The 57,671-nt window shown below is 51.0% G+C and carries 53 protein-coding genes, 1 tRNA gene and 2 pseudogenes (2 of these 56 cut by a window edge); 32 read left to right on the top strand and 24 right to left on the bottom strand.

Annotated elements, in window-relative coordinates:
• The 3 genes in view from HZU75_RS14320 to HZU75_RS14310 are tightly spaced (at most 4 nt apart) and all read left to right on the top strand, a layout consistent with a single transcriptional unit that may run on beyond the window.
• Positions 1-586 carry the 3' portion of a glycosyl transferase family protein gene (locus tag HZU75_RS14320; protein ID WP_180306683.1) on the top strand. It extends 863 nt beyond the left edge of the window, so only the last 586 of its 1,449 coding nucleotides appear in the window; its start codon lies off the left edge, out of view; the stop codon is at positions 584-586.
• Between the two features lie 4 nt (positions 587-590).
• Positions 591-3,104 carry an NfrA family protein gene (locus HZU75_RS14315; RefSeq protein WP_180306682.1) on the top strand — a complete coding sequence of 838 codons (2,514 nt, stop codon included), beginning with the start codon at positions 591-593 and terminating at the stop codon, positions 3,102-3,104.
• Positions 3,104-4,051 carry a DUF4434 domain-containing protein gene (locus tag HZU75_RS14310; protein WP_180306681.1) on the top strand — a complete coding sequence of 316 codons (948 nt, stop codon included), beginning with the start codon at positions 3,104-3,106 and terminating at the stop codon, positions 4,049-4,051. Before HZU75_RS14315 ends, HZU75_RS14310 begins: the two co-directional genes overlap by 1 nt.
• Positions 4,052-4,128: 77 nt before the next feature.
• Here HZU75_RS14310 and guaA read toward each other — a convergent pair whose 3' ends face one another.
• From guaA to HZU75_RS14295, 3 genes are all read right to left on the bottom strand, one after another.
• A complete protein-coding gene (gene guaA / locus HZU75_RS14305; RefSeq protein ID WP_180306680.1) occupies positions 4,129-5,703 on the bottom strand; it encodes a glutamine-hydrolyzing GMP synthase in 1,575 nt (524 codons plus the stop codon).
• Between the two features lie 165 nt (positions 5,704-5,868).
• Positions 5,869-7,290, bottom strand: a complete 1,422-nt coding sequence (dacB, locus tag HZU75_RS14300) for a D-alanyl-D-alanine carboxypeptidase/D-alanyl-D-alanine endopeptidase (RefSeq protein WP_180306679.1) — start codon at positions 7,288-7,290, stop codon at positions 5,869-5,871.
• Between the two features lie 10 nt (positions 7,291-7,300).
• Positions 7,301-7,540 carry an oxidoreductase-like domain-containing protein gene (locus HZU75_RS14295; protein WP_180306678.1) on the bottom strand — a complete coding sequence of 80 codons (240 nt, stop codon included), beginning with the start codon at positions 7,538-7,540 and terminating at the stop codon, positions 7,301-7,303.
• A gap of 62 nt (positions 7,541-7,602) precedes the next feature.
• Between HZU75_RS14295 and dnaX the strand changes: the two genes are divergently transcribed.
• The 4 genes from dnaX to HZU75_RS14275 all read left to right on the top strand — a co-directional run bounded on the left by dnaX (position 7,603) and on the right by HZU75_RS14275 (position 11,086).
• Positions 7,603-9,489: a DNA polymerase III subunit gamma/tau gene (gene dnaX, locus HZU75_RS14290; protein ID WP_180306677.1), complete on the top strand. Its 1,887-nt coding sequence runs from the start codon at positions 7,603-7,605 to the stop codon at positions 9,487-9,489.
• A 33-nt stretch (positions 9,490-9,522) separates the two neighbouring features.
• A complete protein-coding gene (locus HZU75_RS14285; protein ID WP_180306676.1) occupies positions 9,523-9,852 on the top strand; it encodes a YbaB/EbfC family nucleoid-associated protein in 330 nt (109 codons plus the stop codon).
• 192 nt (positions 9,853-10,044) lie between these two features.
• A complete protein-coding gene (recR, locus tag HZU75_RS14280; protein ID WP_180306675.1) occupies positions 10,045-10,641 on the top strand; it encodes a recombination mediator RecR in 597 nt (198 codons plus the stop codon).
• A 109-nt stretch (positions 10,642-10,750) separates the two neighbouring features.
• Positions 10,751-11,086: a hypothetical protein gene (locus HZU75_RS14275; protein ID WP_180306674.1), complete on the top strand. Its 336-nt coding sequence runs from the start codon at positions 10,751-10,753 to the stop codon at positions 11,084-11,086.
• A 131-nt stretch (positions 11,087-11,217) separates the two neighbouring features.
• Here HZU75_RS14275 and HZU75_RS14270 read toward each other — a convergent pair whose 3' ends face one another.
• Positions 11,218-12,150: an IS5 family transposase gene (locus tag HZU75_RS14270; RefSeq protein WP_180306673.1), complete on the bottom strand. Its 933-nt coding sequence runs from the start codon at positions 12,148-12,150 to the stop codon at positions 11,218-11,220.
• A 20-nt stretch (positions 12,151-12,170) separates the two neighbouring features.
• On the opposite strand from HZU75_RS14270, the gene HZU75_RS14265 reads away from it, so the two are divergent.
• A complete protein-coding gene (locus tag HZU75_RS14265; protein WP_180306672.1) occupies positions 12,171-12,731 on the top strand; it encodes an SIR2 family NAD-dependent protein deacylase in 561 nt (186 codons plus the stop codon).
• A gap of 59 nt (positions 12,732-12,790) precedes the next feature.
• Here the strand turns inward: HZU75_RS14265 and HZU75_RS14260 are convergent, their stop codons facing one another.
• The 8 genes from HZU75_RS14260 to HZU75_RS14225 all read right to left on the bottom strand — a co-directional run bounded on the left by HZU75_RS14260 (position 12,791) and on the right by HZU75_RS14225 (position 21,672).
• Complete coding sequence (locus tag HZU75_RS14260) at positions 12,791-13,558, bottom strand: ChaN family lipoprotein (RefSeq protein WP_180306671.1); 768 nt, start codon at positions 13,556-13,558, stop codon at positions 12,791-12,793.
• 24 nt (positions 13,559-13,582) lie between these two features.
• Complete coding sequence (locus tag HZU75_RS14255) at positions 13,583-14,386, bottom strand: heme ABC transporter ATP-binding protein (protein WP_228028083.1); 804 nt, start codon at positions 14,384-14,386, stop codon at positions 13,583-13,585.
• Positions 14,383-15,420, bottom strand: a complete 1,038-nt coding sequence (locus tag HZU75_RS14250) for a FecCD family ABC transporter permease (protein ID WP_180306670.1) — start codon at positions 15,418-15,420, stop codon at positions 14,383-14,385. The genes HZU75_RS14255 and HZU75_RS14250 overlap by 4 nt, the downstream gene beginning before the upstream one ends.
• Complete coding sequence (locus HZU75_RS14245) at positions 15,417-16,280, bottom strand: heme/hemin ABC transporter substrate-binding protein (protein ID WP_228028082.1); 864 nt, start codon at positions 16,278-16,280, stop codon at positions 15,417-15,419. The genes HZU75_RS14250 and HZU75_RS14245 overlap by 4 nt, the downstream gene beginning before the upstream one ends.
• A gap of 69 nt (positions 16,281-16,349) precedes the next feature.
• Positions 16,350-17,396 (bottom strand): hemin-degrading factor, encoded by a 1,047-nt coding sequence (locus HZU75_RS14240; RefSeq protein WP_180306669.1) that lies wholly within the window; start codon positions 17,394-17,396, stop codon positions 16,350-16,352.
• 55 nt (positions 17,397-17,451) lie between these two features.
• Complete coding sequence (locus HZU75_RS14235) at positions 17,452-19,620, bottom strand: TonB-dependent hemoglobin/transferrin/lactoferrin family receptor (protein ID WP_180306668.1); 2,169 nt, start codon at positions 19,618-19,620, stop codon at positions 17,452-17,454.
• A gap of 109 nt (positions 19,621-19,729) precedes the next feature.
• On the bottom strand, positions 19,730-19,900 hold the full coding sequence (gene hemP / locus HZU75_RS14230) for a hemin uptake protein HemP (RefSeq protein WP_180306667.1): 171 nt from the start codon (positions 19,898-19,900) through the stop codon (positions 19,730-19,732).
• A 155-nt stretch (positions 19,901-20,055) separates the two neighbouring features.
• A complete protein-coding gene (locus HZU75_RS14225) occupies positions 20,056-21,672 on the bottom strand; it encodes a methyl-accepting chemotaxis protein (protein ID WP_180306666.1) in 1,617 nt (538 codons plus the stop codon).
• 217 nt (positions 21,673-21,889) lie between these two features.
• Here HZU75_RS14225 and HZU75_RS14220 point away from each other — a divergent pair, with 217 nt between their 5' ends.
• The 7 genes from HZU75_RS14220 to HZU75_RS14190 all read left to right on the top strand — a co-directional run bounded on the left by HZU75_RS14220 (position 21,890) and on the right by HZU75_RS14190 (position 29,804).
• Entirely contained in the window at positions 21,890-22,909 is a 1,020-nt protein-coding gene (locus HZU75_RS14220) for a putative 2-aminoethylphosphonate ABC transporter substrate-binding protein (RefSeq protein WP_180306665.1), read from the top strand.
• A 60-nt stretch (positions 22,910-22,969) separates the two neighbouring features.
• On the top strand, positions 22,970-23,530 hold the full coding sequence (locus HZU75_RS14215) for an HD domain-containing protein (RefSeq protein WP_180306664.1): 561 nt from the start codon (positions 22,970-22,972) through the stop codon (positions 23,528-23,530).
• A complete protein-coding gene (locus HZU75_RS14210; RefSeq protein ID WP_180306663.1) occupies positions 23,527-24,621 on the top strand; it encodes a putative 2-aminoethylphosphonate ABC transporter ATP-binding protein in 1,095 nt (364 codons plus the stop codon). Before HZU75_RS14215 ends, HZU75_RS14210 begins: the two co-directional genes overlap by 4 nt.
• Positions 24,618-26,303 (top strand): putative 2-aminoethylphosphonate ABC transporter permease subunit, encoded by a 1,686-nt coding sequence (locus HZU75_RS14205; RefSeq protein ID WP_180306662.1) that lies wholly within the window; start codon positions 24,618-24,620, stop codon positions 26,301-26,303. Before HZU75_RS14210 ends, HZU75_RS14205 begins: the two co-directional genes overlap by 4 nt.
• 122 nt (positions 26,304-26,425) lie before the next feature.
• Positions 26,426-27,526, top strand: coding sequence for a 2-aminoethylphosphonate--pyruvate transaminase (locus HZU75_RS14200; RefSeq protein ID WP_180306661.1), 1,101 nt, complete (start codon positions 26,426-26,428; stop codon positions 27,524-27,526).
• Positions 27,527-27,552: 26 nt separating this feature from the next.
• Positions 27,553-28,389, top strand: coding sequence for a phosphonoacetaldehyde hydrolase (gene phnX / locus HZU75_RS14195; RefSeq protein WP_180306660.1), 837 nt, complete (start codon positions 27,553-27,555; stop codon positions 28,387-28,389).
• Positions 28,386-29,804, top strand: coding sequence for an FAD-dependent oxidoreductase (locus tag HZU75_RS14190; protein WP_228028081.1), 1,419 nt, complete (start codon positions 28,386-28,388; stop codon positions 29,802-29,804). The genes phnX and HZU75_RS14190 overlap by 4 nt, the downstream gene beginning before the upstream one ends.
• 58 nt (positions 29,805-29,862) lie before the next feature.
• On the opposite strand, the gene phnF is transcribed toward HZU75_RS14190, so the two are convergent.
• From phnF to rpsU, 8 genes and pseudogenes are all read right to left on the bottom strand, one after another.
• Positions 29,863-30,573 carry a phosphonate metabolism transcriptional regulator PhnF gene (gene phnF, locus HZU75_RS14185; protein WP_180306659.1) on the bottom strand — a complete coding sequence of 237 codons (711 nt, stop codon included), beginning with the start codon at positions 30,571-30,573 and terminating at the stop codon, positions 29,863-29,865.
• A gap of 204 nt (positions 30,574-30,777) precedes the next feature.
• Positions 30,778-30,854: transfer RNA gene (locus tag HZU75_RS14180), tRNA-Ile, on the bottom strand.
• A 48-nt stretch (positions 30,855-30,902) separates the two neighbouring features.
• The gene (rpoD, locus tag HZU75_RS14175) at positions 30,903-32,837 is read right to left on the bottom strand and encodes an RNA polymerase sigma factor RpoD (RefSeq protein ID WP_157670871.1); all 1,935 of its coding nucleotides are present in this window, start codon (positions 32,835-32,837) and stop codon (positions 30,903-30,905) included.
• 114 nt (positions 32,838-32,951) lie between these two features.
• Positions 32,952-33,911, bottom strand: a complete 960-nt coding sequence (dnaG, locus tag HZU75_RS17485; protein WP_228028080.1) for a DNA primase — start codon at positions 33,909-33,911, stop codon at positions 32,952-32,954.
• Positions 33,912-34,057: 146 nt separating this feature from the next.
• Positions 34,058-34,876: pseudogene (gene dnaG, locus HZU75_RS14170) on the bottom strand (DNA primase); the annotation flags it as partial.
• A gap of 4 nt (positions 34,877-34,880) precedes the next feature.
• The gene (locus tag HZU75_RS14165; protein WP_180306658.1) at positions 34,881-35,315 is read right to left on the bottom strand and encodes a GNAT family N-acetyltransferase; all 435 of its coding nucleotides are present in this window, start codon (positions 35,313-35,315) and stop codon (positions 34,881-34,883) included.
• A 2-nt stretch (positions 35,316-35,317) separates the two neighbouring features.
• Positions 35,318-35,758, bottom strand: coding sequence for a GatB/YqeY domain-containing protein (locus HZU75_RS14160; protein WP_180306657.1), 441 nt, complete (start codon positions 35,756-35,758; stop codon positions 35,318-35,320).
• 124 nt (positions 35,759-35,882) lie between these two features.
• Positions 35,883-36,095: a 30S ribosomal protein S21 gene (gene rpsU / locus HZU75_RS14155; protein ID WP_157670867.1), complete on the bottom strand. Its 213-nt coding sequence runs from the start codon at positions 36,093-36,095 to the stop codon at positions 35,883-35,885.
• Positions 36,096-36,270: 175 nt separating this feature from the next.
• On the opposite strand from rpsU, the gene tsaD reads away from it, so the two are divergent.
• Positions 36,271-37,293: a tRNA (adenosine(37)-N6)-threonylcarbamoyltransferase complex transferase subunit TsaD gene (tsaD, locus tag HZU75_RS14150; RefSeq protein WP_180306656.1), complete on the top strand. Its 1,023-nt coding sequence runs from the start codon at positions 36,271-36,273 to the stop codon at positions 37,291-37,293.
• Positions 37,294-37,353: 60 nt separating this feature from the next.
• Here the strand turns inward: tsaD and HZU75_RS14145 are convergent, their stop codons facing one another.
• The 3 genes from HZU75_RS14145 to HZU75_RS14135 all read right to left on the bottom strand — a co-directional run bounded on the left by HZU75_RS14145 (position 37,354) and on the right by HZU75_RS14135 (position 39,862).
• Positions 37,354-38,118 (bottom strand): MgtC/SapB family protein, encoded by a 765-nt coding sequence (locus HZU75_RS14145; protein WP_180306655.1) that lies wholly within the window; start codon positions 38,116-38,118, stop codon positions 37,354-37,356.
• A 151-nt stretch (positions 38,119-38,269) separates the two neighbouring features.
• On the bottom strand, positions 38,270-38,926 hold the full coding sequence (locus HZU75_RS14140) for a fumarylacetoacetate hydrolase family protein (RefSeq protein ID WP_180306654.1): 657 nt from the start codon (positions 38,924-38,926) through the stop codon (positions 38,270-38,272).
• 15 nt (positions 38,927-38,941) lie between these two features.
• Positions 38,942-39,862 carry a CobD/CbiB family protein gene (locus HZU75_RS14135; RefSeq protein WP_180306653.1) on the bottom strand — a complete coding sequence of 307 codons (921 nt, stop codon included), beginning with the start codon at positions 39,860-39,862 and terminating at the stop codon, positions 38,942-38,944.
• A 197-nt stretch (positions 39,863-40,059) separates the two neighbouring features.
• Here HZU75_RS14135 and HZU75_RS14130 point away from each other — a divergent pair, with 197 nt between their 5' ends.
• From HZU75_RS14130 to HZU75_RS17815, 15 genes and pseudogenes are all read left to right on the top strand, one after another.
• Entirely contained in the window at positions 40,060-40,653 is a 594-nt protein-coding gene (locus HZU75_RS14130) for a superoxide dismutase (RefSeq protein WP_180306652.1), read from the top strand.
• Between the two features lie 581 nt (positions 40,654-41,234).
• On the top strand, positions 41,235-43,277 hold the full coding sequence (locus HZU75_RS14125) for a glycosyl hydrolase family 18 protein (RefSeq protein WP_180306651.1): 2,043 nt from the start codon (positions 41,235-41,237) through the stop codon (positions 43,275-43,277).
• 667 nt (positions 43,278-43,944) lie between these two features.
• Complete coding sequence (locus HZU75_RS14120; RefSeq protein WP_180306650.1) at positions 43,945-45,975, top strand: glycosyl hydrolase family 18 protein; 2,031 nt, start codon at positions 43,945-43,947, stop codon at positions 45,973-45,975.
• A gap of 276 nt (positions 45,976-46,251) precedes the next feature.
• The gene (gspG, locus tag HZU75_RS14115) at positions 46,252-46,686 is read left to right on the top strand and encodes a type II secretion system major pseudopilin GspG (RefSeq protein WP_180306649.1); all 435 of its coding nucleotides are present in this window, start codon (positions 46,252-46,254) and stop codon (positions 46,684-46,686) included.
• 9 nt (positions 46,687-46,695) lie between these two features.
• Positions 46,696-47,874, top strand: coding sequence for a type II secretion system F family protein (locus HZU75_RS14110; RefSeq protein ID WP_180306648.1), 1,179 nt, complete (start codon positions 46,696-46,698; stop codon positions 47,872-47,874).
• Positions 47,871-49,529, top strand: a complete 1,659-nt coding sequence (locus HZU75_RS14105; protein ID WP_180306647.1) for a GspE/PulE family protein — start codon at positions 47,871-47,873, stop codon at positions 49,527-49,529. Before HZU75_RS14110 ends, HZU75_RS14105 begins: the two co-directional genes overlap by 4 nt.
• Positions 49,510-50,301 carry a hypothetical protein gene (locus HZU75_RS14100; protein WP_180306646.1) on the top strand — a complete coding sequence of 264 codons (792 nt, stop codon included), beginning with the start codon at positions 49,510-49,512 and terminating at the stop codon, positions 50,299-50,301. The genes HZU75_RS14105 and HZU75_RS14100 overlap by 20 nt, the downstream gene beginning before the upstream one ends.
• Positions 50,298-50,876, top strand: a complete 579-nt coding sequence (locus HZU75_RS14095) for a hypothetical protein (protein WP_180306645.1) — start codon at positions 50,298-50,300, stop codon at positions 50,874-50,876. Before HZU75_RS14100 ends, HZU75_RS14095 begins: the two co-directional genes overlap by 4 nt.
• Positions 50,873-51,397, top strand: a complete 525-nt coding sequence (locus HZU75_RS14090) for a hypothetical protein (RefSeq protein WP_180306644.1) — start codon at positions 50,873-50,875, stop codon at positions 51,395-51,397. The genes HZU75_RS14095 and HZU75_RS14090 overlap by 4 nt, the downstream gene beginning before the upstream one ends.
• Positions 51,397-51,933 carry a hypothetical protein gene (locus tag HZU75_RS14085; protein WP_180306643.1) on the top strand — a complete coding sequence of 179 codons (537 nt, stop codon included), beginning with the start codon at positions 51,397-51,399 and terminating at the stop codon, positions 51,931-51,933. Before HZU75_RS14090 ends, HZU75_RS14085 begins: the two co-directional genes overlap by 1 nt.
• Complete coding sequence (locus HZU75_RS14080; protein ID WP_180306642.1) at positions 51,930-53,915, top strand: secretin GspD/PilQ domain-containing protein; 1,986 nt, start codon at positions 51,930-51,932, stop codon at positions 53,913-53,915. Before HZU75_RS14085 ends, HZU75_RS14080 begins: the two co-directional genes overlap by 4 nt.
• A 3-nt stretch (positions 53,916-53,918) precedes the next feature.
• Positions 53,919-54,389 carry a type II secretion system protein gene (locus HZU75_RS14075; protein WP_180306641.1) on the top strand — a complete coding sequence of 157 codons (471 nt, stop codon included), beginning with the start codon at positions 53,919-53,921 and terminating at the stop codon, positions 54,387-54,389.
• A complete protein-coding gene (locus tag HZU75_RS14070; RefSeq protein WP_228028078.1) occupies positions 54,379-54,756 on the top strand; it encodes a type II secretion system protein in 378 nt (125 codons plus the stop codon). Before HZU75_RS14075 ends, HZU75_RS14070 begins: the two co-directional genes overlap by 11 nt.
• An 82-nt stretch (positions 54,757-54,838) precedes the next feature.
• A complete protein-coding gene (locus HZU75_RS14065; RefSeq protein WP_228028077.1) occupies positions 54,839-55,261 on the top strand; it encodes a type II secretion system protein in 423 nt (140 codons plus the stop codon).
• Between the two features lie 559 nt (positions 55,262-55,820).
• Positions 55,821-55,919 (top strand): annotated as a pseudogene (locus tag HZU75_RS17815) (PEP-CTERM sorting domain-containing protein); the annotation flags it as partial.
• Positions 55,920-56,420: 501 nt separating this feature from the next.
• On the opposite strand, the gene HZU75_RS17665 reads toward HZU75_RS17815, so the two are convergent.
• Positions 56,421-56,684 (bottom strand): hypothetical protein, encoded by a 264-nt coding sequence (locus HZU75_RS17665; protein WP_308419421.1) that lies wholly within the window; start codon positions 56,682-56,684, stop codon positions 56,421-56,423.
• A 983-nt stretch (positions 56,685-57,667) separates the two neighbouring features.
• Here HZU75_RS17665 and HZU75_RS14050 point away from each other — a divergent pair.
• Positions 57,668-57,671: the 5' portion of a PIG-L family deacetylase gene (locus HZU75_RS14050; RefSeq protein ID WP_180306637.1), read on the top strand. It continues 1,397 nt past the right edge of the window; only the first 4 of its 1,401 coding nucleotides appear in the window; it begins with the start codon at positions 57,668-57,670; its stop codon lies beyond the right edge, outside the window.

The raw sequence follows: 57,671 nt of genomic DNA, 5'->3' as shown, positions 1-57,671 counted from the left end.
GCAGTTTAAGGGCGAGCCACCGGCTTGGTTTGGCCGCAAAGGCGTGCATCGCATGATTTGCGTGCAGGAATATTTCCCCAATCATCTGTGGCAGGCCATCCGGCAGAAATCGCGCTGGATCGTGGGTATTGTCTTCCAAGGCTGGAAGAACCTGGGCTGGCAAGGTAAACCCCTGATGCGGTATATGCTGATGCGCGATCGCAAAAGCGTACTGGCCTTCCCCTCATTACTTATGGGTTACTTGATTGTATTCTCGGTCTTTCAGGCCTGGGTACACCATGAAATAGACCCCGGCTGGTGGACTTTCCCAGATTTGATCCCGCGCGAGAGCTGGCTGTGGGCGCTGGTGGCGATCAACTTTTTGTTTATGTGCAATCGCGTTCTGCAGCGCTTTATTTTCACCCGCCGCTATTTTGGCTGGTGGCAGGCGGTGCAATCGGTGCCGCGCCTGCTGGTGGGCAATGTGGTCAATATCGGGGCATTTTTCCGCGCCTTTTTCCAAGTGCGCAATAGTCGCAAAACGGGTAGCGCGGTGAAATGGGATAAAACCAGCCACGACTTCCCCGATCTGCATGCGGATGATTAAGCCAATGAAAAAACCAATTTTTGTCGTACCGGTTTTGCTCAGCAGCCTGCTGCTAGCCGGTTTGGCCACCCCGGCCCAGGCTAGCTGGCTGGGCGATGAGTGGCGTAATTTTCGGACCTATCCGCGCCTGAATAAAGCCTATGAGCTATATCGCAAAAATGATCTGGCTGGCGCGCGCCCGCTGGTGGAAGAAGTAGTGCGCATCGACCCTAAAGCGCGTGAAGCACGCATTCTGCTGTCACAAATTTGTAGTCGTTTGGGTGATGCCACCTGCCTCGACCAGCAGGGCGTGCAATGGACGCATCTGCGCCCTAATGATGCGCTTGGGCCGTATTTGCAGGCTTATGCGGCATATTTGCAGCAAAATTGGACGATAGTGCCAGCATATGCGAGTGCGGCCCTTGCCCGCAGCGGGCTGACGGCTACCCAGCAACAGCGCGGCGCACGTGCCTGGGTGACGTCCCTACTCCATGAGCAACGCAAAACCGAAGCACAACAGGCAATACGTTTATTGCAAGCCAAGCAGGTGCCGATAGCGGCTAGTGATTTACAAAACTGGCAGCAACAACTGGCGGAAGAACCCACTGCTACTGAAGATGTGCCGACCGTAGCCGTCGCGGAGATTGCTCCGCCTATCTCATCAGCAAAACAGAAAAAAACATCATCAAGTACACAGACAAAAAATAAAGTTGCGGTAAAGAAAGCTAGCGATCAGACCGCTGTATCACCCCCAAAATCGCCTGAATTCCCCTACCGCGAGCTTTCAGAGGCCGAACGACAAGCCGAATTATCCGCCCTGTTTGCTAGTTTCATTCGGCAGGCGCGCTACCAGGAGCTAGAACTTTCAGTACAAGCGCTACAAGATGCACAATTGTATACCCCCGCAATTGAGCAACAGCTTGCCAATCACTTGTCTGGTAAACATTGTGCCGAGTTACTCAAGCTGGTTAGTGTATCTAGCAATGCAAAAACCACGAGTAGTCATAGCCAGCTTGCCGCGGCTTATTGCGCCCAGCAAGAAAATGATCCAGCGCTCGCCGCACAATATTATGTATCAGCTCAAAAGATCGCACGCGAATTAGGCAAGCCAGTGCCTCTGGACTGGGTGCGTGAAGAAGCAGATGCGCGGCTAGCTGCCGGTGAGCTAGAAGATGCACTGGAACTGTATGATCAAGTTAATCAGCGTGCACCAAACCCTGCATTGGCCAAACATATAGCCGGGCTGGCGCTCGCTCACCCTGAATTACCCTACAGCCCGGCGCTACTTGCCCGTTACGCGGCAGCATTACCACCAGGTGAAGTGCCGCTCAGCCATGCACGGAAATTAATGCAGCAGCAGAACTGGTCGGGAGCCAGCGCCGCCTATCAACAAGCTCTGGCTGAAAATGAGCAGGCGGATAGCTGGTATGAACTGGCGCAAGCCTATCGCCACTTAAATCAAACCGCAGAACAAGGCGCAGCGCTTGCTAAAGCAGCTCAACTTTCCCCTAATAATGCGCAATTTCAAGCTGAATATGGCTATTGGCTACAACAATCTAAGCAAATCGCACCCGCATTAGGGGCGTTAAACACGGCCTATCAACTTGAACCCGCGCGCAAAGAACTATTACCAGATTTGGCGCAATTAGCATCCGATGATGGTCAGCGAACAGTAGCGGCCCAATATTGGCGGCAATCGATTGATTCCGCAGCTACGATTGCAGAACGGCTGAGTTACGACACAGACACTGCGGCTGAGCGAGAATTTGGCTGGCAGCGTGGGGTACAGACTCATGAAGATCGGTGGAATTTTATTTTGGGTGGACAATGGCGCTTAGATAACCAGCCAACCAGCCAAATCATGACAAGCCCGGTACAGTATGCCCAGTACAACAGCCAGCTCACCGCATCAGCGGCTTATCGATTGGACCCCATCTGGGATAATGCCCACCCAACTTACGTTTTCGGACGGGTGACAACAGGCCTCGAAGATTATTCTCTCAAACCACTGCGGCAAGGTTGGATGACAGGCTTGGGGCTCAGTCAGCGTTTATCGAAAGACTACAATCTGCTTGGATCGGTTGAATGGCTGCATCATGAATATGGCAAACTCAACGACGATGTGATGCTCCGCTTGTCTGGATCGCACTCGATAGGCACGGATTGGAACGCAGTCGATAATGCTTGGACTATGCTGAATATCTACGGTGACTATGCATGGTTAGTGCGTGATAGAAACTATTATTTCACAACAAAGGCAGAAGCTGGACGCCACTATAAAACACCTGAATTAGGAAGTAAAACCACGCTAGAGCCTTATTTAAATACGATATTCACCATGAATAATGCCAACGACGAAGATACCACCGTCAGTCGCTGGGATATCGGACTCGGCGTAGCCTTAAATCTTTGGCATGGTGGCGATCAGTGGCGTGCGCCAGATTGGAATCAACGATTGAGCTTGGAAGTACGGCAAGTAATTGGGGGCAATACCAAGGAGCGGCACAGCATTATGTTCAATTGGCAATTGGTGCATTGATGAAAATTAACTGGCTGCTCAGTGTATTAATGCTGCTATTAGCGGGTACAAACCGAATCGCTTACGCAAGTTGCGAGCAGCAAAATGCGCATATGATTTTTTACCAACCATTGCTCAGCCATCAGAAACTCACTTCTGAGCAACTGTCCTACATTCAATCGCGGCTAAAAAAACATAATATTGATACGGTCATTTTGCAATGGAGCAGATACGGGCCACACCATTTATGGGGCTCAACGGGAGCAAGATGGCTGAAAAATGGCCTGCCTGGTCGTGTGATTCGGCGGCATTTAATTTTCGGTTTATACGCTGACCCAGAGTTTTTTGGCCAATTACATCTGAGCGATGAGCAATTAGAGCCTTACTTAAACCGCTTGATGCTGGATAATTTATCCGAAGCATCCAAAGTCTATTCGCAGTTTGGTAATCAGATCAAAGGTTGGTATTTACCTGCTGAAATTGACGATTTAAACTGGCAAACACCTCATCGACAACAGATACTCGCGGCGCATTTACAAGCGAATGTGCAAGCTCTGAACCGACTGACCCCCGGTAAGCCAGTCTATATTTCGACCTTCTTTGGTGGATTCATGAAACCCAAAGTTTATGCTGATTTTTTACTCAAAATTCAGCAAGCAAGTAATGTGATCTGGCTAATTCAGGATGGTAGCGGTGTCATCCGAAGTAACCCGCCCGATATTGCCGCCTATTTAAAAGCCATCGCAGCAACACTTCCCCCCAAAAAATGGCATGGTGTCGTTGAAGCATTTCAGGAAACCAAACAAGACACTAACAGTAGTTTTTGCCCGATCTCCGAACAAAATTTGCGCGAGCGACAAGCATTGTGGTGCGATGCTACAGGGAATGTGGCATCAACTATATTTTCACTCAACCAATTAGCACCAATTCTGATACGTGATTCACAACCACTTTGCGATCCTAATTAGAGTTGCACAAACAAATAAGCCCGCGTCAATGCGGGCTTATTTTTAACCTTCAAACCTCAGATTTGTCCGAGTGACAATTATTCCCACTCAATCGTTGCAGGTGGTTTTCCTGACACATCATAAACCACGCGGTTGATACCACGGACTTCGTTAATAATGCGGTTGGATACTTTGCCGAGCAGATCGTACGGCAACTCAGCCCATTTAGCAGTCATGAAGTCGCTAGTTACTACAGCTCGCAGTGCAACCACATAATCATACGTACGGCCATCACCCATGACGCCCACTGATTTCACTGGCAAGAACACGACAAAGGCTTGGCTGGTCAGCTCGTACCAAGTTTTGCCGCTCTTTTCATCGACTGCAGCGCGCAACTCTTCGATAAAGATCGCATCGGCCAAACGCAGCAAGTCCGCGTAGTCTTTTTTCACTTCGCCAAGGATACGCACGCCAAGGCCTGGGCCTGGGAATGGATGACGATAAACCAGTTGCGGAGCCAAGCCCAGTGCCACACCCAATTCACGCACTTCGTCTTTGAACAGTTCGCGCAGCGGTTCAAGCAGGCTCAATTTCATTGTTTCTGGCAAGCCGCCAACATTGTGGTGGCTCTTGATTGCATGCGCTTTGCCGGTTTTGGCGCCAGCAGACTCAATTACATCAGGATAAATCGTGCCTTGGGCCAACCATTTGGCTTGTGGCAATTTGGCTGATTCGGCTTGGAATACTTCTACGAATTCGCGGCCGATGATTTTGCGTTTTGCTTCCGGATCCGTCACGCCAGACAAGTGGCCCATAAACTGCTCGGTGGCATCAACGTGGATCACACGCACGCCCAAATGCTCGGCGAAGGTTTCCATCACTTGCTTGCCTTCATTCAGACGCAGCAAGCCATTATCGACAAACACGCAAGTCAACTGATCGCCAATCGCGCGGTGAATCAGCGCGGCAGCCACCGATGAATCTACACCACCCGACAAGCCCAGAATCACTTCATCGCTACCGACTTGTTCGCGGATTTTGGCCACGGCTTGGTCAATGTAGTTTGGCATGGTCCAGCTTGGCGCTGAGCCGCAAATATCGAGCACGAAATGATTAATCATTTCGCGACCTTTGATCGTGTGCGTTACTTCCGGGTGATATTGCACGGCGTAGAAATTACGCGTGGTATCGGCCATTGCTGCGATCGGACAAGATGCGTTGCTAGCGATCACTTCAAAACCTGCGGGCATGGCAGTCACTTTGTCGCCGTGGCTCATCCACACTTCAAGGCACACTTTGTCGCCGTGAACGCGGTCAGACAGGCCTTTGAACAATGGATTGTTGTTGTTCACTTCGATTTCGGCAAAGCCAAATTCGCGCACTTTACCGGCTTCAACTTTGCCGCCCAAACTTTGCGCCATCCATTGCATGCCGTAGCAAATCCCCATAACGGGGATGCCCAACTCAAACAAGGCTGGGTCAGCTTGGTAATCCGACTCGTACACCGAGTTTGGGCCGCCGGACAAGATAATGCCCTTAGGGTTAAATTCTTTGATGAAGTCGAGCGACACGTCAAACGAGTGCAGTTCACAGTAAACATGCGCTTCACGAACGCGGCGGGCGATCAGCTGCGTCACTTGCGAGCCGAAATCAAGAATCAGAATCTTATCCATACCGTATTAATCCAGTGGGTTGGCGGTAAAACGCGACATTTTACCGCGCTATTGCGACTGAGGCGAGCGGCAGTGTCTCTGCGGTTGAAGTGCGTAGATCAAACAAGGGGTATTGCCCGCTAGGTCAGTTTGGAATTTAGCTACAGAGCAATACCCATACCTTGTTTATTTCTCGGCCACGCTACGGATCAAACTATCCAACGCTGGCAGCGCTTTGGCTGCATCTGGATGATTAACCAACCCTACCACCACCCAGTTTTTGCCTTTGCGATCTTTCACATACCCCGCCACTGCGCGTACATCACGTAGCGAGCCGGTTTTTATGTGTGCCATCCCAGCCATAGCGGGGTCGGTAAGCCGTTTTTTCATCGTACCGTCTAGCCCCACCAAGGGTAGCGAACTGATATATTCGGCTGCATACGGGCTACGCCAAGCATGGGCGAGCAAATCGGCCAAGTGTCGCGCACTAATTTGCTCTTTTCGTGATAACCCTGAGCCGTTTTCCATCACCAGCTCTGACCAGTTAAAGCCCGCAGCACGCAAGCCATTTTGAATCGCCTCAAAACCCGCTTCGTCGGTATTGGCCGCCGTTTTACCTTGTTCCGCACCTAAGGTCAGATAGAGCTGGCGTGCCATTAGGTTATTACTGAATTTATTGATGTCGCGAATATTGCTCACCAGATCAGGCGAGCGTGTGCTGGCGAGAATGGTAGCGTTGTCCGGTGTGACACCATCTTCAGTACGACCAGAACCTTGACCGCCAATTTGATACCACAGATACCAAAACAAAGCTGATGTATATGTGCGTGCATTCAATACCGGTACATAGCGTTCTGCTTTACAACCCGCAGGCATTTCACCGACGTATTGCAGCAAAAACTCTGCACCATTGACTTGGCCTAGCCGCTGCTGCACCCGCTTAGCCCAAGTTGCACAATTGCCTGCGTCGCTCAAGGCCAGTTGATTACTCACACGTACCTGATTTAGCGGCGGCTCGGCACGCAAAATAACGCGCTCGCCAGTTGAATCAAAACTAATGCGTTGGGTGCGGAAATTACTCATCAGCGCATCGGGCTCAACCATAAATGCACGTTCAGTATCGCCATCATCATCGTATTCTGTGACCTTATCATTTCGCTTGAAGTACGAGCCGTCAAGCACCAAGGGGCCGCGAATATCCTCAACGCCCGCCGCCTTTAAATCCCGTACCCAGAGCCACATCCGCTCCAGTGTTAGTTTTGGATCCCCCTTACCCCGTAGATAGAGCGGCCCATTCAGTACCCCTTTAACTGGCGCGGCAGTCGCCAATAAATCAGTCTGCCATTGCCATTGCGGCCCCAATTGATGCAGACCGGCCCAAGTGGTAACCAGTTTCATTGTGGAAGCAGGGTTACGCGGCTGGTCAGCCAGATGATATTGCGCGCCTGTTTTTTCTTCGAGTGGCACAATCGCGACACTGATCGCCTCGCTAGGAATACCAGCGCCTTTCAAGCTCTGCGCAACTTTCGCAGGTAAGTCCGCGTGTACAACACTCGACATCAGCAATAAACAACACAGGGTTTTAATCGGATAGTTTTTGAAATTCATGGCTCGCAAATCACTCATCAACAGGGTTGGACTTTGCAACTTGGCGCGCCTTCCAGGCCATATGCGCCACACGATATGCATTTAATTGTTCGGCGTAGTCGTCAAAAATACACGGCACACAGCCACTGGTACAACAGGCCTCTAGCGGGGGCTCGATCGGCGCTTGTGGCTCGGGGTCGTCAATCGCATTGATATTGCTGTTTTGCGTTTCCGTTGCCAGTGTGGCGCTGGGTATGAGTTGTTCATCCATCTTTATCACCTAAAATCGGGTACACACACTCAGAGAAATTGCGAATCTGATAGAATCGCGCCATGGCCTATCAAGTTCTCGCGCGCAAATGGCGCCCTAAAACATTCGCCCAACTCGTTGGGCAAGAGCATGTGATTAAAGCATTGGCAAATGCGTTTGCCAGCGAACGTCTTCACCATGCTTACCTGCTCACTGGCACTCGCGGTGTGGGTAAAACCACCATCGCGCGCATTATGGCCAAGGCGCTCAATTGCGAAACCGGCATTACAGCCGAGCCGTGCGGCGTTTGCTCTGCATGTACGCAAATCGATGCGGGGCGCTTTGTTGATCTGCTCGAGATCGACGCGGCATCCAACACCGGTATTGATAATATTCGCGAAGTCTTGGACAACGCGCAATATTCACCTACCGCTGGCCGGTTCAAAGTGTACATCATCGACGAGGTGCACATGCTGTCCAAATCAGCATTCAATGCGATGCTGAAAACACTGGAAGAGCCGCCAAGCCATGTGAAATTTATCCTCGCCACGACTGATCCGCAAAAAGTACCGATCACGGTACTGAGCCGTTGCCTGCAGTTTTCATTACGGCAAATGACACCACAACAAGTTACAGGTCATTTGCACAAAGTACTGGAAGCCGAGCAAGTACAATTTGAGCCACTGGCGCTCAATCTACTTGGGCACGCGGCTAATGGCTCAATGCGCGATGCGCTATCTTTGCTGGATCAAGCGATTGCGCACGGCGCAGGTCAGGTGGAAGAATCAGGAGTGCGCGCCATGCTCGGCGCGGTCGATCAAAGCTATTTGTTCGATTTACTCGACGCGCTGGCCGCGCACGATGGCCCGCGCCTGCTACAAACGGCGGACGCAATTGCTTTGCGTGGCCTGTCGTATGAAGCGGCTTTACATGAGCTAGCAAATGTCTTGCACCAAGTCGCACTGACCCAAGCCGTACCGAATGCGCTGGCCGATGATTTGCCACAACGCGGCCAGATTGTCGCCGCAGCACAAGCACTTAGCCCAGAAGACACGCAACTGTATTACCAAATCGCACTGCACGGCCGCCGCGATTTGCCGCTCGCACCCGATGAATACGCGGGCTTTACGATGACGCTGCTCAGGATGCTGGCCTTTGCTCCGGCAAAGCCGGAGCAAATAGTTGGAACAGGCTCGCCGGCCAAGCCGGTGCAAATCATTGAAACTGTGACTCCGGCGATGCCGGCGCAGGCTACCGAAGCAGTGTCTCCAGCCAAGCCAGCACACATAACTGAGAATGCCTCACCAGCCACGCCAGCCCAGACTGCCGCTCCAGCAGGAGCAACGCCACTTGGAAAGCCTGAACAGGCGGCGGCTCCCAGCTTGCCAGCAAGCGCGCCTGTTCAAACAACCGCACCAAAAGCAGAATCAGCACCGGCTTACGATGATTTAGAACCACCACCGTGGCACAGCGAGGCGGCGGAGGCGATTTATCAGGCGAATACACCCGCCACTGATTACGCTGCCGAACCAGCATCAGTGATTGAATCCGCACCCGACTCGTCACCAACCCGTGACAGCAAAGCCGTCGTGCCATTCAATGGCGACTGGCGTGGCTTGGTGGTACAGCTTAAGCTCGGCGCGGCAGGTATGTTGGCGCAGAACGCAGAATTATTGGGCTACAGCGATATACATTTCGATTTGCAAGTCGCCGAAGAGCATCGTGCAGTGGCCACACGTGATTATCAGGATAAATTGCGCAGCGCCTTGTCGGAACACTTTGGGCGTGACATCACAGTTAACGTCAATATCGGCACAATCGCAGGCGAGACCCCTGCGATTATGCTGGTACGCGAAAATGCCGCCCGACAAGAAGTCGCGGTGGCGGCGATTCAGAACGATCCATTCATTCAAACCTTGGTACGCGATATGGGCGGCAGCATCGACGCAGCGTCGATCAAGCCCTTGTAAGCGGCCACTTATTCACCCGAAAGAGGAAGCACTATGTTCAATAAAGGCGGTTTGGGCGGCTTGATGAAGCAAGCTCAGCAAATGCAAGAAAACATGAAAAAAGCCCAAGACGAGCTGGCCAATGTCGAAGTAGAAGGTCAATCGGGTGCTGGCATGGTGAAAATCACCATGACCTGCGCCAATGTGGTGAAACGCGTCGCGATCGACGACAGCCTGCTGTCGGACGACAAAGACATGCTCGAAGACCTGATTGCGGCGGCATTTAACGACGCGCTGCGTAAAGCCGAAGCGACTAGCCAAGAGAAAATGGGCGCACTGACAGCGGGGCTGCCGTTGCCACCGGGCATGAAGCTACCCTTCTAATTCCGAGGTCTACGCCCTACGCATGCTGCAGTCGGGCGGTGCTCGAAATCCTCATGGACGTCAGTCCACTCCGGTTTCTGCGCTCCGTCCTCCTACACTCTGCGTGGGCTCGCCACTCGGAAAGCTGTATAGATACATCACCCAGTATCCGCATGCAGACCAAACCTGAATTCCCCTCCAAGGCAATACCTCATGAGCACGCCACGTTCGCTACATAATCTGATCGAAGCCTTGCGCGTCTTACCCGGCGTTGGCCCCAAATCAGCGACGCGGATGGCGTTCCATCTGGTGCAACGCGATCAGGATGGTGCGGGTCGCTTGGCGCAATCTTTGGTTGAAGCGCTGGGCACGCTGAAACATTGCCGCCACTGCAATACTTTTACCGAAGCCGACGTCTGCGATATTTGCTCGGATGAGCAACGCAATCACGCCTTACTTTGCGTCGTTGAAATGCCGACCGATCTGATGTCGATTGAACACACGCGCAGTTTTGAAGGGCTGTACTTTGTGCTAATGGGCCGCCTCTCGCCACTCGATGGCATAGGCCCGAAAGACATCGCACTCAATCAATTACTGCAACGCGCCAGCGATGGCATTGTCGAAGAGGTAGTGTTGGCCACCAATTTCACCACCGAAGGCGAAGCCACTGCACATTATCTGGCCGAAATGCTGCGCGCCCGCGGGCTGAAAGTCAGCCGCATTGCCCGCGGCCTACCCGTTGGCGGCGAGCTGGAACACGTCGACCCGGGCACGCTGGCGCAGGCGCTGATTGAACGGCGCGGTTTGTAAACTCACCACAACTTACACCAAGCACAAGCTACAAACCCCACTATCTATACAGTCGCGCTACAATCGTTTTTTGCCGTAGTAAATACCCCATCAGACTGGAGTACTCGCGATGAATAACTGGTTTTTCAGCTTTGGCCTACCCTTTCTGATCTTGGGCAGCCTATTGGGCGGCGGGCTATACGCCCTTTGTGCCTCGACGCTATATAGCTACCTCAAAGAGAACTACAGTGATGCCCTACCACCGCGCATCGACGTCTTTATGAACGACTATGAAGCGATGGGCGGCTTTATGGCTGGCATCTGGTATGCCCAGCGCACCGGCGGCTGGCGGCGCATTGACAACCGTACTTGGCGCTATTTCTTTATCGCCACCCAACTGCTCGGCGCCTTCGCTATCAGCTGCTGCGCCCTATTCTGCGCCGCTTTTCTGTTTGTACCGCGGTGAGACAACGATGTCTGAGTCGGCAGTCGGCCAATAGCGGAAATTATATAAAGACTAAAAAATGAATCATTACCTATATCGGCTTTGTTGCATAAATCGATTTGAGTGTGAGCTTCCCCAAACCCCAGACGGATTTATCCCACACGCACCGTTGTCGGCGTGCCCAGTTGCGTGAAGCGATTTAAAATCGCTGTCCGCACTTGTAACTCCGCCACCTGACGATCAAAGTCCCGTGCCATCACTCGCTCCCCCAATAGTTTAAAGCAGCGCATTTTGGTTTCTACCAAGCTACGCCGGTGATAGCCTGACCACTTTTTCCAGATGGCTCTACCCAAATATTTGGTCGCACGCAAAATCGCATTGCGAGATCGTGCACCCGCCGTATTTTCTTTCCGAAACTGAGCGTTCTTGCGAGTCGGGATGATCGCAGCCGCACCACGAGCCGCAATAGCATTGTGGCACTCTTTGGTGTCGTAGGCGCCATCACCGTAAATCGCCGCAATCTGTTCTGACTCGGGAATCTGATTCATCAGTTCCAGCAACATGGGCGCATCACCTGTTTTATTGTCAGTGACCTCAATGGCACGAATTTCAAGGGTTTCGGCATCAATACCGAGGTGAACTTTGCGCCATTGCCGACGATATTCAGCACCATGCTTCTTGGTTTTCCATTCGCCTTCACTGAGCATTTTGATGCCCGTGCTATCGACCAATAAATGCAAACCACCTTGGCTTTGACGGGCAGGAATAATGACTTTGAGTGTTTTTTGTCGACGAGAGATCGTGCTCGAATCGGGGACGATCCAATCTAAGTTGGCGAGTCGAAGCAGGCTTTCCACCATGCCGGTGGTTTGGCGCAACGCGAGGTTGAATAGGCATTTGATGGTGAGGCAGAACTGAATGGCCGCGTCGCTGAACGTAGGTTTTCGGCCACGTTTGCCAGTGGGCTCAGCAGCCCATTTCAGCGTCGGATCGAGCCAAACCATCAACGCACCACGTGATTTCAAAGCAGCGTTATAACTTGGCCAGTTGGTGGTTTTGTACTTGTTAGGTGCGGGTTTGCTCATAAAACGATTCTACCAGCGGCGTGAAGCCGCTGGTTTGTGCAACAAAGCCGCGCAAGGCACAATATCGTGCGGCCCTGCCGCATGCAGGCTATCACGCAATTACACAGCTACAGCAAAAAACGCCTGTTAAAGTCATCACAACGAATATTGATCTGCTCCACGAAAGCGCTGGTACGCAGGATGTGCTGCATTTACACGGACAAATTGATCAAATGTCGTGTACGCAATGTCTACATTATTGGCATATCGCCGAGCGAGACTTTACTGATGAGCCCTGCCCGGCCTGTGGCAACCAGTTAAGCAAACCTGGTATTGTGTTTTTTGGCGAACCCGCACCCGAATATGAAACACTCTATCAGATTGCCAACTCATTAACTGAAGACGATATTTTTGTGGTTGTTGGTACTAGCCTGAATGTGGTTGATCCGATTTTTATTATTCGTTCAATGCAACGTCTGCCACGCATCGTGATGATCGACCCAAATATTCCAGCTTCTGCACGTCAGTTTGGCGCCCAGTGCATTGCGCTTTCGGCTCAGGAAGGGATATGCAACTGGATCGCCTCACTGGACTTAATCTAACTACGGATCATGCGCAGCTCAAATACATAGGCTGGATAAGCACGCTGATGTGACACAGATTACGGGGGGCAAACTGCTGCCCGACTTGGGCTTGGGATTAGTACGGCATAGTCAAAATGTGCGACTTCCACAGCCTGTTCTAGATAGCCAGTACTCAATACCTGATGTGCCGCCAGCCAATATGGCACGCCAATATCGCGCCGCACATGGCCATTACCGGCGATCAGCACCACATCGCGGCGCGCTTGCTGCATGACTTCGGCCATGATGACATCGCGGGCAATCTGCGCCCTAGCCATACCGGGCAATATATTTTCTGGCAATTGATTGCAGTGTCCGCTGCGCACCGCAACAATTTGTAGCTCAAGTATGGCGCTTGGGATGGCATTCAGCTCATAACGCGCCATGATCTCAGGGCTTAAACCTGCGGCGAAACCATTTTTAACAATTTTGCTGGCCTGAGTGCGCGAAAGATTGGCCGCCAGTAGTGGCAATTGGTATTGCTGAGCTAGGGCCAATAGTGGCATGTAATACGACCAATTCCAGCGGGGACTGCCGCTCGCTGCATCAATAATACATTGCACATCAACACCACAGCGCTGTTGTGCGGCACTTAGCTGCGGCTGATATTCAGAATCAAATTGTTCCATCGCGATCGCCGGGCGCCACCCTGCGGCCACTTTAGTCTGCAAATCGGCCAACCGACGAGCGTGCCCGACGGCATTATCATGGACTTCGCCCAGCAGCACAAAATGGCTAGGTGCACTAGACACACTACTGCACGCGCTGACTAAACCAGCGAGCAAGAGCATTACTAATCGTTGCATTTTTAGCTCCAAGCAATATCCGGTTTAGCAAAACAAAACCAGTGGCATATCCGGCTGATGGGGGTGAGAAATCACTTGCGCCTCCAACTGATAGGTTTGCCGCAGATTGTCGCTCTGCAATACATCGGCAGGTATGCCGTCAGCAATCAATCGCCCTGAGGCTAACAGCGCTATACGGGTACACCAACGCGCAGCCAAATTGACGTCGTGCAGCACCACGGCCACCCCGATATTCTCTTGCCTCGCCAAGGTGGCAACAGCGGCCAACAAACCATGCTGATGGCGCGGGTCTAAACTGGCCGTCGGCTCATCCAGCAATAAATAGCGCGTCTGCCCCGGCTGAGGCGCACTTAATACCTGCACCAACACGCGCGCAAAATGCACACGCTGCTGCTCACCACCCGATAATTCGGGATAGGCACGTTCAGCTAAATGCACGACCTCAGCACGTTGCAGTGCAAGCGAAATTACGCTGTTCACTTGAGAGCCAGATAATTCTGGAAATGGGTATGCCCCCATCGCCACCACTTCACGCACAGTTAAATTAAATGCCAAACCAGCCTGTTGTGGCAGTACGGCGCGCCGGCGTGCTAATGCCGCACCCGATAAATGAGTAATACCCAGACCATCGAGCGTTACTTGCCCAGCATCAGCGCGAATTTCGCTCGCAAGTATCTTCAGTAAAGTCGACTTACCCGCCCCATTCGCCCCTAAAATACCCAATACTTCGCCCGCTTGCAGTCGGCAACTGATTTGATCAAGAATCAGCTGCGCGTTACGCCGTACCGAAACCTTATCCAGCATCAAAGCTGATGATACGCCGCTCATGCTGGCCGCCCTTTAATTAGTAAATACAGGAAAAACGGCCCACCGATCAGGCTGGTAACAATACCAATCGGCAATTCCGCAGGCATCACGACGATGCGCGCCAACCAATCGGCGGCTACTAGAGCGCAAGCGCCCCCCAGCATGGCAGCAGGCAACAGATGTCGGTGATCAGCTCCTAAAATCATCCGCAACAAATGCGGTACCACTAAACCGATAAATCCAATGCCGCCTGTTGCCGCCACCAAAGGGCCCACTAGCAAAGCCATTAACACGATCAATTGTCGTCGCAGCGCCTTAATTGGAAACCCCAGATGCAATGCTTCACGCTCTCCGAGTAATAAGGCATTCAGGCCACGCCAGTAGCGCAAGGCCAGCAAAGAGCCTGCCAGTAACCACGGCGTTAACCAGGCCAGCAGTGACCAGCGTGCACCAGCCAGTGAACCCATATTCCAGAACGTCAGCGTGCGCAGTTGCGTCTCATCGGCCCAATAAGTAAACAGGCCAATCAGGCTAAAACAAATGGCATTAATCGCCACGCCAGCCAGCAATAGCCCTGCTACCCCCGGATAACGACGTCCCAAATGGTAGGCGCACACGGTGGTGATCAGGCTACCAATAAATGCAGCGGGTGCTAGCAATAAAAAGCTGCCACCACCCAAAACGATAATGCTGACAGCCCCCAATGCGCCGCCAGAAACCATTCCCACTAAGGCGGGCTCCGCCAGTGGATTGCGAAACAAAGCCTGTGCCAATACCCCTGTTAGCGCCAACACCCCGCCTGCCAGTGCCGCAAACAGGGCGCGTGGTAAACGCACCTCGATCAATAACGATTGCCACATAGTTAGCTCAACTTGCTCAGCGGGTATATCTCCCCAAACCATATTTGGCAAGGCCTGCAGAGGAATACTAACCGCCCCTTTTACCAAAGAGAGCATCAGCAATAACAGCAAACAGAATGCCAGTAATAGGGTGACACCCGCTGGCGAGCGTGTATGGCGCTCAGAGTGTGGCTTGGTTAGTACAGCGGCGCTCATTTAGCCTGCCCTTGCTGCGGCTCTCCGCTCGCTTTGCTGGGCATGTGCTGCAACTGAGTAATCGCTTCGGGTAGGCGAGGTCCAAAACCGAGCAATAGTAGATCATCCAGCACCAGCACATTGCCCTGTCGGACTGCTGGTGTTTGCGCAACACCAGGCAATGCCAGCAGCTTCTCCATCCCGCCTAAAGCCGTTAATGACATACTGGTGGTCACTAAATATTGCGGTTGCAGCTGAGCAATCCCTTCTAGCGACAGCGGCTTATAACCAACTTGCCGCGCTAGAACATTGCGAAAGCCTGCCAGCTGTAATGTGCTATCAGCCGCCGTATCACGTCCTGCGCCTTCCGGTGTTCCGCCACGGCTAAACAGCACCAATGCACTGGCTTGCGGCGCAGCAGGCTTATGCTGGCGCAATTGGGCCAACTGGGAGCGCAGTTGCGCTACTTTGCTGCGGCCATCTTCACGCAATTGCAAGGCTCCCGCTACCCCGTATATACGCTGCTCCAGAGCCGTCAGATTGGCAGCACTGGGCAAGATCACCACACGCTTACCCATGCGGCGCAATTGCGCCAAAGCTTCGGGCGGGCCGGCTTGATCACTGGCCAAAATAAGATCGGGCTTCAGCGATAAGACTCCCTCAACTGAAAAACTGCGGTAGTACCCTACTTTGGGTAAACGCGTAGCTGCGGCTGGATAAACACTGGATTGATCAACCCCGACAAGGCGGTTTTGCGCACCAAACGAATACACAATCTCGGTTAAGGCACCGCCCAATACAACCACGCGCTCAGGCGCGGCAGCACTTGCCCAGCAGGCCAGCAACAAACCCAGCGCTGGCAAAAAACGAAGTATTTTCACTGTTATTCCATCTTTCAAAATCTACTGCAGTGGGCACAACGCCCACTGCTCTTTGGAAACAAGAGCTAATTACTGTGCCAATGGCCTAGCACACAAACTGCACATCAGGGCTCGCCAAGCTTTGTCTTCCGGCTGCCCCGGTTTGCGTACGCCGAAAAACTGCACAATCAATTCATCATTTGCTGCGTACAGCTCCAAGGAGGTAACCCAACCATCGCTCGTTGGTTTATTAACCACCCAGCTACTTGCCACTGCCGTCGTGTCAAGATGCAAATTGAAATCGGGATCAAGTACGTTAAACCACGGGCCAGTGCGCAGTAATTTCTGAATTGGGCCGGAATGAATCTGCACAACACCTCGACTGCCGACGAAGCACATCATCGGTAATTGCTGGGCCACGGCACTTTCAAGCATGATTTCTACCGCCCCTGATGCCACTTGCTGAGCCAGATCAGCACCAGCAGCTTCCAGCGCCCCCAAACGTTGCAGCTTGTTGCGTTTTAACATTGGAAAAAACCCGTGCGTATCCGTTAACGCCAACCAATCCGCGCGCAACGCTTGCGGATCAGCAGTATGCCGATCGGCTGACTCGGGCGGGTATGGGTTAACGATCAGCGGCTTGATCCCATCGGCACGATTTTCTGCCAGGTATTGCTCCCAATGGCTTTGATTACTTGACGCTGTGAGATATACCTTGTGAACAGCAACCCCATCAGCGGCAAAAAACTGAATACTGCGCCGATCGCCTTCTTCGACTGCAAATGCACTGTGCCAATAATTAAAAAACAGACGCAGGTCGATATCCTTACCTAGCACCAGCCCAATCGCTTTTTCTGCCTCGACCTGTTCATAGTAACCATGCCGTTCATGCACGCACCAATCATTGCGCGTCAGAACCATGACACGACCAAAAGCTGGCAAACCACGAAATAAGTGCTGTGGTGTACCTTGCAGCGCTACGCTCTTAACGCCACACTGCGCAGCCACCAGCTCTGCTTCGCTCACATTTAGGCGACGGGCTATTTCACGCGCACGCAATTGCGGGGCCTGCTCTCGTAAGGCGGCATAGGCCGCCTGCAAAGTGTGTTGCTGCTCAGTAAAATTGATCGCATTCATTGTGTGCTCCTTAGCATATGGGTACACCCGCCCGTACCGGCGGGCAGATGGCAAATTAATATTTCCAGTTCAGGCTCACCCGAGCGTTAATGCCGGGCTGGCTATAGCGATCGAGCACTTTGCTACTGCTGCTCACCCCGACCACATCACTGGCCAGCCAGTATTTTTTGTTTGCCAGATTAAAAATCCCGGCATTCACGCGCCAATCTTTGCGAGGCTCCCACCATGTTGTCAGGTCGAGCACTCCGTACCCTGGCGTCTTAAAATAGGTTTGCTGTGAAACCCGCTCATGGCTAGCTGCGGCTGAAAGCAGTAATGCGCCACCCCAATTGTTATCGGTGTAGCTCAGCCCCCATTGCCCTTTGAGCGGTGCAACACTATCGAGCGCCGCACCCGTATCGCTATTACTACCGCGCGCCCATGCCAGATTGGCCCAAGTACGCCAGCCGGCTATCAACGACCAATGCGCACGCAACTCGGCACCATAAATCTCAACATTCGCCACGTTTTGCGATTGGTAAATCAAGCTGGTTCTAGGCAAACACGCTGGATTTGCCGGGCAAATTAAGGTGACTTGCTCAATAAAATTTTTGTAGTGGTTATCAAATGCACTCAAGCTCAGCCCCAGCTGCTCACTACCGAGCCGAGTACCCACTTCAAACCCAGCGCTGGTTTCTGGTTTTAAGTCTGGATTTGCCACTGCCGCGTAACCCATGGGCGAGACATAACTGCCATTGAGTTCCATAGGACTGGGGGCGCGAAACCCCTGGCTGTATTGCGCAAAGAAACTAGCTGTATCGCTGGCTTTCCAACTCAGAACCAATTTGGGTGAGAGCTTGCCATCGCTAAGACTCACCGATTTGCCACCCTGTTTTAAAAAAGCGGAATCATTGTTTGGCTGTAAGTCGTAATTGTCGTAACGCAGAGCTGGTGTTAGCGTTAATCCAGTGCCAGCCAACGCCATTTCATCCTGAATAAATAAACCCCACTGGGTCGTGGTGGTTAAAGGAACATCTCGCACTTCCAAGGTGCTATTCAGTGGTGTGCCGGTTCGATACTGCGTCAGGTCGGTGCGACTGAGTTCCAAGCCGGCAAGTACATTTTGTTCAAACAACCCGGTTTGCCAGCGCTTACCAGCTTGGGCATTCATGCCTAGCAGGTCTTGTGAATACTCGGAAACACGACTCCAGTTACTGGCAGTCGTACGCCGCTGTAATGTAGTTTGCGCAGTATCTTGTTGTTGTGCGTATAGACGTACACTGGCGCTATCGAGCCAAGAACTGGCATTTTGTGCCGCAAAATCATATTCACCCGAGACGCGCCAGCGCTCGGTTTGATCTTCGGCGCGACTTGAGCGCACGGTTGGCAACATTGGGTCGCCTAAATCGCTATACAGTTCGGTATCCGTGTTTCGCCGAAAATAATCGGCCGTAAGCCCCAAAGTATGCCCGCCATCAAGCAGTGTACGGAATTTGACTAGCGCACTGCGGCTACTAATATCTTGTGGATTAGGTGTGGTGCACAGATTGTTTTTACTATCATATTCGCCCCGGTTATCTAGCTCGCTACCTTCACGGCCTGCCAACTGGAGTAGCCAGAAGCTGTCTTCCCCCGCCATGCCAGCCAGACTAGCCCGCGCGCCCACACTGGCGTCACTGCTGTCGTAATCCATGCCTAGCTGAGCCGTAAACGGGCCACGCCCCTTGAGTAGCTCGGCAGGCTCTAGCGTACGTAAACCAACGACTCCACCCAATGCATCGGATCCATACAGTGATGATGCAGGCCCACGCACAATTTCAATTGATTGCAAGCTGGCAAAATCAACCGTATCGCGCCCATTATTCTGGTAAGGGCCGAAGGCAAAACTATCGGCCAGACGGATGCCATCCACCATCATCAATACCCGATTACCTTCCAGTCCACGAATATTTACACTGGATAAACCATAGCGCGGATGACGGCTAATACTCAGATCAGGCTCACCTTTACTCAAATCGCTGTAATCGGCTATGAATTGTTGCTGCAGCTGTTCTTGCGTAACTGCACTCACAGATGGAGGCAGGCTGGATATTTGTGCTTCTTTGCGTGTGGCAGTTACCACCGTTGCAGGCAACAAAGTATCAGCGATTGATGATTCGGCGGCATGCAGATTTTGCAGCGCGCTCGCCAGTAGCGTCAGTGCAAGATAATGGGGTAGGGTTTTCATGGCAGTCCTTGTAGTCATGTCGATCGCATCCATGCCAATGGCTTGGAATACGCTGCGGCTGGCTACCTCGCTCAATAAGCGGGACTGGCTGGCTTGCTGGTAATTTGAATGGCTTATTGAGCCAATTTTATTTTGTCAGTATCAACTTTCCCTGACTGGTTTCGCGCAGCACGTAACGCTCACCGTAATGCTCAATCACAATCTGACGCTGACCACCCAGCAATTGTTGACTTTGCACTACGGCAAGCGTTTTTATTGGCGCTGTTGCGCTGGAATTTAGAGCAGTTTGAATCTTCATGCCACAATATTAACAATAATCATTATCATTTGCAATTATTTATTGGAACGTTAGAAACAGGGCTTTCATAACAAAAAAGCCTTTACCGAAGACATCGATAAAGGCTTTTTAAACTCCTAAGCTGCATTCACTCGGCGCAGCAAGTTCAAGCTAGCTTACAACTTAAAGCGTGCAACAGCCGAACGCAGATCACTGGCCAATTGTTCCAAGGAGCGCACATTCTCATTGGCAGCACGTACTGATTCAGCCGACTCTTCCACCATATGCGTAATTCGCTCTACATTGGCGGCCAAGCTACTACTAGCCTGGCTTTGCTCAGAAGTTGCATTTGCCACTTCACGAATTTTAATCAGCGTTTCAGAAGCACCGCTACTGATTTCACGCAGCATATTGGCACCACGATCGGCCATCTGCACACTGCGTGCCACCTGTGGTTTTGCTTCATCCATGCTGGCAACAACAGACAATGTATCTGTCTGCACAGCATGAACCATGCGGGTAATTTGGCCGGTTGCTTCCGAAGTCCGTTCCGCCAATTTGCGAACCTCATCAGCAACCACGGCAAATCCGCGCCCTTGTTCACCAGCTCGGGCCGCTTCAATCGCCGCATTCAGTGCCAACAAATTGGTTTGATCAGCAATTTCTTTAATCACCCCAGCGATGCTATCAATTTCGCGCGAACGCTCAACCAAACCGCTAATCAATTCAGATGCCGCAGAAATTTGCGATGCCACCAATTGAATTTCCTGCGCCGCTTTGGTAACCAAACCCTCCCCTTCCACCGCCAACTGAGATGAATTGGAAGAGTTCGCTTCAGTATCGCGTGCACTTTGGGAAATATGGTCAATACTCACGGCCATTTCTTCAATTGCTGCAGCACTCGATTGCGTGGCGTCGGATGATTGACGTGAAGCTTGGGTAATGGAATCCATTTGCTTGGTCAAACCGTTCGAAGCCGATTTAAGCTCTTCTGCCCCACGCTGAATACCCTGAATCATTTCACGCAAACTGGTTTGCATACTTGAAACTGCGCCAAGCAGGCTCTCTGCCCGGAATTGCCCCTCGACTTTATGACCTAAATCACCTTTAGAAATGGCAACCGCAACTTCAGCAGCATAATCGGGCTCGCCCCCCAACTGGAGTAACAACTTGCGCACAGTTGATAACAAAATCACGGCGACGATGGCTGAAATCACGATACAGATCAGCACCTGCCAACGGGCATTACTCCAAAAACGCTCATCCGCTTCGGCAAAACTAACGCCATTTCCCACAATCCAGTGCCAGCGCGGGGTTTGGATTGCCACAGATAAGAGATCAACCACCGTGTTATCACGGCGCGAATTCCACCAATACTCGGTTAGCGCACCACCTGATTTTTGCAAGGCTTCTACAGCCAGTGAGCCAACACTTTTGCCTTGAGCATCTTTGAAATCGTTAAAACTGGTGCCATGAAGCTGCGGATCTAGTGGCGTAGAAACAAAATTAAGCTTGTCGTCGACGACATATACATATTCAGATTTGTGGTATTTATTTTCACGCAACAGCTGGGTTGCAATCGCCTTGGCCTGCTCTTCAGTTAGCTTGCCACTCGCAGCCATTTTTTCCAGCTCGACAATATTCAGATAAGTACTGCGCAACAGCTGTCCAATACGCGCTTTATTATCTTCATTAGCCGCCGTTTTCATGGTGGATAAGCCAACAACCATCACCCCAATCAGCGCAAGCATCACAAACGCGGATAACAACCACGCCTTGAGTTTAATTGTCATTTCAGCACCTCTAAATTTGCGTTTTGATATACCAGCATAAACCGCAAGTTGCAGAACAACCAGTTTTTGCAAAAATTCAAGGCCGGTTGATTGAAAATGAGCATTCAAACTATGCATTTTCACCCTCATCAAAAATTCGTCTAGACGTAATGTCGCTGTAACGAAGGGCTGGGCATAATCAGCGCACTTAAATCCTCACCTAAAGGAAAGTTGCGCAATGAAAACGCTTACCCGACTCTCTGTTGCACTCGCCACACTATTTGTTTCTGGCATGACTTTGGCCGACACCACTTTAACGGTGTACACGGCGCTCGAAGCCGATCAACTGAAGGCTTATCAAGCCAAGTTTGAAGAAGAAAACCCCGGCATTAAATTGAAATGGGTACGCGATTCAACCGGCATTATCACGGCTAAATTGCTCGCTGAAAAAAGCAATCCGCAAGCCGATGTTGTGATGGGCTTAGCTGCGTCTTCACTATTGGTATTTGAAAAAGAAGGCATGTTGCACGCGTATGCGCCAAAAGGCGTAGAAAAACTGAGCAAGCAATACGTTGATGACAGCAATCCACCTGCTTGGGTGGGCATGGACGTCTGGGGTGCAACGGTGTGCTTTAACACCGTTGAAGCAGCCAAACTGGGCTTGAAAAAGCCTGAAAGCTGGAAGGATCTGCTCAAGCCAGAATACAAAGGCAAGATCGTCATGCCAAATCCGGCTTCCAGTGGTACAGGCTACTTTGATGTGAGCGCATGGTTGCAGATCTTTGGTGAAAAAGATGGCTGGGCGTATATGGATAAATTGCACGAAAACATCGCGCAATACACGCATTCCGGCTCTAAACCTTGTAAACAAGCTGCTGCAGGCGAATTCCCCATCGGTATTTCATTTGAATACCGCGCTGCCAAGCTTAAAGACGGTGGTGCGCCCATCGATCTGGTCTTCCCGAAAGAAGGTTTGGGTTGGGATCTGGAAGCCACTTCAATCATGAAGGGTACCAAAAACCTCGATGCCGCGAAAAAACTGGCAGATTGGTCAGCTTCAAAATCAGCGAACGAGCTGTATGAGAAAAACTTCGCCATCGTGGCCATGCCCGGTGTGGCTAAACCCAACGCGCACATTCCAGCTGATTACGAAAAACGTTTGATCAAACAAGATCTGCGTTGGTCAGCGAGCAATCGTGACAAGATTTTGGCTGAATGGACCAAGCGTTACGACAGCAAATCTGAGCCGAAAAAATAAGCGTACGCATTTTCAAACAATACCGCACACGCTTTTGGGCGTGGGCGGTTGTGGTGTTATATGAAATTCACTCTGAATGATATTGCCGACTTATATTGCGGTGCAGGGCAGACTTTATATGGCGGTGAAGCCGTCAGCCAGTTAGCGCATGCTTTACAAAGCGCTCATTTTGCCGAGCAGGCCCATGCATCACCTTATTTGATCACCGCCGCGCTTCTGCACGATATTGGCCATATCCTCGCCGGCCAACAAAATGACGATGTGGATGCTGGTATTGACGATCGGCATGAATCGGTAGCGATTGCTGCGCTCAAGCCTTTATTTGGCCAGCGCGTGTTAGCACCGATTGCGCTGCATGTTGAAGCCAAGCGCTATTTAAGCGCCATTGATCCGGCCTATCACACCACCTTATCGCCTGCATCGCAAAAATCGCTGATTTTGCAAGGTGGTGTGATGAGCAAGGCTGAAGTTCAGCGTTTTGCTAGCAACCATTTTGCCGACGATGCCGTGTTTCTGCGCCGTTGCGATGATCAGGCCAAAATTCCCGATTTGCCGACCAAGCCTCTCGCCCATTATCTGGCCATCGCGGCTAGCGTTTGCCAAAGCGAGGTGGTGGCATGATGCGCGAACCAATACTTGCTGTGCCTGAGCTAGCTTTAAGCGGCATTAGCAAACAATTTGGCGCTTTCACTGCGCTTAAAAATATCGATCTTAGCGTTAACAAAGGTGAATTTGTCTGCCTGCTCGGCCCTTCGGGTTGCGGCAAAACCACGTTGCTGCGGATGATTGCCGGACTTGAGCGTTGCGAGCAGGGGCAGATCCTGCAAACTGGCCGCGATATTACGCGCGCTAGCCCTGCGCAGCGCGACTATGGCATTGTGTTTCAGTCGTACGCGCTGTTTCCCAATCTAAATATTCGCGACAACATTGCTTATGGCTTGAAAGGCCGACAGGAAGACAAACAACGCCGCGTTGACGAGTTGCTCGAATTAATCGGCCTGCCGGGGCTTGATCGCAAATATCCTGCGCAACTCTCCGGTGGCCAGCAGCAACGCGTCGCCTTGGCGCGTGCGCTGGCCACCTCGCCAAGCCTGTTATTGCTGGACGAGCCTTTATCTGCACTCGACGCCCAAGTGCGTGAACATCTGCGCTTTGAAATCAAAGCATTGCAGCAAAGGCTGAACGTGACGACCATTATGGTGACGCACGATCAAGACGAAGCGCTAACAATGGCCGATCGTATCGTCGTCATGAATCACGGCGTGATAGAGCAAATCGGTACGCCCGAGCAAATCTACCAGCAACCCGCCAGCCGCTTTGTCGCCGACTTTGTTGGCCATTGCAATTGGCTTAACGCCACCGCCAATGGCCCTCGTTCGGTCACTTTAGGTCAGGCCGAGCTACTCACTTCGCCGGAACAAAATTTACCCGTGGGCAAGCCGTGCGAATTATTTATCCGCCCCGAAGACATCGAGCTGCTACCAACGTGGGCGGCCGAATCGCACACCGCGCTGGGCAAACTGCTGCACCGCGAATTGATCGGCAGCATCTACCGACTGCGCGTCGCAGTGGCGCAGTGGGGTGGCGTTGAATTGCAAATCGTCGCTACGCATAGGGAAATGGCCAATTTGCGTATTGATGATGGCCAGTTGATTCCGGTGCGGATTCCCCCCGGGCGCTTGCGCAGCTTTACCAATGGAGCTGCGCTATGACTGCGGCAATTCTTTACGCAGTTCAGCAACGCGCACGCAGCGAAATTGTGGCCTGGGGCTTAGCAGGCCTGTGTGTACTGGCATTGGGGCTGATGCTGCTTGGCCCGCTGGTCGCAATCTTAAGCCAAGCCTTTATTGATCCGGCGACGCAGCAATGGGGCTGGCAGAGTATTGCCATCAGTTTAGCTGTGCCCGGTATGTGGCAAAGTACACTCAACAGCGTGCAACTCGCCTTGATGACGACGCTGATTGTATTGCCGCTGGCCTACCTATATGCCGCTGCCTTGTGCCGCACTGCGATGCCGGGCAAAGGGCTAATGCGGATGCTGGCCTTGTTGCCACTGCTCGCGCCATCCTTATTACCCGGTATTGCACTGGTGTATTTGTTTGGTAATCAGGGCATTTTGAAAGCTTGGTTTCCCAACGGCAGTATTTATGGCTTTTGGGGCATTGTGCTGGCGCAGGTGTTTTACACCTTTCCGCATGCCTTGATGATTTTGCTCACCGCTTTGCGAGTGGCCGATGCACGGCTGTATGAAGCGGCGTCGGTCTTGGGCGCGGGCAAAATCCGCCAATGGTTAACGGTGACCTTGCCTAGCGTGCGCTACGGCCTGCTCTCGGCTGCGGTGGTGGTGTTTACGCTGGTGGTGATTGATTTTGGCGCGGCCAAAGTAATCGGCGGGCAATTTAATGTGCTGGCGCTGGAAGCCTACAAGCAGGTAATTGGCCAGCAAAACTTTAGCCGTGGCGCGGTGATTGGCGTGCTGCTGTTGGTCCCCGCTCTGCTGTCATTTGTGCTCGACCATTTGGCACAACGCAAACAGCAGGCCATGCTCGGCGCGCGCGCACAGCCGTTAGTGGTGCAGCGCCAGCCGCTGCGCGATGGCATCGCCTTGCTGTTTTGCACCTTGGTGAGCGGTGCCTTGCTGGCGATTCTTGGGGTGGCGGTTGCTGCGGCATTTATCAAGCTGTGGCCGTATCAAATGCAATTCTCGCTGAATCACTTCAACTTTGACGACGTCGATGGCGGCGGCTGGGTGGCGTTTTATAACAGTTTGAAGATGTCATTTGCCACTGCGGTCTTTGGCACGATGTTGGTGTTTGTCGGCGCGTGGTTAAGCGAAAAAGTGGCGGCGGCTCAGCCGTGGCGACAGGCTTTGCATTTGTTGGCGATGTTACCGATGGCGGTGCCCGGTTTGGTTTTGGGCTTGGGCTATGTATTTTTCTTTAACCATCCGTCCAACCCACTGCACGGTGTGTACGGCACGCTGGCGATCTTGGTGCTGTGCTCGATTGCACACTTTTATACCACCGCGCATTTAACCGCCGTCACCGCGCTCAAGCAGCTAGATCGCGAGTTTGAGGCGGTGGCCGCTTCGCTCAAAGTACCGTTCTGGCTCACCGCTTGGCGCGTAACTTTGCCGGTGTGCTTGCCCGCAGTGCTCGATATTGCGCGCTATTTCTTTGTTGGCACGATGACGACGGTGTCGGCCGTGGTGTTTATTTATACCCCCGATACGATGCTGGCGTCGGTCTCGGTGCTGAATATGGACGACGCCGGGGATACCGCGGCGGCCGCAGCGATGGCCAGCTTAATTGTCGCCAGCTCAGCGCTTGCCTGTGCGCTCTTTGCGGTATTGAGCTGGCTATTGCAGCGTAATAGCCAGCGTTGGCGTAGTTGATACCCTACTGGGTATATGGTTGAGGTCAAATAAATATAGCTTTCAGATAGCAATACCCCTTATCAAGCGCAGCAATGCGCTTTTTAAGGAGTCAAAAATTCATCTAGATGTATGAGGTTGATATGTTACAAGCTCCACTATTACTAACGCCCGGCCCGCTGACGACGAGTCTGGCTACCCGCACCGCAATGCTGAAAGACTGGGGCTCGTGGGATGGTGATTTTAATGCGCTGACCGCCAGTGTTTGCGCTGATCTATTGGCGATTGCCAATGGTGGCGACAGCCATTGCTGCATTCCGTTGCAAGGCTCGGGCACCTTTGCCGTTGAAGCGGCGATTGGCACCTTGTTGCCCCGCGACGGGCATATGCTGGTATTGGCCAATGGCGCCTACGGCGAGCGCATGGCCAAAATTGTTAGCACGATGGGGCGAAAAGTCAGCGTATTGCGCTGGCCCGATGGCACGCCCGTCGACCCGATTGCCGTGCGCTCAGCGCTGAGCTCTGACGACAGCATCAGTCATGTCGGCGTGATTCATTGCGAAACGGCGACCGGTTTGCTAAACCCGCTCGATGCGATTGCGCAAGCTGTGGCTGCGCAGGGGCGGGCTTTGATTGTCGATGCGATGTCATCGTTTGGTGCGCTTGATATTGATCTGCAACGCCAGCCGATAGCTGCAGTGATTGCCGCTTCGGGCAAATGTCTGGAAGGCGTGCCGGGCATGGGTTTTGTCATCGCGCAGCGTGCAGCGATTGCGCTGGCCAAAGGCAATTCAAATTCGCTGGCGCTGGATTTGGCCGATCAATATGACTATCTGCAGCGCACCGGCCAATGGCGCTTCACGCCGCCAACGCATGTGGTCGCCGCCCTGCGCGCTGCGCTGGATCAGTACTTGGCCGAAGGCGGCCGCCCCGTACGCTTGGCGCGCTACCAAGCCAATGCCGAAGTGTTGATTACCCGCTTGCAGGCAGCTGGGTTGCGGCTGTTTTTACAGCCTGAGCTACAAGCGCCGATCATCATGACTTTCTATGCGCCAGCGCATCCGGACTACCGTTTTGCGACGTTTTATCAAGCGATGCGCGAACGCGGCTTTTTGCTGTATCCGGGCAAACTCACCGAAGTAGAAACCTTCCGTGTTGGCTGCATTGGCGCGATTGAGTCCGCCGCTTTAGAGCAAGCCGCACACGCGATTGTTGATGTGCTCAACCAGCACGGCTGGTTGTGATGAACTCTTTAAACAGGATAAATACCATGCAAATTAAGCCACAACATCCCCAAAAATGCGGCCCACTGGAGGCGGTGATTTTCGATTGGGCTGGTACCGTACTTGATTTTGGCTCGTTCGCGCCAACGCAAGTCTTGGTTCAGGCCTTTAGCCAGATTGGCGTAGAAATCAGCTTGGCCGAGGCGCGCGCGCCGATGGGGATGGCTAAATGGGATCACATCAAAGCGGTTGGGCAAATCCCGTCGGTGTCGGCGCGTTGGCAGGCCAAATTTGGCAGCACAATGAGCGATGCCGATGTTGATCGCATCTATGCGCTGTTTATGCCATTGCAGATCGAACAAGTAGGCCATTTTTCACAGCCGATTCGCGGTGCGATCGACACCATCGCGCAGCTTCGCGCGCAGGGCCTCAAAATCGGTAGCTGCACTGGCTACCCACGCGCGGTAATGGCGCAGTTGACGCCACTCGCCGCGCAAGCAGGTTTTAGCCCAGATCATATCGTCGCGGCCGACGATTTAGCGGCGGGCGCACGCCCCGGGCCATGGATGGCGCTGGCCAATGTGATTGAGCTGGGCATCGGCCAAGTGGCCGCTTGCGTTAAAGTAGATGACACCGTACCCGGCATTGCCGAAGGTTTGAACGCAGGCATGTGGACGGTCGGGCTGGCCATCAGCGGCAATGAAGTCGGGCTAACGCAAGATGAATGGGATGCGCTGGACGCCGAACAACAGGCGCAGCGCCGCAGTGTGGCGAATGAGAAACTCGCGCAAGCCGGTGCGCATTATGTGATTGATAGCATCGCTAATTTAATGCCGGTGATTGCCGATATCGGGGCACGCTTGGCACGTGGTGAACGACCATGAGTGTGTGCGACGAGTTTCAGCCGTACTGGATGGCGCAAGCACTGAAGCGGGAGCAAGACCACGCGCCGCTGAATCGAGCGCCACTGGCCGAATCAATTACCGCCGATGTGTGCATTGTTGGCGGCGGTTACACCGGGCTGTGGACCGCGATTCAGCTGAAACAGGCGCAGCCTGAGTTGGATGTTGTCATTCTGGAAAAAAACCTGTGCGGCAGCGGCGCGTCGGGGCGCAATGGCGGTTGTGTGCTGACCTTGGCACCGAAATACCTGACTTTACGGCGGCTATTTGGCGAGGCAGAAGCGGTGCGCATCGTCAAAGGGTCGGAAGCGGCGGTATTGGCGATGGCCGATTTTTGCCGAACGCATCAGCTCGATGCCGAGTTGGAACTCGATGGCGCGGTGTATACCGCAACGAATCAGGCCCAATTGGGCGCGATGGATGCCGTGCTTGCTGAGCTGGATGCGCAGCGCATCAATAGTTGGCGCAGCTTAGCAGCGGATGAACTCAAAGCCAAAACCGGTTCCAATGCGCATCTGGCGGGCGAGTTTTCGCCAATCGCTGGCAGTGTACAACCAGCGCTGCTGGTGCGCGGCTTAGCGCGGGTTGCCGAGCAGATGGGCGTACGGATTTATGAAAATACCCCAATGCTTGGCATAGATTATGGTCAGCCTGCGCTGCTGCGTACGCCTGCTGGTTCGGTGCGAGCCACCAAAGTCGTACTGGCGCTGAATGCGTGGATGGCCAGCCAGTTTCGCCAGTTTGCGCGCAGCATCGCGCTGGTGTCGTCCGATATGGTGATTACCGAGCCTTGCCCCGAACAATTGGCGCAACAGGGCTTAAACCACGGTGCGGCGGTGTGTGATTCGCGGATTTTTGTCCATTATTATCGCCGCACCCGCGATGGCCGCTTAATGCTGGGTAAGGGCGGCAATACCTTTGCCTTTGCCGGACGTATGCTGGCGAGTTTTGATCAAGCCAGCCAATACGTACCGATGTTACGGCAAGCCATCCGGCGCTTTTTCCCTCAACTGGCCGACGTGCCTATCGCCGCATCGTGGAGCGGAGCATCCGATCGCTCGGTGACAGGCTTACCATTTTTTGGCCAGCTGGATCAACAGCCCAATATCGTTTACGGCTTTGGTTATTCCGGCAATGGCGTCAGCACCTGCTATTTGGGCGGGCAGATTTTGGCCAGCATGGTGCGCGAGGAAGCCGAGGGCTGGCGCACGTGTGCCTTGGTCAGCGGGCCGTTGGGGCATTTCCCGCCTGAGCCGATCCGCTGGCTTGGCTCTATCATGGTACGCAACGCGATTCGCCGGAAAGAAAATGCGGAAGATGCCGAACGTTCGCCTCGCTGGTGGGATCAGTGGTTGGCGCGTTTTGCCGCAGCAGCGGGCAAATCTGATCACCATTAATTGATTTGGTATATCCACCTAGGCCAATATTTTTGATAGCTGGATGGATATACCCTTTTTAAATTTCTGGCTCAAGCACTAGTTGAATGGCATTAGCTGCAAAACGGGTAATGCCATATTCCAGAATTTGTCCTTCGCCATCTTGATAAACGCTTTCCACATATAAAATAGGCTGCGTTTTTGGCTGAGCCAATTGTGCTGCGACTTCAGGCCGTGGCAAGCGTGCCGTGATTCTCGACATTTTGCGTGACATTCCAACAATCCCTGATGCGCGCAGCGCTTCAGACATCACGCCATACTGTTCAAGTAGTTCGGCAAAATGTACAAAACGTGGCAACGGCAAAAATTCGGTAGTGACCCCCACAACCTGCCCTTCGGCATAATCGTGTGCGTCGATCCGCAGCACCTCGCTCCCTAGCGGAATCGCCAGCATTTTGCAGACTTCCTCGCTAGCTATTTCAAAGGCATGTTTGAGGATTTTGGTCTGCCCAACCAAACTTTGTGCAGCCAAACTATGCGAGAAGCGAGCACGATGCCCCATTCGGTACGCAATCAAATCTTCCTGCACAAAGGTGCCGCGGCCTTGCTCAATACGCACTAAGCCCAGTAACTCAAGCTCTTGCAACGCTCGCCGCACCGTATGGCGATTAACCATAAATCGCTCTGCAAGCAAGGGCTCGATCGGTAGCTGCCCTGTTAACTGCTTTCGCGCAATTTCATCCGAAAGTACAGTACTAATTTGTTGCCATTTGGCGGGATTCTTTTTCATTCCATGTCTATCACTGTCAGATTCCGAAATTATACGCACGACTCAATGACAACTCAGTGATTTTGCTTAGTAATTGGCTGCTCGGATGACAAATATCGCGCTAACCGCATTAGCGCTGTTTTGATTGTTGTAATGACTAAAGTATGTCAGAGGAGGATGTCTCAAACAAAAAAGCACTTAGCGTCTCCGCTAAGTGCTTTTGAATGGTGGGCCCACACGGACTTGAACCGTGGACCAAAGGATTATGAGTCCTCTGCTCTAACCAACTGAGCTATGGGCCCGTAATCTGTATCGAATCTGGCCTAAGCAAATTCGAAAGAGGCGCTATTTTACTGCTCACTGGCCGCATTTTCAATGAAAGATTTCAATCTTTCTGAACGCGTTGGGTGACGCAGCTTACGCAGTGCCTTGGCTTCAATCTGACGAATACGCTCACGCGTCACATCAAACTGCTTACCAACCTCTTCCAGCGTGTGATCGGTGCTCATATCAATACCGAAACGCATACGCAGTACTTTAGCTTCGCGTGGCGTTAGTGTGTCGAGCACTTCCTTAGTGGCTTCACGTAGACCCGCATATACGGCCGCATCTGCTGGCGCCATATTATTCTGGTCTTCGATAAAATCACCGAGGTGCGAATCATCATCATCGCCAATCGGTGTTTCCATCGAAATCGGTTCTTTGGCGATTTTCAAAATCTTGCGGATTTTGTCTTCCGGCATTTCCATGCGTTCAGCCAATTCTTCCGGCGTCGCTTCCAAACCAGTTTCTTGCAGGATTTGTCGTTGGATACGGTTCATTTTGTTGATCGTTTCGATCATATGCACCGGGATACGAATCGTGCGCGCTTGGTCGGCAATCGAGCGGGTAATCGCCTGACGGATCCACCAAGTGGCATAAGTTGAAAACTTATAGCCACGACGATATTCGAATTTATCCACTGCTTTCATCAAGCCGATATTGCCTTCCTGAATCAAATCAAGGAATTGCAAACCGCGGTTGGTGTATTTTTTGGCAATCGAAATCACGAGACGCAAGTTAGCCTCGATCATCTCACGTTTCGCACGGCGCGCTTTCGCTTCACCGGTACTCATTTGACGCGAAATTTCTTTCAATTCTTTAATACTGATGCGCGAATCGTCTTGCAGCTCGTTCAACTTTTGCTGCTTTTCCATGATCGCGTGTTTGTAGCGATACATCACGCCGGAATAGCTATGCTCGGCAGCAATTTCTTCTGGCACCCAAGTCAGATCAGTTTCACGACCAGGGAACACTTTGATAAAGTGCTCACGCGGCATACCCACGCGGCGAGTACACAAGTCCATGATCTGGCGCTCATGGGTTCGAATATCATCGACCATGCCACGCATCACATCACACAAAGACTCTACTTGACGCGCAGAGAAGCGAATTGTTTGGAATTCCGCTGCAATTGCTTGTTGGTATTCTTGGTATTTCGGACTATTGGTGCCGTCTTTATCCAGAGCTGCCAGCATCTTGGTGTACAGATCACGCACACGCTCGAAACACTCGCGCGCTTGCGTTTTCAGTAACTCAAGATTGGCACTGGCGGCAGCAGCACCACCGTCGTCTTCATCTTCGTCTTCGTCGCCATCCGATTCATCAGCAATTGCGTCTGGATCGGGTAGATCTGGCTCTTGCTCTTCTTCCTCGACGGCGTTCGGATCGATAAATCCATCAATCACATCATCGATGCGGATTTCGTCGTTCAAGCCCTGATCGACCAAGTCGATAATTTGACCAATTGTAGTCGGGCACGCAGAAATGGCGGTAATCATGTGACGCAAGCCATCTTCAATGCGTTTGGCGATTTCAATCTCGCCCTCGCGCGTCAACAGCTCAACGGTGCCCATTTCACGCATATACATGCGGACCGGGTCAGTTGTGCGGCCAAACTCAGCATCAACCGATGACAGCGCAGCTTCGGCTTCTTCAGCGGCATCTTCGTCGGCGACGGCGGCTGGCGCGTCAGACATCAGCAAGTCTTCGGCATCTGGCGCTTCATCGTAGACCTGAATGCCCATATTCGAAATCATGCTGATAATGCCTTCGATTTGCTCGGCATCCAACATGTCTTCAGGGAGGTGGTCGTTGATTTCTGCGTACGTGAGGTAGCCGCGCTCTTTACCGAGCACAATCAGCGTTTTGAACTTGGCCTTACGCGCCTCAGGATCCAGCTTTTCTGGCTCTGATTTGCCGCTCAATTCAGGGTTTTCTTTGTCGTATTTTTTATCTGCTGCCATGACTCTACTTGGTGTGTCTAGCAAAACCGAAAATTATACCAGAACTAGGGCACTCTTGTCCCGAAGGTCTGATCCGTTTGGCAAAAAAATTGCCGATTTTAAGCAAAACATAAACTATTTACGCAGCAACAAAGCCAGATACTCTTCGCGCTCGTCATCGGTCAAACCGCCATTTGCATCCCGATATTCCAACTGGGCTTTGCGATCCAGTGTAGAACTTCGATCCTGAGTCTGCGCAGCAGTTTGTAGGGTTTCTTGTAACTCTTCGTGCAGCTCGGCCTCTTCAAACCGATCAAACATCCCTTGTGACTCGGCCTGCACCTGCAGCAAGCGCTCGTACAAAGGCTCATCACGCCAATGCTCAAGCAAAGCAGGGGCAGAAACATCCGGATGCGCACGTGCATACTGTAATACCATACGCACTCCACCAATAAATCCTTGCTGCCCCCACCCCAACTCCAAGGGCTCACACGCCTGCAGCAAAGCAGGCCGAAACAGCACCAGCTGCAAAACCCTTAATAGCGGATCTTGCCGCGGCCGCGGTGGCAAGGGCACTCGCTGCGGCTCGTCATTACGCCAGCGCTTACCTTGGCCACCACTCTTCGGCTGCCACTGCTTAGTTTGAAACTGCCGCTTAGGACGAGCATAGGCAACTTCTGCGCCACCAGCATACCCAGAAAACTCGAAAGATGCCCCGCTCTCGTATTGCCCTGCTGAGTAATTACTACTTGACTTACCAGCAGATACCCCACTTAGAAGCAGACTCATTTCATCCATCGTCAACTGACACAATTCAGCCAGACGCTTACTTAGCATTAATTTCAAAATGGGGGCAAGACTCAGTTGTTCAAGATAAGGCTGCGTCAAACGCAATAATTTTGCCCGCCCCTCTTCCATCGTTAAATCAACTTGAGCCGACAACTCTTTAAGCAGGTACTGCGACAAAGGTAAGGCATCTTGCGCAATCAATTGCTCAAATTGCGCCTTACCAAATTGCTGCACATACGAGTCAGGATCATGCTCGGCCGGCAAAAATAAAAAGCGCAACTCTTTACCATCACGCACTTCGGGCATGCTGTTTTCCAGCGCCCGCCATGCAGCGCGGCGCCCAGCTTTATCACCATCAAAGCCAAACACCACTTCGTCGGCCAATTTGAGCAACTTGCGAATGTGCTCGGGGTACAAGCCGTCCCCAAAGAGGCCACCGCATATTCGACGCCGTGCTGATGCAACATCACCACATCCATATACCCTTCGGCAACCAGCACGCGACCGTGATCGCGAATGGCCGCACGCGCTTGTGGCAGTCCGTACAGCTCGCGACCCTTTTCAAAAACAGGGGTTTCGGGTGAATTGAGATATTTCGGCTCGCCCTGCCCCATTACACGACCACCAAAGCCGATAATCTGGCTGCGCTGATTCATAATTGGGAACATCACCCGATCACGAAAACGATCGTAACGACGCTTGGACTCCTCCTTATCAATCACCAAGCCCGCATCGGCCAAGACTTTATTCCAGTCGTAATCAGGAAATGCACTCTTCAGCGGCTGCCAATCATCGCCACCCGGCGCAAAACCCAGACCAAAACGTGCTGCAGTTTTACCCGTCACCCCGCGTTTTTTGAAATATTCAATCGCCTGTGGCGCGGTCTTTAATTGAGCACGATAAAAATCAAACGCCGTTTTAAGCACATCGTAGATGCCGGGTGCTTTTTTTTGCTCTTCGGTTTGTGGCTTATCTTCCACCGGCACCTGCATGCCGACTGATTCAGCCAACTGGCGCACGGCATCGGGAAAACTCAGCGCCTGATGCTCCATCACAAAACTCAAGGCGGAGCCGTGTGCGCCGCAACCAAAGCAATGGTAAAACTGCTTGGTCTGGCTAACAGTAAATGACGGGGATTTTTCTTTATGGAACGGACAGCAGGCCATGTAATTCTGGCCCGCCTTTTTGAGCGGCAAATAGCGTTCAACCACGTCGATAATATCAACGCGGTTGAGCAAATCCTGAATGAAATCCTCTGGGATGCGTGCCATCTATCTAATCCGGAATCGCAACGAAACCCACTTTAACGCCATCTTTAAAACCGCAACGACGATAAAAATCCAAGACTCCGGCGGTTCGCGCACTGGTTGACAGCATCACTTTATAACATGAGCGCCGCCAAGCTTCAGACAAAGCCGCTTGCAAGACGGCACGTCCATACCCTTGACCACGGTAAGCAACTAAAGTCACCACATTTTCAATCAAGCCGTACGAGCGCGCACCCCTACTCAAATTTGGTACAAGAACTAACGTGCAGGTCGCAACCAAAACGCCATCAAGCTCTTTTACCAACACCAATGCAGTCGCAAGCAGTTGCCGCCAAATACTCTCAACCTGCATGGGCTCCAGAATTGGATCTTCTGGATTCAGTTCAAGCATGAGGCGCAAGAAGGCTGGCAAATCTTCCAACTGAGCAACACGAACAGACATACTCAGGCCAAACGCGCTTTAATTAGTTTACTCACTTCAGCCATATCGGCACGACCAGCCAGTTTAGGCTTTAGATCGGCCATGATTTTGCCCATGCTTGAGGTAGCGTTGCCATGCGTCGCAATCGCTTCGTCCAAAAATGCGGTAATTTCTGCAGCCGAAAACTGCTGCGGCATATAGCCCATCAACACTTCAAGCTCTGCCTTTTCTTTATCAGCCAAATCTTGACGCTGAGCAGCTTCAAATTGCGAAATACTGTCTTTGCGCTGCTTGATCATTTTTTCAACAATCGCGGCAACATCGGTATCACTTAGCTCAATGCGCTCATCCACTTCACGCTGCTTCATCGCCGCTAACAATAAACGAATAGTACCCAAACGCTCTGCCTGCTTTTCTTTCATTGCTGTTTTCATATCAGCGGTAATTCGCGCTTTCAAGCTCATTTTTGACTCCAATCTAGCGAACATCAGTGATGTGCAACATTAGCAAACACAAGGGACATAAACAACAAAAGGTCGCACATGGCGACCTTTTGCTTATTGCTGCAAACTTTTACTAAGGATGAGCTTAGTAGAGTTTAGCTGGCAATTGCTGGCTACGCAGACGTTTGTGTTGACGCTTAACAGCAGCAGCCAATTTACGTTTACGTTCAGCAGTTGGCTTCTCGTAGAACTCGCGAGCACGAAGTTCGGTGAGCAGGCCAGTTTTTTCAACAGAACGCTTGAAGCGGCGCATTGCTACTTCGAATGGTTCGTTTTCTTTAACGCGAACTGAAGGCATTAATCGAGTCCTGTAATAAAAAGCTATAGCCAAAAACGGCTAGAGAAACTAGTAAAGGGTGGCATTATCCCCAATTTCTCCACACTTGTCAAAGCCAGAAAAACATCTTGTGCTTTATTGTTGCGCCCACGCCAGCTACCATATTGTTTTTGTGGCTTCTTTAGGTTGGCAACACATGTTGGTTTTGGGGATTGAATCATCTTGCGATGAAACAGGGGTCGCATTATACGACACTGAGCTCGGTTTACTAGCACACCAATTACACACCCAGATCGCCATGCATAGTGAGTACGGCGGCGTCGTCCCCGAGCTTGCCTCGCGCGACCATATTCGTCGCGTGCTCCCACTGACCACAGCATGCCTAACAGAAGCGCAGCGCCAACTATCTGATATCGATGCAATTGCCTACACTGCCGGCCCCGGCCTAGCTGGCGCTCTATTAGTTGGCGCTTCGGTTGCCAATGCCATGGCATTTGCCCTGAATAAACCGACCATTGCGGTTCATCATCTAGAGGGGCATTTGCTTTCCCCTTGCCTTGCCGATCCTGCACCACAATTTCCATTTGTGGCGCTACTGGTTTCAGGCGGCCACACCCAACTCATGGCAGTTCACGGCGTTGGCCACTATGAATTACTTGGCGAAACAGTCGATGATGCGGCAGGCGAAGCATTCGACAAATCAGCCAAACTATTGGGTTTGGGATACCCTGGTGGGCCTGCCTTATCTAAATTGGCTGATACGGGCGATGCGACTCGATTCACGTTACCGCGACCCATGCTGCACTCTGGCTCACTGGATATGAGCTTCTCAGGACTTAAAACCGCCGTACTCAATTTAGTTACCCAGCAAAGCAAAGAAGCCCCGCTTGACGACGCCACCCGCGCCGACATTTGCGCTGCTTTTCAAGAAGCCATCGTTGAAGTATTGGTCAAAAAATCACTGGCGGCACTCAAGCAAACTGGTATGCAACGCCTAGTCATCGCTGGTGGTGTAGGCGCCAATCGCCAATTGCGCGCTGCGCTGAACGACGCCGCGAAGAAACGAAAACTGGAAGTCTTTTACCCCCCCATGGCCTTGTGCACCGACAATGGCGCAATGATTGCCTACGCTGGGGCGCAGCGCCTGAAATTTCAGCAAAGCGCGGGCTCATTTGCTATCCAGCCACGCTGGGACCTAGCCAGCTTGGAACGCACTTAACATCACCTAGGTATATCCCAAAAAATCAGCCACAATATGACCTACAACCATATACCCATGCTAGTTTCTAGCATGGGTCAGCTGATAATCTTCCAAGCCATCCAAACGAGCCAACACTTCCGCCAACTGCCCCAATGGCGAGCCTGCGCGTTTATCATGCGCTACGCAGACAAAATGCCATTCTTGTCGCCCTTGCTGCAAATCGATGGTGACCGTACCACTCGCCAAATCGTAGCCATGGGTATGCACAAAACTCCGAAGCACCTGCTCGGACGACGGGTGCCCATTGCGAAAGCGTAAACGCACGCCAATGGCTGGCCGTGAAGGCAAATAGCCTTCCAAACGAGCGCCCCACATCATCAAGCTAGCTGACAGCACCGACAGCACGATCGCCGACAAATAAAACCCGACACCGATTAAAATGCCAATCACCGATGCCACCCAAATCGATGCCGCCGTAGTCAAGCCGCTGATATTCATCCCTTCCTTCATAATCACACCAGCGCACAAAAAACCCACCCCAGTTAATACCCCCTGAATGACACGCGTAGGATCGCCACTCAATACGGCAGCTGCGATCTGCTGATTGGACAAATAACCGCCATACCACTGATTGGGAAAACCTGCGACGATAACCGCCGCCGAGCTTGCCATGCAAACCAAAGCATAAGTCCGCATCCCAGCGGCACGCCCGTGGTAGCTGCGCTCATACCCAAGTAACAAGCCCAGCGCCAGCGCTCCGAGTAAAGTACAAACAATCAGCAAATTGGCATGAACTTCGGCCGAAGACCAAAAAGCCGACCAACTAGAAACAATCAGTGGCATCTCGCCACCCTCCATGAAATTTCACCGAACCAATAACGCCACACTTTGGCGTACCACTTTTTATTAAAGCCCGTATGCAATAGGTGCGCAGATATTTCGCCATAAAAAAACCGCCACAAAGGGCGGTTTGATCATCGATCGGCAAATCAGCTTACGACGCTGCGCAAACCGTGAATTTTTCACACAAAACGCCTGGCCACTCTAGGCACAACTCGTCCCCCGCCACGATAGGGCCCACCCCTTCAGGCGTGCCGGTATAAATCAAATCACCAGGCTGCAGGGTAAATTTACTCGACAGCCACGCGATCAGCTTAGCAACCGGAAATGCCATATCCTGAGTTTGTGCCGACTGTCGTAGCTGCTGGTTAATCTGCAAAGTAAAGTGCTGCTGAGTGGGATCAATCGCATCAGCCACCACAAACTGCGTTAATACCGCTGCACCATCAAAACCCTTAGCCAGAGTCCAAGGATTACCCGCCTTTTTCGCCGCAGCCTGCACATCACGGGCCGTTAAATCCAAACCCAAGCCATATCCTGCCACATGGCGCAAAGCATCAGCTTCAGCGATATCTTTACCACCCTGACCAATCAGCGCCACCAATTCCAGCTCATGATGCACCTCGCTCGACCAAGCGGGCAGCGCAATCGCTTGTCCACTTTGCAGCACCGCCGAATTGGGCTTAATGAAAATCATGGGTTCATCTGCAATGTGCGAACCCATTTCCTGTGCATGCGCGACATAATTACGCGCAACGCAAAAAATATTATTCACGGTATATTGCTGCGCACCAACATTAATAATAGCCACAGTCAAATACCTCTATTAAGACAACCATTGCGCGATCGAAAACAGTAAAATAACCGCCAACCAAAGAATCGCGGCACGCCACACTAGCGCCACCGCACTTACCAGATCATCCGTACTGGCTTGCGCCCCCACACCCAGCTCAGGGCGAAACTTCACGGTGTGATCCTGATGCAGCGCCTCGCCCAAGCGCACGCCTAAAGCGCCCGCAGCTGAGGCGAGCAAAATACCGTAATCCTGATCCATCCATTGCGCCGCTTGCTCGCGCCAGCAATACACCGCATCTTCGAAATTACCCACAATAGCAAAACTAATCGCAGCCAAACGAACAGGAATAAAATCAAGCGCGTCCATGGCCGTGTCTGCAAATCGGCCAAATACATCACCATGCCCACCCCACTTGGCTTGCAACAAACTAGCCGCACGGTACAACACAGCACCCGCTGGACCGGCAAACCATGACAGCGCCACAAACCAGAAAATTGTGCCAAATACATAGCGATGCGAATCAACCACACCTTGCTCGATGGTGAGCCGCGCGATTTCGGCCTCGCTCAATTCTGAGGTTGATTGCCCAGTCCAATCGCCCAACATCTGCCGCGCACCTTGCAAATCATCGGATTGCAAAGCCTTCGAGATACCCGTAAAAGCATAGCTAAACTGACGAAACCCCATGAGCAGATACAGTACAGCCACATTCCAGAACATAGCCGCCACAAAATTGAATTTGGCAAAAAACCAATACCCCCCCACCGCAACAGCCAGCAAAGGCACCACCGCGATCAGCCAGGCATATACCCCATTACGATACTCACCCGCATTCAGACCATTACCCATTTGATTGGCAATCCGCACAAACAATAAATAAATTGGATTGCGATTACTAATCGGCCGCAGCTGCTCAAGCGCCAAAGCCAATATCAAAGATAAAATACTCATAACTCACCACTCAGGTAATTCGCTAAACCAGCATTGCGGGGCCGCGAAGAATTCTTTTTTGTAACGCGCCAGCTGCCTTGCGCGGGCTTTCACGATACCATAGCGCACGAAGGCAACCAAACAGAACAATGCCTCTTGAAAAATGTCGCCACAGCGCAATATCTCAGATGATGACCACCCAACCGGAGAAAAACCAAATGGAACACAAACTTCCAGAACTACCTTACGCTCAAGACGCATTGGCACCATTTATGTCAGCGGAAACTTTGTCTTTCCACTACGGCAAACATCACCAAACCTATATCACCAACCTGAACAACCTGATCAAGGGCACTGATAACGAGAGCAAATCACTCGAAGAAATCGTTAAAACTGCACCCGCAGGTGGTCTGTACAACAATGCAGCACAAACTTGGAACCACACCTTCTTCTGGCTAGGCTTTGCGCCAAACCCAGCCGGTGAAGACCGCGCTCCAGCCGGTGCGTTGGCAGATGCAATCAATGCAAAATGGGGCTCATTCGATGAGTTCAAAAAAGCATTTAATACCTCTGCTGCTGGTAACTTTGGCTCAGGCTGGACTTGGCTGGTGAAAAAAGCTGATGGCAGCTTAGATATTGTCAATACAGGCGCAGCTGGCACACCACTGACCACCAGCGACACAGCTCTGCTCACCGCTGACGTTTGGGAGCACGCTTACTATATTGACTACCGTAACAGCCGCCCTAATTACCTGGAAGGCTTCTGGAAACTGGTTGACTGGAACGTGGTTGCAAACCGCTTTGCAGCATAATTCAGACAGTTTTTTCGTGGGTAGCGTGAAATAATTTTAACTCGCACTCGCCACTTACAAAGGCAGCCATTGGCTGCCTTTGTTTTTTATTCCCTGTGTCAATTTACTTCTCTCATCCCCAATATCACCATCGACAACTGGTATTTACCCAGAACAAAGCCAGATACATCCTCACTTCACTCTAAATTGGCGGCAAGCAGCAAAACAATGGGTTAATTAAAATGGTATTAACGGCTCTTTTATGGAAATAACATCAGCTTACAAAACAGCAAAGACCTTGAATTTGCTTGCCCCGGCTGTGATCTAGCACTATTGACACCAAACACCCTGTCTGCAAAATTAGCGTCCACTAGGTGATCGAAACTAACACTACTACCCACAGTATAGAGCTCGACTCCTTACGGCCACTGGTACTACCTATAAACACCAGATCCGGAATTACACCCTGCAACGGCAGCCTGAACATCACAAAATGAGTTCATCACCATTAGAGCAATGTGTAAGTCGCATTAAGCCAGCAGGCTTTTTGTTTGCAAGCGCACACCAAACCGGCACCCAATCTAAGGATGAGAGGAAAAATAATGAATTTCCGTTTAACTGCAATTTCTGCCGTTGTTGCTATTGCATCATCAGCAGCATTCGCCGCCACCGCATGGAATAGCGCCACAGTTTATACTGGCGGCGAGATCGTGACCTACCAAGGTAAAGATTACAAAGCAAAATGGTGGACACAGAACAATGTACCAGGCGCCGAACAATGGGGTCCATGGGAACTACAATCTGGCAGCGTAACACCAACTGCAACGCCTGTAGCTCCAACTGCAACACCAGCTACCGCCACCCCAACACCAGTAGCTCCAACAGCTACACCAGTAGTAGCGACTCCAACGCCAGCAGTCGCTACACCGACCCCTGCAGCTGGTAGCTGCACAAATGCAGCTTGGTTAGACAGCGCAATTTACGTTGGCGGCAATCTGGTTAGCTACAATGGCCGCAACTACAAAGCCAAATGGTGGACTCAAGGCAACGCGCCCGGCACAAATGATGTATGGCAAGATTTAGGGGCATGTGACGGCAAAGCTACGCCTGCACCTACTGCAACTCCAGTTGTAACCACTGCGCCAACAGCAACACCAGTAGTCACTGCAAAACCAACGGCTACACCTGTCGTTACCGCAACGCCTACACCAACCAATACTCCAGCGGTGACTGCGACTCCAAAACCAAGCGCAACACCAGTGGTAACAGCCAGCCCAACACCAACTGCGACGCCAGTAGTTACCGCCTCACCACTGCCGACGACTTCACCAACAAACCCGCCAAGCACAGGTGCGAAACAAGTTGGTACTTACTTCGCAGAGTGGTCAATCTACGGCCGTGCGTTCTACCTGAAAAACATGCAAGACAGCGGTCAAGCTAGCAAACTGACCTTCTTGAACTACTCTTTTGCTAACGTTTACAAACAAGCAGATGGTACATACAAGTGCCAAGCCAACATCAATAAAGCTGAAACTGGCAATCAAGACGGCGGTGATGCTTGGGCGGTTTACCAGAAAGGCTTTGCAGCCAATGAATCAGTTGATGGCGTTGCCGATGCCTGGGGCACTGATGGCCAGCAAGTTAATCTGAAAGGCAATATGAATCAGCTGAAAAAGCTGAAAGCAAAAAATCCAAATCTAAAAGCTCTGATTTCATTGGGCGGCTGGACTTGGTCTAAATACTTCTCAGCAGCTTCTGCAACGCCAGCTCTGCGTCAAGCATTAGTATCTTCATGTATCGACGTATGGATTAAAGGTAATCTGCCATTTGACGCAGCTTCAAATGCGGGCGGCCCAGGCACTGGTGCAGGCGTGTTTGACGGTATCGATATCGACTGGGAATATCCAGGCGTACAAGGTATTGGCACCAACACAGTTGACCCTGTGAATGACAAAGCCAATTACACATTGTTGATGCAAGAGTTCCGCAAACAACTTGACGCGTTGGGCGCCACGAACGGCAAGAAATACTTGCTGACCGTTGCTATCGGCGCTGGCGACGAGAAAATTGCTGCGACAGCTCCTGCCGAGTACAGCAAATACCTCGACTGGATCAACATCATGTCCTACGACTACAACGGCGGCTGGGATGCACAAGGTCCAACCGACTTCCAGTCAAACTTGTATCAAGATCCAGCAAGCCCACGCACTGTTGATCCAAAAACAGGCAAAGTGAGCAAGTACTACACCGATGCGGCGGTTAAAGACTTGATCGCGCGCGGCGTACCTGCAGCTAAACTGCACATGGGCGTTCCATTCTACGGCCGCGGCTGGACTGGCGTAGCAAATGTGAACAATGGCCTGTACCAAAAAGCGACTGGCGCAGCCAAAGGTACTTACGAAGCGGGTATTGAAGACTACAAAGTGCTGAAAAATGCACCTGGTACTGAATATATCCACCCAGTAACACAGCAAACTTATCGCTTTGATGGTTCGACCTTCTGGTCATATGACACACCACGCGACATCAAGCTAAAAGCCGATTATGCCAAATCAATGGGCATGGGCGGCATCTTTAGCTGGGAAGCTGATGGCGACACTACAACTGGCGAGTTGGTTGAGGCAATGACTTACATTAACAAATAAGTCGCACCGCCTTAACAGGTATCCATCTAGCCCCCGAATCAATTGATTCGGGGGCTTTTTAACGCCGAACGACTGCAAAAAAACTATCAGTAGCAAATACGACAACAAATCTGTGATCTAAATCACTTTATTTGATGCAGGCATTATTGCCTCAAATTCCACAACACCCGCACCACAATGCATCGGCTGGTTTTTTACCCCCCAACGAAAAATACCACTTGTAAAAGCCCCACAAAACCTGCGAAGTGGCATTACACATACAGATACGATGGTCTCCACTAAAGCAGTCCATCGATTGGCTGGCCTCTCAACTGAAACTGGTATTTTTCACACTTTTTAATTGCCAACAAAACCTTACAAACAAAGAAATACCCTTATTTCACAAGCTTTCCAGCACAAAACCGCGCTATTGACATTGATTTAGTAGTCTGCAAAATTAGCCTACACAAACACAAAACCATGAACACCAGAAGAGTTGGAATGGCTTATGTGTTCGAGTGACTGGTATCAAAAATACCCCACTCACCGATTGCAACCTAGCCGCCTTCGTTCGTGCGCAAACTACGACCAAGCGATAGTAGTGATCAAGTCAACACTGCAATATTCAACCCAGAATTTGCCAGTTGACCGCAGTAATGACACTTACTTTAAGGATGAGAGGATTCAAATGACTTTACGCTTAACCGCAATTTCTGCAGTAATTGCCGTAGCATCAGCATCAGCTTTTGCTGCTACCGCTTGGACAGAAGGCAGTACTTACTCTGCCGGAACCGTAGTTACTTATAAGAATCTAGATTACAAAGCGCTAGTAACACACACGGCGTATGTAGGCGCAGGCTGGACTCCTGACACCACACCAACCCTGTGGACCCTAGTTGGTTCGGGCACGGCAACGCCAACCCCAGCAGCAACTGCTGCACCAACCGCAACCCCAGTTACAACCGTAGCTCCAACAGCGACTCCAGTTGCAACAGCAGCACCAACAACGGCACCAACTGCAACTCCAGCAGCAGGCAGCTGCACAGCACAAGCTTGGACTGCAACTAATTACAGTGCAGGATCAGTGGTTAGTTACAATGGCCGCACCTATAAAGCACAATGGTATGCTTCTGCAAGTGATACCCCAAAACAAGTAGCAAACTCATGGGAATCACCATGGCTTGACCAAGGTGCTTGCTCAGGTAGCGGCGCAACACCAACTGCAGCTCCAACAGCAACGCCAGTGGTAACTGCGGCTCCAACAGCAACGCCGGTAGCTACAGCAACAGCTAAACCAACTGCCACACCAGTTGCAACCGCAACTGCAGCGCCAACCGCTACACCAGTTGTAACACCAACTGCAGCACCAACCGTAACTCCGGTTGTCACTGCCAGCCCAATCCCTACCGCTACACCTAGCACCACACCAAACACTGGTGCTAAACAAGTGGGTACGTATTTCGCCGAGTGGGGCATTTACGGCCGTGGCTTCTACGTGAAAAATATGCAAACGAGCGGCCAAGCAGCCAAGCTCACTTTCATCAATTACTCTTTTGCCAACATTTACAAACAAGCCGATGGCACTTATAAATGCGATGCAAGCATCACCCGCACTGAGTCAGGCAATGGCGACGGTGGCGATGCGTGGGCTTCATACCAAAAAGGCTTTGACGCTGCATCTTCAGTTGATGGCGTTGCTGATGCATGGGGTGCTGATGGCGTAGGCAGCCTGAAGGGTAACTTCAATCAGCTCAAAAAACTCAAGGCACTCAATCCAAACCTGAAAGTCTTGATTTCGATTGGCGGCTGGTCTTGGTCTAAATACTTCTCAGCGGCATCAGCATCTGATTCATTGCGCAAAACACTGGTTGCTTCATGTATTGATCAATACATCAAAGGCAACCTGAAATATGACTCAGGCTCAAATGCAGGTGGCGCAGGCACTTTAGCTGGCGTGTTTGACGGTATTGATATCGACTGGGAATACCCAGGTGTACAAGGCTTCGGCTACAACACTGTTGATCCTGTTAACGACAAAGCTAATCATGTAGCGCTGTTCAAAGAGTTCCGTGATCAGTTGAATGCACTGACCGCACAAACAGGTAAAAAATACCTGTTCACAACTGCAATTGGCGTAGGTCAAGATAAATACGATCACACAAATCCAGGTGCTGCATACGCTTACACGGACTGGGTGAACATCATGTCTTATGACTACCATGGCGCATGGGATACTAAGACTGACTTCCAAGCGAATCTGTACAAAGATCCGAACAGCCCAAATATTGCGGCAGGTGGAAACAACGCGACGTTCTACACCGACCATGCGATCAATGCACTCGTAAGCCTTGGCGTACCAGCTAGCAAACTACAACTTGGCGTACCGTTCTACGGTCGCGGCTGGACAGGTGTAGCTGCCGGCCCTAACGGTGACGGACTGTACCAATCAGCGAGTGGCGCAGCGAAAGGCACCTACGAGAATGGTTTTGAAGACTACAAAGTTCTGAAAAACGCAGCAGGCACTCTTCGCACACACGCCACCACCGGTGATGCATGGAAATATGACGGCAACAACTTCTGGACTTACGACACCCCTGCCGTAATTCAGAACAAAGCGGCATATGCTAAAGCGAAAGGTCTAGGCGGCGTATTTAGCTGGTCTGCCGATGGTGATGCAGGTTCTGAGCTGGTTAACGCAATGGCTACTGTAAATCAATAAAATTAGTTAGTTAGCACCACCTTTCAGCCCCCGAAGCGATTTCGGGGGCTTTTTTATTCGAAAAAATGCTGACAATAAAAACACAGAAAAATAACAAAAAACACAAGCTAATGTATCGCACTAGCAGCATCACCAAGCCCGCACAAATAAAGGGTTTCACAGCTGCACACCCCATTAAAAAGCCTTGATTTCCCCACTAATAGGCAGTTAGGATGTCAGCTTGAGGATGGCAACAAACTACGTCTCGACAATAAAGATATTTACACGAGATTTATCATGAAAAAGCTTCATTTTTCGCGCTCTAACGAATCTGGCTTCACCCTGCTTGAGTTGCTGGTGGTGCTATTGATCATTGCATTGCTGGCAGGTTATGTTGGCCCGAAACTCTTTGGAGAAGTCGGAAAAGCCAAAACCAAAACGGCAGCTAGCCAAATGAAATCGATTGCCGACGCACTTGATCATTACCGTCTGGATACCGGTCGCTATCCGAGCACCGAACAAGGCCTCAACGCCTTGGTGAAAAAGCCTGCGGATGAGAACAAATGGAACGGCCCTTACCTGATGAAAGACGTGCCGAACGATCCTTGGGATAAACCGTACGAATACCGCACGCCAGGTGAAAATGGCCACGATTACGACCTGCTAACCTATGGCCTAGACGGCAAGGCTGGCGGGACAGGCGAAGACGCTGACGTTAGCTACTGGCAATAAGCAGCTACCATGCGCTACAAAGTCAAAGCCCTCGCTGCAGGAGTGATGCAGGAGCTTGAGCTCGACGCCGCCAATCCTGATGAATTACGAAGCCAGCTACATAGTAAAGGCCTACAACTCATCAGTTTTGAGGCCGAGCGCAAGCTCGGGTTTTCATTTGGCAAGAATGAATTCCAAGTTTCACTCTTCACACAGGAATTAATTGCCCTGCTGGAGGCTGGCCTGACTTTAGTCGAGGCCATGGAAACACTCAAAGACAAAAGCGATCAAGATCAAAACCGCACTGTTTTGACTCGTATGATCGAAGGCCTGTATCAAGGGCTACCGATGTCCAAAGTGTTAGCGCAAATGCCTGATCTATTTCCCCCACTCTACATTGCAACGGTAGGATCGGCGGAAAAAACGGGCCACCTGGCCGATGCGCTTAAACGCTACCACCATTACGAGACACGATTGGCCGCAGTGAAGAAAAAAATCGTCGCTTCGCTAGTCTATCCGCTGGTTGTGATCGGGATTGGTGGCAGCATTATGTTGTTTTTGCTGTTTTATGTAATTCCAAAATTTAGCCAAATTTACGCATCAATGCGCAATTTACCGTTTGCAGCACAATTAATGCTGTGGTGGGGTGATTTGGTTCATCAACATGGGCAAGCAATCTTTGGTAGCATCATTGCCACCCTAGTGGGCGGCTATCTCATGATAAAAACAGATGCCGCACAGTCGATGTTGCGTGAGATTTTTTGGAAACTCCCCAAGCTGGATAGTTATCGCCGATTATTCTCACTGACCCGCTTCTATCGTACTTTGGGCTTATTGTTGGCGGGTGGGATTTCGATTGTTGCAGCGCTGGAATTAGCGGCGCAATTGCTACCGGCACAAATGCGCTTAGCCTTGTCACAAGCTTTGGTCGATATCAAATCGGGGCAACAGGTTTCTGCAACCTTGCCTAAATATGGGTTGACGACGCCCGTAGCAGAGCGACTACTGCGTGTGGGCGAACAAAGTGGCGAGTTGGCCACGATGGCCGAGCGAGCTGCGCAGTTTTGCGATGAAGAGCTTGACCGTGCAATTGAGATGTTCACACGGCTGTTTGAGCCGATTTTGATGCTATTAATCGGTATTTTGATTGGTGGCATTGTATTTTTGCTCTATATGCCGATTTTTGAGTTGGCTGGGAATATGCAATGAGCGAACTCACTCTGGATCTTATTCAGCATTTACGCACCACTGGCGGCACACAACCGCTGCCAATGTTGGTACAACAATCTCTGGGCTTATCTGACGAGGGGTATTGCGCTGAAGTCAGCGAATACCTTGGCATTCCAGCCATTACCCAGGAGGAGTTATATCAACTCAAGCCTCGTTATGACCTATTGTCATTTGGTGATGCTGCGGCTCATCAGTGCTTTCTAGCCGAGAGCCAATACCACGGCACATTGCTGGTGATGTCAGACCCGTTCAGCCCTGTGGTTCGCAACTGGGCACAGCAGCGGATTACTGTCGCATTTCGGTCGGCTTTTGCGCATTACGAAGTACTGCAAAACTATTTTAACGAATACGAAACCTCGCACCGTGCGATGGAGCAGTTGGGTGAAGGCGAAAACCTGGAAGCCAGCACCAATGGCGTCACTGAAATTTCGCTCTCGACGCTCTCTCAAGACGCCAACCCTGTTGTTAAGCTGGTCAATTCAACGCTGTACGATGCACTGAAGGCGAAAGCTTCCGATATCCACATGGAAACAACGCCATCGGGAATGACCATTAAATACCGGATTGACGGCGTACTGCTGCACGCCGGTGGCGCGAGTGGCTCGGATAAAGCCGAGCAAATCATCTCCCGCTTGAAAGTATTGGCCGAGCTGGATATTTCCGAACATCGCATTCCACAAGATGGTCGTTTTAAAGCGTTGGTGAACAACCGAGATATCGACTTCCGCGTCTCAATTATGCCGTCGATCCACGGCGAAGACGCCGTGTTGCGGATTTTGGATAAGCAAGGCGGTGGTGATACCTTCAAGCAGCTACGCTTAGAAACACTGGGCCATGAAGAGCAAACAATGGCAGCCATTCGCGGCTTGTCGCATGAGCCATACGGACTGCTACTGGTAACTGGCCCAACAGGCTCGGGTAAATCCACCACGCTGTATGCCACGCTCTCAGAAATTAATAATGGTGAAGAAAAAATCATCACCATTGAAGACCCGGTCGAATATCAGTTGCCGGGCGTGCTACAGATTCCGGTCAATGATAAAAAAGGCCTGACTTTTGCGCGTGGCTTGCGCTCGATTTTGCGCCATGACCCGGACAAAATTCTGGTCGGTGAGATTCGCGATGGCGAAACCGCCAATATTGCCGTGCAAGCAGCCTTGACTGGTCACTTGGTATTGACCTCAGTACACGCCAATAATGCCTTTTCGGTGATTGATCGCTTTATTCATATGGGCGTAGAGCCCAATAGCTTTGTCGATGCACTAATCGGCGTGGTCGCACAGCGTTTGATTCGTAAAGTCTGCCCGCATTGCGTAGCCGACGATCAACCCGAAGAGAGCTTGCTGCTCAATTCAGGTCTGACTAGCGAACTGGTTAAAGGCTGGAAATTTCGTAAAGGAACAGGCTGCCCAGCGTGTCGCAACACAGGCTATCTAGGACGTAAAGCCATTGCTGAAGTATTGCGACTGGATGATGATATGAAGCAAGCGATTGCCAATCATGCACCAGCTGTTGAACTGAAAAAAATCGCCTTGGCTAAAGGCTTTGTCTCGATGCGACAAATCGCGGTGAACGCGGTTTCTCGTGGTGAAACCACCTTGCAGGAAATCAACCGTGTCACCTTTGTTGATTAAACATCACGCCTGCTTTGGTAAGCAGCGCGTCCGCTTGAGTAGCTTATCACTGTCGGGTGAGGTGCTCAGCCGCCGTCGCGGCACGATTGATCCATCGCCCGATGTATTGGTATCACGACTACAAGATTTGTTAAGCAACACACCGCGTGGCAACTTGGGGATGGATCAAATTAAATTGATCTTTGGTTCACCATGGGTACGCTATGCTTGCCTACCTTGGCAGGATGCCTTAAATAAAGACATTGATTGGGAAAATTACGCCCGTATTGTGCTATCGCAGCAGTATGGAGTTAGCGCTGACAATTGGCGAGTACGGGTATCGGCGGGTGACTATGGCAAACCACGCGTCGCTGCCGCAATCGAAGAAGGCTTATACCAGACCATTGCCGAACTTTGCCGCAGCAGCAAACTTAAACTAGCTGAAGTTGAGCCGCTTTTTACCACGGCAGCCAATCAGCATAGGCGTGCAATGAAATATCCAGAACATGCATTGATGGTGGTGGAAACCTCACATGCGATTGTTGGTTTTTATCGCGAAAATGCTTGGCAAGGCGTAATTGCCTTGCCGATTCAGCTCGAAGCCGGTGAAACCACCCGCTCGCTATCGGCCATAGTACGTGAAGCTGCGGTGCTGTCTGGGCAATTTTTGCCAGAGCACATTTACCTCACCTCTTCCGACATTACCTTATCTAGCATTAAATCCGCTGATTTTGATTTTGAATGGCTGGGTGCGGCTCATCCACAGTTTATTGCTGGCGAGGTGCATGCATGAAAACCTTACAGCTAGATTTTAATCGCCGCCCCAGCGTAGTGCCCTGGATAGGTTTATTGCTAACCGTACTTGGAATCGTGGCGGTACTTTGGGTCATGACCCAACTGGATGTCGCGAAAGAAAATAAAGCACAGATTGAGATTCGTGAAGATGAAATTGCACTGCGAATAAAGCAATTAGAGGCCAAACGCCTTGCTGCGCAAAAAGCATCGCCAGTTTCGGACAAGGTTGCAAAAGTAGCTAGAGCTCAAACATTCAGCGCCGAAGCGGGTTTAGCTGTACTGGAAGAAGTATGGCGGCCAGAGATTGCCTTCACACATATGGAAGTGGCTAATCTGGAACGCGACATCAAATTAGAGTTAGAGGCAAAATCTTTAAATGATGTACTGCTACTCGTGGATCGACTAACTCAGCACCCTTCTGTGAAGCAAGTATCACTGGCACGTAATTCAACAAAAGTAGGCGATCCATTTAAACCTGCTGTAGCAGCCATCGAAATTTATTGGCGCGACAATCGCCCCGAAGAAACCAAAGCATCTACCGTAACAGTCGCTGAAACAGGAGCTAGTCGATGAGCAAATCGCAACTACTCTGGTATCTGCGCTTAATTCCTCAATACGCAGGCATTTTAGGTTTGGCAGGTTTAGCGCTGCTTGGCTTTGCTTTAATGATCTATTTGCAAGATTTGAAACCCTATCAGGCAGACTTGCTCAAGCGCGAGGCCGAACTGGAGCGCAAGTTTCGCAATTTACGCGAACCGGCTGCAGCAAGCTCGACTCAAGCTGAGCTGCCGAAATTAAACCATGATGACACTTTCACGTTCTTTTTACGTCACCTCAATGATGTCGCGCAGAAACATCAAATTATGATCAATCAGGTTGACTATAAAGCGCAGCTTGAAGCTGATGGAAAACTGAAACGCTACAGCATGCAATTTCCGGCCACTGGCCGTTATATCCAGTTTCGCCGCTTTACCACTGCTTTAGAAAAAACACCCGGTATGCGGGTTGAAGCTGTGAATATGCAGCGCCAAACAATTGGTGACGATAATCTGTCTATCCAGATCCAGCTATCCTATCTGACGGAGGTGCATTAATGCTCTCCCGTCCGATGCAATGGTTGTTGGGTGCTACATTGGCTGCTACGGCCTACACTTTCTGGCACGACTCGCAACAAGAAGCTGAGTTGGAATCAAATGCGCGACCTGCACCACGTCAAGCAGCCAGTGCGATTAAGTCAATTGATAAGGCATCCGCTGCCAGTGCGGTTGCTGCAAGTGCAGCATCGCAAGCGATGAGCCTTTCCGACCTATTTCCAAAGCAAAGTTGGGCCACGCAACCACCAAAACCGACTGCAGTTCCTAAACCAACACCGACACCGGTACCTGTGGCCCCGCCATTTCCGCTACAAATCACCTCGACTTGGCACGATAAAGTGAGTGATTACTATGTACTGGAAGGCCAAGGCCAATCTCTGGTGTTATGCACCCGCTGTGACACGCTAGGCCGTATTCAACCAGGCGAAACCTTCTTGGGAGTCTATCGTCTGGACAAATTAAGCCGTGATGTTCTGACCATTACTTATCTACCACTTAATCAGCAGCAATCGCTGCCGACAGGAGGAACGCCGTGAAACGTGCGTTAATGACCTCAATTATTTCGATGGCTTTTTTAGGTGGCTGTGCAGCTGATATTGCCCGCTACCAAGCCGAAACTCAGCTAGATGCTGGTAACCCTGAAGCTGCCTTGACCACACTCAAAGCACAGATCGCCAGCTCACCGAATGATTTGAAACTGCGCGCGGCTTATCAAAACAATGTGCTGATCTACGTCAATCGCCTAATCATGCAAGGTGATCAAGCACGCCAGCAAGGCAATAGCGCGGTTGCAATCAGTAATTACCAGCAGGCACTTCAGTGGGACAGTACCAATATCCGTGCACAGGAAGGAATCCGCTATGTTGAGATGGGTGTGCGACATGACTCTATGTTGCGCTATGCCCGGGAAAACAAAGATGGTAAGCCTGACGAAGTGCTGGGCATTGTCAATCAGATCTTGCTAGACAACCCGCGCAATGTAGCGGCACAAACAATTAAAAATGACATTGAGAATCGAAAATCGCGTGAAGTCAGCTTGCGCCCTGCGCTTGCTCAAGCACTAAAAAGCCCGATCTCATTGCAATTTCGCGATCAAAGCATGATGAGCGTCTTTGACATCGTCTCGCGTATCGGTAAAGTGAATTTCATTTTCGATAAAGACGTTCCACCAAATTTAAAAACCACGATTTATGCCCGCGATACCACGGTTGAAGACGTTATCAACCTGATTTTGGCCACCAATCAGCTCGACAAAAAAATCCTGAATGACAACACCATTTTGATCTATCCAAAACGGCCAGATAAAGACCGTGATTACAAAGATATGGTGATGCGGACGTTCTATCTTTCGAATGCGGATCCGAAACAAGTACTAGCTATGCTCAAGCAGATGGTTAAAACGCGAGATATTTACATCGATGAGCGTTTATCAATGCTGGTAATGCGCGACACACCTGAAGCTATTGCGGTGGCCGAGCGGCTGATCGCAGCACAAGACTTGCCGCAATCTGAAGTATTGCTGGACGTGGAAGTCCTCGAGGTCAGCAATAATGATGTACTCGACCTGGGTATACTGTATCCAGGCAGCGTCAGTGCTACGGTCTACGGCAATACTATCGGCGCTGTACCAGTTATAACTAAAAATGCCGATGGCACGTCAACCACCACCACACCGACCAAAGTGGCGGGACAAGTTACGTTGGACCAGATTGGCAACATCAATAAGAGCGATATTCTGGTCAATCTAGGCACCCCGACAGTCACGGCGAATTTCTTGCAAAGCAAGGGTAATACCAATGTATTGGCCAACCCGAAAATTCGCGTTAAAAACCGCGATAAGGCCAAAATCCTGATTGGTGATCGTGTTCCGGTGGTAACGACGACGACATCAAATGGCGTCAGCAGCGAAAGCGTTAATTATCAGGACGTCGGTCTGACCCTGAATGTTGAACCGGTCATGACGGTCGACAACGAAATCAGCATCAAAGTGAATTTGGAAGTCTCCAATATTGTTAAAACCATCACTAGTAAAGGTGGTTTGATTGCTTACCAGATTGGTACCCGTCGTGCTGAAACCAATATGTCGGCACGTGATGGTGAAACACAAGCCTTGGCAGGTTTGCTCTCTCGTACAGAAAGCGAAACCGGACAAGGCTTGCCGTTCCTCAGCTCAGTCCCAGGACTGGATCGGATTTTTGGTACCAAAAAATCAGACAACAGCAAAACCGAGCTGATTATGCTGATCACACCGCGTGTAATTCGGTCATTGCCTTTGCCCCCATCGCATATCACTGGCTTTGATAGTGGTACCGAAGGAATGATCAGCACAGATCCATTGCGTCTGCGCCCATCATCAACCTTTAGCATCAACAACCAAGGCGGACAGTCGCTGCCGTATGTACCACCAGCACCGCCTCCTGCACCAGAACCACAGCAAGCTGCGCCTCAGCAACCTGCTCAACCAGGCCAACCTGAAGGAACACCGGTAAATCGCGGCACCGGGATGGGGCGTCGCTAAGTCATGAGGCAGCAAGGCTTTACGCTGATTGAGCTGATGGTCACACTCACCATCTTGGCCGTACTTGCGACGGTGGCATTGCCACTGTCGCAAGTCGCTTCAACTCGGAACCGCGAAGAAGAATTGCGTCGATCTTTGTGGCAAATCCGTGCAGCGATTGATCAATACAAAATCGCTGCAGATGGCGGCCGGGTGAATAAATCGCTGGAAGATTCAGGCTATCCAGAATCTTTAAATGTCTTAGTTGAAGGTGTCAAAGACCTGAAAGACCCGGGTGGGCGGAAAATCTATTTTCTGCGCCGCATGCCGCGTGATCCATTCTGTGACTGCCCAAGTAGAACGAATGCCCAGACCTGGGGCTTGCGCAGCTACGCCAGTCCGCCTGATGCCCCAGCGGAAGGACGCGACGTGTATGATGTCTATTCTTTATCAAGCAATATTGGATTAAATGGTGTCAGCTACCGTGAATGGTAAATCTCGCCGCCTCGGCTTTACCCTGATTGAACTACTTGTCGTTTTGGCCATTATGGCTAGCCTATTGACACTGGTCGTCCCACGCTACTTCCAGCAAACTGATCGCGCCCAAGAAACGGTGCTCAAACACAACCTCGTAGCCGTACGGGAAGGTATCGATAAATTCTTTGCGGATACTGGCCGCTACCCAGCCACGCTGGAGGAAATGGTCGAGCGAAAATACCTGCGTGAAGTGCCCCTCGATCCAATCACCAACCGACGCGATAGCTGGGTAATTATCAATGCTGAGGGCTCACCCGGCGTTTATGATATTCGTAGTGGTTCTGATGCCGTTGCAAAAGATGGCACCAACTACAATACGTGGTAATTTGATTGTGATCCAACGCCGCGCTCACCTCCGCTCACAAAAAGGCTTTGCCTATATGTGGGCGCTGATGATGGTGCTCATCATGAGCATTTATCTAGCACAAGTAGGAGAAGCGTGGCAAAACCGCATTCGCCGTGCGAAAGAAGAAGACCTGCTGCGCATGGGCGCTGAAATCAAAATGGCGGTGAAGCGATATACCGAAAACAATATCGGTGATAACCCACAAACAGCATACCCAAAGACGCTACAAGATCTGGTACAAGATCCACGTGTCCCCTTCCCCAAACGCTATCTGCGTAAAGCCTATAAAGACCCGATCACTGGCGATGATTGGACCTACATCGGTGCGCCAGGTGGTGGTTTTGTTGGTGTAGCCAGCAAATCACCATTGAAGCCGCTAAAAACAGCCAATTTCCCCGATGATTCGCAAGGTTTTGCTGAAGCAAAAACCTATCAAGACTGGCGCTTTGCCCACTGGCCTAACCGCGGCGGTGGCCGCCGATAGACGGCAATAAATCTTAACAAAAACATCAAGATAAATACTTGGCACATGCCAAAGGCATGGGTACAATGCCGTCTGAAATTAAAACCTTACAATTAGCAAAAGCTAATATTAACAGGAAGATAAAATGAACGTTAAAACTCTGATAGCGGCAGCAACACTGGCAGTAGCAATTAGTCCATCCTATGCCGCAGTGACTTTTGTTGAAGGGACAAAATTCACCAATGGTGACAATGGTAAAGTCATTCCAGCATCACCAACTGGTCGTTGGACATTCAATAGCCAATTATTCAATGTTGCAGATAAATCAGATATTGCGATCAATTTTGGCTTTAAGCAAAACAAGGCTGACAAAGATGGCTGGGTTAATGGGCTGACCGTTAAATTAGTACAAAACGGCGGAATCATTAGCGATGCTTTCAGCTGGAATTTTACAAGCAACCCAACCTATGCTGATACGCTGACATTCGCGAATTCATTATTCCAGACTGGGAAGAACTATCGTTTCGTATTTGAGGGTGACTCGCCAAATTTCGAAGGCCGCTTTAAATACTCGGTAGCTGCTGTTGCCCCAGTACCAGAGCCAGACACCTATGCCTTGATGGGTATGGGTTTAGTTGGCTTGATCGCAGCGCGCCGCCGTAAAGCTATACAAGCTTAAGCACTTTGAAGTAGCCTAAACAAAAAGCCCCAAGCAATGACTTGGGGCTTTTGTTTTAGCTCGAGAGCTTCACACAAAATTACAGTAAGGCCAAAATTGCATCCGTGTGCTACTGCATCAGCGCCACATCTGCGCGGCTCTCAACATTCAAACGAATTACTGGCTCGGTATTGCTGCTGACAAGTTAAAGCGCCAGACACCAAAATCCATACACACACAATCAGTTTCATCCACTGACACCGCTTGCGACTCATTAGCTCAATCACCAGTAGCCACGGGATCATACCACTGTCGCGCAATAAGCAAAATCAAGGGAGTAATAATGCGCGCTCATTTCTCCGCGTAGATTGCATCTTCTTTGGGCATCCGCTCTTTGATAAATGCATGTCCAGTTTTACGATGCATCGCTACACCACCTGCTTGCTCAACAATGTCGCTGGTATTCCAAGTCAGGCGTGATCATGAATAATTTTCGCTCCTGGGGTATTTACCGAGAAGACTTTAGCCAAGAGTCCTACCAATATAATACCCCTCAATAAACTCACGAGTTTCATCAGACAGGAAGCTACGATCAAAGTCGCCATCTAATGCGATACCTAAGTCTGCACCCTGTGCCTTCACAGCATTGGCAGTATCAGCACGATTTTCGGGTAGCAATGGGTAGGGGATCCCGTTCGGGAAAGTGCCATCGGCTTCGTTGTGTACTGTGAAGAACTGTACCAGCACTTTCGCCATGAGGAATTGCGGTTTAAGTAAATCAGTCACATAGCAAGCTGCACCTATGATAACCCGACCACTGCTTCCTGATTATCTGCCCCCGTATTTCGTGGAACCCCAAATTGCACTTCAAGCTCGCGCACCTGCCGTATTTTCTTGCAGAAATTATGCGAACTTCGCACTGGAATGATAGCAACTGCTCAGCGCGCTGGAATGGTTCTGTGACTTTGCCAAGTGTTGTTACTTCCATCATCAATCGGCGTAATCGTTACTGACCCGTGAATCTGATTTATAAGTTCAGGCATCATAGACGCATCGCCTGTATTGTTGTCAATGACTTCAAAAGTGCGAATATCCAGGATTTGGACATAAAGACCGAGGTGAACGTCGCACCACTGCCGACGGGAATACGTCCCATATTTATTAGTGCCCATCTTCCTTGCTGAGCATTGTGATACCAGTGCAATCAAGCGATAAATGTAATCCATCTGGGCTTTGACCCTCAGAAGTCGCAACTATCCCTGATTTTTATCGGGGTGAGATTGCGCTAGCATCAGCAACTGAGCGCTCTAAAAGGGCGAGCCGCAGCCGAGTTGCAACCATGACAGGTATATGAAGCGATGCGAGGCCGAACAATCATTTGATACTGAGGCATAATTAAATGGCGGCCTCGCTAAAAGTAGCTGATCGTGCACATTTGCCAGAGATCCCTGCAGTCCATTTCGGTGCTGAATCAAGCCAAAGCATCAATGCGGCACGTAATTCCAAAGCGGTATGATAAGTGTCCCTGTAGGTATTTTAACCTCGTTGGGTTTGGATTTGCTAATGTAGCTTTTTATGATCGGTGTGAAATCGCTGACTCTTGTAACAAAGAAAGCAGAAACAGGTATGAAATAAATTTATGCGACAATGGACATAATCAAACAAATAACTCACCACAGGTTCTTTAGTTAATACGCAATTGATCTACAAACAGCATATCGTAACCATAACATCAATTATATTTTTACATACTTAAAAAAATTAACTATATGA

Source organism: Chitinibacter fontanus (genome assembly GCF_013423785.1).
In the GTDB taxonomy this organism is placed as follows: Bacteria; Pseudomonadota; Gammaproteobacteria; order Burkholderiales; family Chitinibacteraceae; genus Chitinibacter; species Chitinibacter fontanus.
Note: the sequence above shows the minus strand (reverse complement) of the source record. Positions and strands in the feature narration are given on the sequence as shown.

What these genes read in the sequence shown, in the direction of transcription:
- rpoD (WP_157670871.1), bottom strand. Translation starts at nt 32,837, where the DNA reads ATGGCAGCAGATAAAAAATACGACAAAGAAAACCCTGAATTGAGCGGC.
- HZU75_RS14135 (WP_180306653.1), bottom strand. Translation starts at nt 39,862, where the DNA reads ATGAGTATTTTATCTTTGATATTGGCTTTGGCGCTTGAGCAGCTGCGG.
- HZU75_RS14190 (WP_228028081.1), top strand. Translation starts at nt 28,386, where the DNA reads ATGAGTGTGTGCGACGAGTTTCAGCCGTACTGGATGGCGCAAGCACTG.
- rpsU (WP_157670867.1), bottom strand. Translation starts at nt 36,095, where the DNA reads ATGCCTTCAGTTCGCGTTAAAGAAAACGAACCATTCGAAGTAGCAATG.
- HZU75_RS14065 (WP_228028077.1), top strand. Translation starts at nt 54,839, where the DNA reads ATGAGCATTTATCTAGCACAAGTAGGAGAAGCGTGGCAAAACCGCATT.
- HZU75_RS14225 (WP_180306666.1), bottom strand. Translation starts at nt 21,672, where the DNA reads ATGACAATTAAACTCAAGGCGTGGTTGTTATCCGCGTTTGTGATGCTT.
- HZU75_RS14205 (WP_180306662.1), top strand. Translation starts at nt 24,618, where the DNA reads ATGACTGCGGCAATTCTTTACGCAGTTCAGCAACGCGCACGCAGCGAA.
- HZU75_RS14110 (WP_180306648.1), top strand. Translation starts at nt 46,696, where the DNA reads ATGCGCTACAAAGTCAAAGCCCTCGCTGCAGGAGTGATGCAGGAGCTT.
- HZU75_RS14295 (WP_180306678.1), bottom strand. Translation starts at nt 7,540, where the DNA reads ATGGATGAACAACTCATACCCAGCGCCACACTGGCAACGGAAACGCAA.
- phnF (WP_180306659.1), bottom strand. Translation starts at nt 30,573, where the DNA reads ATGAAAAAGAATCCCGCCAAATGGCAACAAATTAGTACTGTACTTTCG.
- HZU75_RS14285 (WP_180306676.1), top strand. Translation starts at nt 9,523, where the DNA reads ATGTTCAATAAAGGCGGTTTGGGCGGCTTGATGAAGCAAGCTCAGCAA.
- HZU75_RS14130 (WP_180306652.1), top strand. Translation starts at nt 40,060, where the DNA reads ATGGAACACAAACTTCCAGAACTACCTTACGCTCAAGACGCATTGGCA.
- HZU75_RS14120 (WP_180306650.1), top strand. Translation starts at nt 43,945, where the DNA reads ATGACTTTACGCTTAACCGCAATTTCTGCAGTAATTGCCGTAGCATCA.
- HZU75_RS14200 (WP_180306661.1), top strand. Translation starts at nt 26,426, where the DNA reads ATGTTACAAGCTCCACTATTACTAACGCCCGGCCCGCTGACGACGAGT.
- dnaG (WP_228028080.1), bottom strand. Translation starts at nt 33,911, where the DNA reads ATGCCCGAAGTGCGTGATGGTAAAGAGTTGCGCTTTTTATTTTTGCCG.
- HZU75_RS14075 (WP_180306641.1), top strand. Translation starts at nt 53,919, where the DNA reads ATGAGGCAGCAAGGCTTTACGCTGATTGAGCTGATGGTCACACTCACC.
- HZU75_RS14220 (WP_180306665.1), top strand. Translation starts at nt 21,890, where the DNA reads ATGAAAACGCTTACCCGACTCTCTGTTGCACTCGCCACACTATTTGTT.
- HZU75_RS14255 (WP_228028083.1), bottom strand. Translation starts at nt 14,386, where the DNA reads ATGAGCGGCGTATCATCAGCTTTGATGCTGGATAAGGTTTCGGTACGG.
- HZU75_RS14215 (WP_180306664.1), top strand. Translation starts at nt 22,970, where the DNA reads ATGAAATTCACTCTGAATGATATTGCCGACTTATATTGCGGTGCAGGG.
- HZU75_RS14315 (WP_180306682.1), top strand. Translation starts at nt 591, where the DNA reads ATGAAAAAACCAATTTTTGTCGTACCGGTTTTGCTCAGCAGCCTGCTG.
- HZU75_RS14165 (WP_180306658.1), bottom strand. Translation starts at nt 35,315, where the DNA reads ATGTCTGTTCGTGTTGCTCAGTTGGAAGATTTGCCAGCCTTCTTGCGC.
- gspG (WP_180306649.1), top strand. Translation starts at nt 46,252, where the DNA reads ATGAAAAAGCTTCATTTTTCGCGCTCTAACGAATCTGGCTTCACCCTG.
- HZU75_RS14235 (WP_180306668.1), bottom strand. Translation starts at nt 19,620, where the DNA reads ATGACTACAAGGACTGCCATGAAAACCCTACCCCATTATCTTGCACTG.
- HZU75_RS14250 (WP_180306670.1), bottom strand. Translation starts at nt 15,420, where the DNA reads ATGAGCGCCGCTGTACTAACCAAGCCACACTCTGAGCGCCATACACGC.
- recR (WP_180306675.1), top strand. Translation starts at nt 10,045, where the DNA reads ATGAGCACGCCACGTTCGCTACATAATCTGATCGAAGCCTTGCGCGTC.
- HZU75_RS14105 (WP_180306647.1), top strand. Translation starts at nt 47,871, where the DNA reads ATGAGCGAACTCACTCTGGATCTTATTCAGCATTTACGCACCACTGGC.
- dnaX (WP_180306677.1), top strand. Translation starts at nt 7,603, where the DNA reads ATGGCCTATCAAGTTCTCGCGCGCAAATGGCGCCCTAAAACATTCGCC.
- HZU75_RS14275 (WP_180306674.1), top strand. Translation starts at nt 10,751, where the DNA reads ATGAATAACTGGTTTTTCAGCTTTGGCCTACCCTTTCTGATCTTGGGC.
- dacB (WP_180306679.1), bottom strand. Translation starts at nt 7,290, where the DNA reads ATGAATTTCAAAAACTATCCGATTAAAACCCTGTGTTGTTTATTGCTG.
- HZU75_RS14260 (WP_180306671.1), bottom strand. Translation starts at nt 13,558, where the DNA reads ATGCAACGATTAGTAATGCTCTTGCTCGCTGGTTTAGTCAGCGCGTGC.
- HZU75_RS14310 (WP_180306681.1), top strand. Translation starts at nt 3,104, where the DNA reads ATGAAAATTAACTGGCTGCTCAGTGTATTAATGCTGCTATTAGCGGGT.
- hemP (WP_180306667.1), bottom strand. Translation starts at nt 19,900, where the DNA reads ATGAAGATTCAAACTGCTCTAAATTCCAGCGCAACAGCGCCAATAAAA.
- HZU75_RS14270 (WP_180306673.1), bottom strand. Translation starts at nt 12,150, where the DNA reads ATGAGCAAACCCGCACCTAACAAGTACAAAACCACCAACTGGCCAAGT.
- HZU75_RS14090 (WP_180306644.1), top strand. Translation starts at nt 50,873, where the DNA reads ATGAGCAAATCGCAACTACTCTGGTATCTGCGCTTAATTCCTCAATAC.
- tsaD (WP_180306656.1), top strand. Translation starts at nt 36,271, where the DNA reads ATGTTGGTTTTGGGGATTGAATCATCTTGCGATGAAACAGGGGTCGCA.
- HZU75_RS14085 (WP_180306643.1), top strand. Translation starts at nt 51,397, where the DNA reads ATGCTCTCCCGTCCGATGCAATGGTTGTTGGGTGCTACATTGGCTGCT.
- phnX (WP_180306660.1), top strand. Translation starts at nt 27,553, where the DNA reads ATGCAAATTAAGCCACAACATCCCCAAAAATGCGGCCCACTGGAGGCG.
- HZU75_RS14160 (WP_180306657.1), bottom strand. Translation starts at nt 35,758, where the DNA reads ATGAGCTTGAAAGCGCGAATTACCGCTGATATGAAAACAGCAATGAAA.
- HZU75_RS14145 (WP_180306655.1), bottom strand. Translation starts at nt 38,118, where the DNA reads ATGCCACTGATTGTTTCTAGTTGGTCGGCTTTTTGGTCTTCGGCCGAA.
- guaA (WP_180306680.1), bottom strand. Translation starts at nt 5,703, where the DNA reads ATGGATAAGATTCTGATTCTTGATTTCGGCTCGCAAGTGACGCAGCTG.
- HZU75_RS14095 (WP_180306645.1), top strand. Translation starts at nt 50,298, where the DNA reads ATGAAAACCTTACAGCTAGATTTTAATCGCCGCCCCAGCGTAGTGCCC.
- HZU75_RS14125 (WP_180306651.1), top strand. Translation starts at nt 41,235, where the DNA reads ATGAATTTCCGTTTAACTGCAATTTCTGCCGTTGTTGCTATTGCATCA.
- HZU75_RS14240 (WP_180306669.1), bottom strand. Translation starts at nt 17,396, where the DNA reads ATGAATGCGATCAATTTTACTGAGCAGCAACACACTTTGCAGGCGGCC.
- HZU75_RS14210 (WP_180306663.1), top strand. Translation starts at nt 23,527, where the DNA reads ATGATGCGCGAACCAATACTTGCTGTGCCTGAGCTAGCTTTAAGCGGC.